This is a genomic window from Patescibacteria group bacterium (assembly GCA_026397045.1).
GTDB lineage: Bacteria > Patescibacteriota > Saccharimonadia > CAILAD01 > BJGX01 > JAPLVO01.
The window spans coordinates 1-57,144 of the sequence record JAPLVO010000014.1 but is presented as its reverse complement, the minus strand read 5'-3'; the positions used below and the strand labels follow the sequence as shown (position 1 = coordinate 57,144).

General features: G+C 43.6%; 63 protein-coding genes (1 of these 63 only partly in view). 45 read left to right on the top strand and 18 right to left on the bottom strand.

The window, feature by feature from the left end:
* The 4 genes from NT111_03140 to NT111_03125 form a co-directional block, all read left to right on the top strand.
* Positions 1–28, top strand: partial view of an SDR family NAD(P)-dependent oxidoreductase gene (locus NT111_03140; protein MCX6804985.1) — the 3' portion only. It extends 761 nt beyond the left edge of the window; 28 of the gene's 789 nt are visible here — the last part of the coding sequence; the start codon falls outside the window, past its left edge; its stop codon occupies positions 26–28.
* An 81-nt stretch (positions 29–109) separates the two neighbouring features.
* Positions 110–505, top strand: a complete 396-nt coding sequence (locus NT111_03135) for a hypothetical protein (GenBank protein MCX6804984.1) — start codon at positions 110–112, stop codon at positions 503–505.
* 39 nt (positions 506–544) lie between these two features.
* Positions 545–2,317, top strand: a complete 1,773-nt coding sequence (locus NT111_03130; GenBank protein MCX6804983.1) for a M3 family oligoendopeptidase — start codon at positions 545–547, stop codon at positions 2,315–2,317.
* Entirely contained in the window at positions 2,314–2,706 is a 393-nt protein-coding gene (locus NT111_03125) for an HAD family hydrolase (GenBank protein ID MCX6804982.1), read from the top strand. Before NT111_03130 ends, NT111_03125 begins: the two co-directional genes overlap by 4 nt.
* On the opposite strand, the gene NT111_03120 is transcribed toward NT111_03125, so the two are convergent.
* The 3 genes from NT111_03120 to msrB are packed head-to-tail and all read right to left on the bottom strand — an operon-like array spanning position 2,690 to position 4,115.
* Positions 2,690–3,076 carry a hypothetical protein gene (locus NT111_03120; protein MCX6804981.1) on the bottom strand — a complete coding sequence of 129 codons (387 nt, stop codon included), beginning with the start codon at positions 3,074–3,076 and terminating at the stop codon, positions 2,690–2,692. The genes NT111_03125 and NT111_03120 overlap by 17 nt on opposite strands.
* Positions 3,076–3,729 (bottom strand): flavodoxin family protein, encoded by a 654-nt coding sequence (locus tag NT111_03115; protein ID MCX6804980.1) that lies wholly within the window; start codon positions 3,727–3,729, stop codon positions 3,076–3,078. The genes NT111_03120 and NT111_03115 overlap by 1 nt, the downstream gene beginning before the upstream one ends.
* Entirely contained in the window at positions 3,726–4,115 is a 390-nt protein-coding gene (gene msrB / locus NT111_03110) for a peptide-methionine (R)-S-oxide reductase MsrB (protein MCX6804979.1), read from the bottom strand. The genes NT111_03115 and msrB overlap by 4 nt, the downstream gene beginning before the upstream one ends.
* Positions 4,116–4,158: 43 nt before the next feature.
* Between msrB and NT111_03105 the strand changes: the two genes are divergently transcribed.
* The 5 genes from NT111_03105 to NT111_03085 all read left to right on the top strand — a co-directional run bounded on the left by NT111_03105 (position 4,159) and on the right by NT111_03085 (position 8,078).
* Entirely contained in the window at positions 4,159–4,866 is a 708-nt protein-coding gene (locus NT111_03105; protein ID MCX6804978.1) for an SDR family NAD(P)-dependent oxidoreductase, read from the top strand.
* 36 nt (positions 4,867–4,902) lie between these two features.
* A complete protein-coding gene (gene msrA, locus NT111_03100; protein MCX6804977.1) occupies positions 4,903–5,376 on the top strand; it encodes a peptide-methionine (S)-S-oxide reductase MsrA in 474 nt (157 codons plus the stop codon).
* 320 nt (positions 5,377–5,696) lie between these two features.
* Positions 5,697–6,116, top strand: a complete 420-nt coding sequence (locus NT111_03095; GenBank protein ID MCX6804976.1) for a DUF4234 domain-containing protein — start codon at positions 5,697–5,699, stop codon at positions 6,114–6,116.
* A 33-nt stretch (positions 6,117–6,149) separates the two neighbouring features.
* Positions 6,150–7,400, top strand: coding sequence for a DUF3137 domain-containing protein (locus tag NT111_03090; protein ID MCX6804975.1), 1,251 nt, complete (start codon positions 6,150–6,152; stop codon positions 7,398–7,400).
* Between the two features lie 48 nt (positions 7,401–7,448).
* A complete protein-coding gene (locus NT111_03085) occupies positions 7,449–8,078 on the top strand; it encodes a GyrI-like domain-containing protein (GenBank protein MCX6804974.1) in 630 nt (209 codons plus the stop codon).
* Here the strand turns inward: NT111_03085 and NT111_03080 are convergent.
* Complete coding sequence (locus tag NT111_03080) at positions 8,075–8,452, bottom strand: hypothetical protein (protein MCX6804973.1); 378 nt, start codon at positions 8,450–8,452, stop codon at positions 8,075–8,077. The genes NT111_03085 and NT111_03080 overlap by 4 nt on opposite strands.
* A 76-nt stretch (positions 8,453–8,528) precedes the next feature.
* Between NT111_03080 and NT111_03075 the strand changes: the two genes are divergently transcribed.
* Positions 8,529–9,041, top strand: coding sequence for a hypothetical protein (locus NT111_03075; protein MCX6804972.1), 513 nt, complete (start codon positions 8,529–8,531; stop codon positions 9,039–9,041).
* Positions 9,042–9,351: 310 nt separating this feature from the next.
* Here the strand turns inward: NT111_03075 and NT111_03070 are convergent, their stop codons facing one another.
* From NT111_03070 to NT111_03050, 5 genes are all read right to left on the bottom strand, one after another.
* A complete protein-coding gene (locus NT111_03070) occupies positions 9,352–10,353 on the bottom strand; it encodes a hypothetical protein (GenBank protein ID MCX6804971.1) in 1,002 nt (333 codons plus the stop codon).
* Positions 10,354–10,902 carry a DUF308 domain-containing protein gene (locus tag NT111_03065; GenBank protein MCX6804970.1) on the bottom strand — a complete coding sequence of 183 codons (549 nt, stop codon included), beginning with the start codon at positions 10,900–10,902 and terminating at the stop codon, positions 10,354–10,356. It abuts the gene before it with no gap.
* Positions 10,903–10,973: 71 nt separating this feature from the next.
* The gene (locus NT111_03060) at positions 10,974–11,663 is read right to left on the bottom strand and encodes a Bax inhibitor-1/YccA family protein (GenBank protein MCX6804969.1); all 690 of its coding nucleotides are present in this window, start codon (positions 11,661–11,663) and stop codon (positions 10,974–10,976) included.
* Positions 11,663–12,280: a DUF308 domain-containing protein gene (locus tag NT111_03055; protein ID MCX6804968.1), complete on the bottom strand. Its 618-nt coding sequence runs from the start codon at positions 12,278–12,280 to the stop codon at positions 11,663–11,665. The genes NT111_03060 and NT111_03055 overlap by 1 nt, the downstream gene beginning before the upstream one ends.
* 69 nt (positions 12,281–12,349) lie before the next feature.
* Positions 12,350–13,837: an LCP family protein gene (locus NT111_03050; GenBank protein ID MCX6804967.1), complete on the bottom strand. Its 1,488-nt coding sequence runs from the start codon at positions 13,835–13,837 to the stop codon at positions 12,350–12,352.
* Between the two features lie 72 nt (positions 13,838–13,909).
* On the opposite strand from NT111_03050, the gene NT111_03045 reads away from it, so the two are divergent.
* The 3 genes from NT111_03045 to NT111_03035 are packed head-to-tail and all read left to right on the top strand — an operon-like array spanning position 13,910 to position 16,016.
* Entirely contained in the window at positions 13,910–14,728 is an 819-nt protein-coding gene (locus NT111_03045) for a nicotianamine synthase family protein (protein ID MCX6804966.1), read from the top strand.
* A gap of 5 nt (positions 14,729–14,733) precedes the next feature.
* Positions 14,734–15,699, top strand: a complete 966-nt coding sequence (locus NT111_03040) for a tRNA-dihydrouridine synthase (protein ID MCX6804965.1) — start codon at positions 14,734–14,736, stop codon at positions 15,697–15,699.
* Positions 15,700–15,734: 35 nt separating this feature from the next.
* Positions 15,735–16,016, top strand: a complete 282-nt coding sequence (locus NT111_03035) for a hypothetical protein (GenBank protein ID MCX6804964.1) — start codon at positions 15,735–15,737, stop codon at positions 16,014–16,016.
* A gap of 43 nt (positions 16,017–16,059) precedes the next feature.
* Here NT111_03035 and pyrH read toward each other — a convergent pair whose 3' ends face one another.
* Positions 16,060–16,773 (bottom strand): UMP kinase, encoded by a 714-nt coding sequence (gene pyrH, locus NT111_03030; protein ID MCX6804963.1) that lies wholly within the window; start codon positions 16,771–16,773, stop codon positions 16,060–16,062.
* Between the two features lie 187 nt (positions 16,774–16,960).
* Between pyrH and NT111_03025 the strand changes: the two genes are divergently transcribed.
* Genes NT111_03025 through NT111_03010 form a run of 4 tightly spaced genes read left to right on the top strand, consistent with a single transcriptional unit; the run spans position 16,961 to position 19,490 of the window.
* On the top strand, positions 16,961–17,473 hold the full coding sequence (locus NT111_03025; protein ID MCX6804962.1) for a thioredoxin family protein: 513 nt from the start codon (positions 16,961–16,963) through the stop codon (positions 17,471–17,473).
* Complete coding sequence (locus NT111_03020; GenBank protein MCX6804961.1) at positions 17,473–18,198, top strand: sulfite exporter TauE/SafE family protein; 726 nt, start codon at positions 17,473–17,475, stop codon at positions 18,196–18,198. The genes NT111_03025 and NT111_03020 overlap by 1 nt, the downstream gene beginning before the upstream one ends.
* Before the next feature lie 42 nt (positions 18,199–18,240).
* Complete coding sequence (locus NT111_03015) at positions 18,241–19,110, top strand: rhodanese-related sulfurtransferase (protein ID MCX6804960.1); 870 nt, start codon at positions 18,241–18,243, stop codon at positions 19,108–19,110.
* Positions 19,107–19,490 carry a hypothetical protein gene (locus NT111_03010; GenBank protein MCX6804959.1) on the top strand — a complete coding sequence of 128 codons (384 nt, stop codon included), beginning with the start codon at positions 19,107–19,109 and terminating at the stop codon, positions 19,488–19,490. Before NT111_03015 ends, NT111_03010 begins: the two co-directional genes overlap by 4 nt.
* On the opposite strand, the gene murE is transcribed toward NT111_03010, so the two are convergent.
* Positions 19,485–20,801 carry a UDP-N-acetylmuramyl-tripeptide synthetase gene (murE, locus tag NT111_03005; GenBank protein ID MCX6804958.1) on the bottom strand — a complete coding sequence of 439 codons (1,317 nt, stop codon included), beginning with the start codon at positions 20,799–20,801 and terminating at the stop codon, positions 19,485–19,487. The genes NT111_03010 and murE overlap by 6 nt on opposite strands.
* A 60-nt stretch (positions 20,802–20,861) precedes the next feature.
* On the opposite strand from murE, the gene NT111_03000 reads away from it, so the two are divergent.
* From NT111_03000 to rpoD, 6 genes are all read left to right on the top strand, one after another.
* Complete coding sequence (locus NT111_03000) at positions 20,862–21,656, top strand: arginine deiminase family protein (GenBank protein MCX6804957.1); 795 nt, start codon at positions 20,862–20,864, stop codon at positions 21,654–21,656.
* A 44-nt stretch (positions 21,657–21,700) separates the two neighbouring features.
* On the top strand, positions 21,701–23,080 hold the full coding sequence (locus NT111_02995; GenBank protein MCX6804956.1) for a hypothetical protein: 1,380 nt from the start codon (positions 21,701–21,703) through the stop codon (positions 23,078–23,080).
* A 66-nt stretch (positions 23,081–23,146) separates the two neighbouring features.
* Positions 23,147–23,440 (top strand): hypothetical protein, encoded by a 294-nt coding sequence (locus NT111_02990; GenBank protein MCX6804955.1) that lies wholly within the window; start codon positions 23,147–23,149, stop codon positions 23,438–23,440.
* 134 nt (positions 23,441–23,574) lie between these two features.
* Positions 23,575–24,126, top strand: a complete 552-nt coding sequence (locus NT111_02985; GenBank protein ID MCX6804954.1) for a hypothetical protein — start codon at positions 23,575–23,577, stop codon at positions 24,124–24,126.
* A 101-nt stretch (positions 24,127–24,227) separates the two neighbouring features.
* Positions 24,228–26,006, top strand: a complete 1,779-nt coding sequence (gene dnaG / locus NT111_02980; protein ID MCX6804953.1) for a DNA primase — start codon at positions 24,228–24,230, stop codon at positions 26,004–26,006.
* Positions 26,007–26,008: 2 nt separating this feature from the next.
* Entirely contained in the window at positions 26,009–27,133 is a 1,125-nt protein-coding gene (gene rpoD / locus NT111_02975) for an RNA polymerase sigma factor RpoD (GenBank protein ID MCX6804952.1), read from the top strand.
* Here the strand turns inward: rpoD and NT111_02970 are convergent.
* Positions 27,130–27,603 (bottom strand): hypothetical protein, encoded by a 474-nt coding sequence (locus tag NT111_02970; protein ID MCX6804951.1) that lies wholly within the window; start codon positions 27,601–27,603, stop codon positions 27,130–27,132. The genes rpoD and NT111_02970 overlap by 4 nt on opposite strands.
* Positions 27,604–27,681: 78 nt before the next feature.
* On the opposite strand from NT111_02970, the gene polA reads away from it, so the two are divergent.
* Positions 27,682–30,426, top strand: a complete 2,745-nt coding sequence (gene polA / locus NT111_02965) for a DNA polymerase I (GenBank protein ID MCX6804950.1) — start codon at positions 27,682–27,684, stop codon at positions 30,424–30,426.
* A gap of 7 nt (positions 30,427–30,433) precedes the next feature.
* Here the strand turns inward: polA and NT111_02960 are convergent, their stop codons facing one another.
* Complete coding sequence (locus NT111_02960; protein MCX6804949.1) at positions 30,434–30,712, bottom strand: hypothetical protein; 279 nt, start codon at positions 30,710–30,712, stop codon at positions 30,434–30,436.
* Between the two features lie 311 nt (positions 30,713–31,023).
* Here NT111_02960 and mutM point away from each other — a divergent pair, with 311 nt between their 5' ends.
* A complete protein-coding gene (gene mutM, locus NT111_02955; protein ID MCX6804948.1) occupies positions 31,024–31,911 on the top strand; it encodes a bifunctional DNA-formamidopyrimidine glycosylase/DNA-(apurinic or apyrimidinic site) lyase in 888 nt (295 codons plus the stop codon).
* 71 nt (positions 31,912–31,982) lie between these two features.
* Positions 31,983–32,897 carry a DNA polymerase III subunit delta gene (gene holA, locus NT111_02950; GenBank protein ID MCX6804947.1) on the top strand — a complete coding sequence of 305 codons (915 nt, stop codon included), beginning with the start codon at positions 31,983–31,985 and terminating at the stop codon, positions 32,895–32,897.
* A 37-nt stretch (positions 32,898–32,934) separates the two neighbouring features.
* Here holA and rpsT read toward each other — a convergent pair whose 3' ends face one another.
* Positions 32,935–33,333 carry a 30S ribosomal protein S20 gene (gene rpsT / locus NT111_02945; protein MCX6804946.1) on the bottom strand — a complete coding sequence of 133 codons (399 nt, stop codon included), beginning with the start codon at positions 33,331–33,333 and terminating at the stop codon, positions 32,935–32,937.
* Between the two features lie 192 nt (positions 33,334–33,525).
* The gene (locus NT111_02940; protein ID MCX6804945.1) at positions 33,526–34,206 is read right to left on the bottom strand and encodes a GNAT family protein; all 681 of its coding nucleotides are present in this window, start codon (positions 34,204–34,206) and stop codon (positions 33,526–33,528) included.
* Positions 34,207–34,566: 360 nt separating this feature from the next.
* Between NT111_02940 and NT111_02935 the strand changes: the two genes are divergently transcribed.
* The 7 genes from NT111_02935 (at position 34,567) to aqpZ (ending at position 42,379) form a co-directional block, all read left to right on the top strand.
* Complete coding sequence (locus NT111_02935) at positions 34,567–35,490, top strand: DHH family phosphoesterase (GenBank protein MCX6804944.1); 924 nt, start codon at positions 34,567–34,569, stop codon at positions 35,488–35,490.
* A 152-nt stretch (positions 35,491–35,642) separates the two neighbouring features.
* Positions 35,643–36,278, top strand: a complete 636-nt coding sequence (truB, locus tag NT111_02930) for a tRNA pseudouridine(55) synthase TruB (protein MCX6804943.1) — start codon at positions 35,643–35,645, stop codon at positions 36,276–36,278.
* A gap of 30 nt (positions 36,279–36,308) precedes the next feature.
* The gene (rpsO, locus tag NT111_02925; protein ID MCX6804942.1) at positions 36,309–36,575 is read left to right on the top strand and encodes a 30S ribosomal protein S15; all 267 of its coding nucleotides are present in this window, start codon (positions 36,309–36,311) and stop codon (positions 36,573–36,575) included.
* Positions 36,576–36,730: 155 nt separating this feature from the next.
* Complete coding sequence (gene pnp / locus NT111_02920; protein MCX6804941.1) at positions 36,731–38,872, top strand: polyribonucleotide nucleotidyltransferase; 2,142 nt, start codon at positions 36,731–36,733, stop codon at positions 38,870–38,872.
* A gap of 54 nt (positions 38,873–38,926) precedes the next feature.
* Positions 38,927–39,526, top strand: coding sequence for a uracil-DNA glycosylase (locus NT111_02915; protein MCX6804940.1), 600 nt, complete (start codon positions 38,927–38,929; stop codon positions 39,524–39,526).
* Positions 39,527–39,565: 39 nt separating this feature from the next.
* On the top strand, positions 39,566–41,620 hold the full coding sequence (locus tag NT111_02910; GenBank protein ID MCX6804939.1) for a ribonuclease J: 2,055 nt from the start codon (positions 39,566–39,568) through the stop codon (positions 41,618–41,620).
* A gap of 81 nt (positions 41,621–41,701) precedes the next feature.
* Entirely contained in the window at positions 41,702–42,379 is a 678-nt protein-coding gene (gene aqpZ, locus NT111_02905) for an aquaporin Z (GenBank protein ID MCX6804938.1), read from the top strand.
* Position 42,380: 1 nt separating this feature from the next.
* Here aqpZ and NT111_02900 read toward each other — a convergent pair whose 3' ends face one another.
* Positions 42,381–44,126, bottom strand: coding sequence for an ABC transporter ATP-binding protein (locus tag NT111_02900; GenBank protein MCX6804937.1), 1,746 nt, complete (start codon positions 44,124–44,126; stop codon positions 42,381–42,383).
* 142 nt (positions 44,127–44,268) lie between these two features.
* Between NT111_02900 and NT111_02895 the strand changes: the two genes are divergently transcribed.
* From NT111_02895 to NT111_02870, 6 genes are all read left to right on the top strand, one after another.
* Positions 44,269–46,404, top strand: coding sequence for a DNA translocase FtsK 4TM domain-containing protein (locus NT111_02895; GenBank protein ID MCX6804936.1), 2,136 nt, complete (start codon positions 44,269–44,271; stop codon positions 46,402–46,404).
* Entirely contained in the window at positions 46,391–47,416 is a 1,026-nt protein-coding gene (locus NT111_02890) for a helix-turn-helix domain-containing protein (protein ID MCX6804935.1), read from the top strand. The genes NT111_02895 and NT111_02890 overlap by 14 nt, the downstream gene beginning before the upstream one ends.
* Positions 47,417–47,563: 147 nt before the next feature.
* Positions 47,564–48,076 (top strand): hypothetical protein, encoded by a 513-nt coding sequence (locus tag NT111_02885; protein MCX6804934.1) that lies wholly within the window; start codon positions 47,564–47,566, stop codon positions 48,074–48,076.
* Positions 48,077–48,130: 54 nt separating this feature from the next.
* Positions 48,131–48,628 (top strand): YajQ family cyclic di-GMP-binding protein, encoded by a 498-nt coding sequence (locus NT111_02880; protein MCX6804933.1) that lies wholly within the window; start codon positions 48,131–48,133, stop codon positions 48,626–48,628.
* A 123-nt stretch (positions 48,629–48,751) separates the two neighbouring features.
* Positions 48,752–49,834 carry a recombinase RecA gene (gene recA / locus NT111_02875; protein ID MCX6804932.1) on the top strand — a complete coding sequence of 361 codons (1,083 nt, stop codon included), beginning with the start codon at positions 48,752–48,754 and terminating at the stop codon, positions 49,832–49,834.
* Positions 49,835–49,840: 6 nt separating this feature from the next.
* Positions 49,841–50,464, top strand: coding sequence for a RecX family transcriptional regulator (locus NT111_02870; protein ID MCX6804931.1), 624 nt, complete (start codon positions 49,841–49,843; stop codon positions 50,462–50,464).
* 84 nt (positions 50,465–50,548) lie between these two features.
* Here the strand turns inward: NT111_02870 and NT111_02865 are convergent, their stop codons facing one another.
* Positions 50,549–50,902: a PRC-barrel domain-containing protein gene (locus NT111_02865; protein ID MCX6804930.1), complete on the bottom strand. Its 354-nt coding sequence runs from the start codon at positions 50,900–50,902 to the stop codon at positions 50,549–50,551.
* Positions 50,903–51,267: 365 nt separating this feature from the next.
* Here NT111_02865 and rpsF point away from each other — a divergent pair, with 365 nt between their 5' ends.
* The 4 genes from rpsF to efp are packed head-to-tail and all read left to right on the top strand — an operon-like array spanning position 51,268 to position 52,957.
* Positions 51,268–51,675 (top strand): 30S ribosomal protein S6, encoded by a 408-nt coding sequence (rpsF, locus tag NT111_02860; protein ID MCX6804929.1) that lies wholly within the window; start codon positions 51,268–51,270, stop codon positions 51,673–51,675.
* Between the two features lie 2 nt (positions 51,676–51,677).
* Positions 51,678–52,163, top strand: coding sequence for a single-stranded DNA-binding protein (gene ssb, locus NT111_02855; protein MCX6804928.1), 486 nt, complete (start codon positions 51,678–51,680; stop codon positions 52,161–52,163).
* 15 nt (positions 52,164–52,178) lie between these two features.
* Entirely contained in the window at positions 52,179–52,397 is a 219-nt protein-coding gene (gene rpsR, locus NT111_02850; GenBank protein MCX6804927.1) for a 30S ribosomal protein S18, read from the top strand.
* A complete protein-coding gene (gene efp / locus NT111_02845) occupies positions 52,397–52,957 on the top strand; it encodes an elongation factor P (protein ID MCX6804926.1) in 561 nt (186 codons plus the stop codon). The genes rpsR and efp overlap by 1 nt, the downstream gene beginning before the upstream one ends.
* A 57-nt stretch (positions 52,958–53,014) precedes the next feature.
* Here the strand turns inward: efp and ychF are convergent, their stop codons facing one another.
* Positions 53,015–54,088: a redox-regulated ATPase YchF gene (ychF, locus tag NT111_02840; protein MCX6804925.1), complete on the bottom strand. Its 1,074-nt coding sequence runs from the start codon at positions 54,086–54,088 to the stop codon at positions 53,015–53,017.
* A 110-nt stretch (positions 54,089–54,198) separates the two neighbouring features.
* On the opposite strand from ychF, the gene NT111_02835 reads away from it, so the two are divergent.
* Positions 54,199–55,248, top strand: coding sequence for a hypothetical protein (locus tag NT111_02835; GenBank protein ID MCX6804924.1), 1,050 nt, complete (start codon positions 54,199–54,201; stop codon positions 55,246–55,248).
* On the top strand, positions 55,245–57,144 hold a 1,900-nt coding region (locus NT111_02830; protein MCX6804923.1), incomplete at its 3' end, for a hypothetical protein. The genes NT111_02835 and NT111_02830, both read left to right, overlap by 4 nt.

Here is a 57,144-nt window from a genome sequence, read left to right as displayed (position 1 = left end):
TCAGCTCGGTAGAATATTTGGCAGATAACGCCGTAGACCATAAAGAGCAACTTATATTGGGTAGCAGGCTATCAATGATTTTTTCGTACAACCTTGATATTATAATAATATGAGGTTATCTAAGCTACTATCCGATAAAGAAATTATCCCCATCTGGAGCAATGTGCCATTTTACATTCCAGCGGGGCTGGCTTTTACGAAAGGTCTTTGGGCTTACGGACTGCTCATCGCACTGGCTGCCAGTGTGTCGCTATATTATCATTTGTCCAATGAAAAGGAGCTGAAGCGACTAGATAAAATTTTAGCATATAGTGTAATAACCGCTAATCTTTACATATTATATTTGTCAGGCTTAAAGCTGCCGTATTTTCCGATTGCTTTAATTTTTGTGGTTATCGCTTTTTATTTCTTATTGTCTGGTAAGGATCACAAATATGATGTTTACCATGGTATGTGGCACTTTTGCTCGGTGATTATTACTCTAATGTGTGTTTTGGCATATTAAATGTAGGATAATCTGGTTTCTTTATAGTAAAATAGTATTATGGAATCAAAAAACTGGAACTTAGACGATGTAGTTAGCTTGGATAACTTCGATGAACTGTATAATCTCACTAAATCTCAGATTGCTCAGTTCCCGGGGCATTTTAAAAAGATGTCGCCTGATATGTCGGACGATGATTTTCTTGACTTCACAAAGCATCATGAAACTACCATCGAGGGCATGCACCGACTTAGTTGTAGGCCCAGCCTTATGGAATCTGCCGATCAGAAAGATAGCCTCGCGCTAAAGCTAAAGAACCAAGTAAAGGATTTAGAGATTGAATTTAGTAAGAATGTACGCCCTATTAGCCTTTGGCTTAAAGGGAAAAGTGTGGCTGGCAAGAAGCTGCTAGACGACGAAAATGCAATGCGACTTTTTAGGTTGAATCCTGACAACGAGTATCAATACACTTATTCTAGGCTTATGAGCCACCACAGCCTAGATGAAAATTCTGAGAATATCATTACCGCCAAAGATGCAAACGGCGTGAGCGTAATTATTGATCTAAGAGATATGATAGAGACAGAGATGGTCTACGATTTTCAGCCAGAGGGTGGGGAGCCTAAGAAAATTTCAAATAATGCCGAGCTAAGCAGCTATGCCTACTCAGCTAAGCCCGAAGAGCGAAGGGCAGCTTTTAAGGCTAGGTTTGACCAGTACTCAAAAAACATTGATAAATTCTTTGTGGCATACCAGGCAGTAGTGAAGGACTGGAACTATGAATATGATTTAAGGGGCTATGGGTCTGCGATAGGAATGCGAAATACGGCCAATCATATACAAGATGAAGTCATAGACACCCTCATGAAGGTCTGCTCTAGTAATGTTGGTGTATTCCAAAGGTATTTTGGGTTTAAGGCCCGCCAGCTGGGAGTGGAAAAGCTTAGTAGGTTTGACCTCTATGCCCCAATTGGTGATTCCGTAGAGAACTATAAATACGACGAGGCACTTGCTTTAGTGGATGAGTCATTTAGGGAGTTTAGCCCTAAGTTTGCCGATAATGCTAAGCTGATTACCGACCAAAATCATGTAGATACCCACCCCGGTGATACCAAGCGCGGTGGGGCGTTTTGTATGACTGTAGCGCCATCGGTGACACCATATGTTTTGCTCAATTACGATGGCAAGGGCCGAGATGTGAGCACTCTAGCCCATGAACTGGGCCATGGTGTTCATAGTATTTATGCCAATAATCACACCATATCTGCTCAGCATGCCACTTTGCCACTTGCCGAGACAGCCTCGACATTTGGGGAGATGTTATTATTTGAAAAATTACTTTCTAGGGCCAAAACTAATGATGCCAAGAAAAAATTATTGAGTGAAAAGTTAGCCGATAGTTATGCAACCGTTTGCCGCCAGAACTTTATCGTTAAATTTGAGATAGCAGCGCATGAAGCACTCAAAAGCGGAGTTGAAGAGAAAGACCTTAGCCAAATGTGGCTCGATAATCTTAAAGAGCAATTTGGAGATAGTGTCGATGTCGATGAAATGTTTAGGTACGAATGGGCTTATATACCGCACATAATTCATACCCCATTTTATTGCTATGCATACAATTTTGGCGAACTACTTAGCATGGCTCTATATGCCAAATATAAGAGTGAAGGCGAAAGCTTCGTACCAAAAATCGAGGAAATTCTCGCCGCAGGGGGCTCTGAGGACCCCAGAATAATACTCCAGAAGGTCGGAATTGACATGAGTTCAGCAGAGTTTTGGCAGGGAAGTTTTGAACTCATTAAGCACTGGCAAGATGAACTCGAAACCTTATGATAAAGGCAATCTTCTGGGATTTTTATGGCGTCATCAATATCCAGGGCCAGCTTAATCCAGAATTAGCAGAATTTATTAAGCGAAATAAGGATGAGTATAGATTTGCAATATTATCTGCATCGGATGTAGATTTACATCCGTGGCTTCAGCAAAATAACATAGATAGATATTTTGATCTTGTTCAAACCACCAACGAGCTCGGGATTGCCAAGTCGGACCCAAGATTCTACGAGTCCGCTTTAGAGAAATTGAAGTTAAGGCCGCACGAAGCAATTTTTGTCGATGATACCCAGCACTACTTGGATGTAGCAGCTAAGCTGGGGGTTAAAGCTGTTCTATTTGATAAACATACCCTGGCAACTATAGAAGGCTTTACCGCTTATAACTAAGATATAGCGACACAGCGAAAGCCAATGCTAAAGGCGCGTGAACAATTGCACCTAAATAAGATATCTCTCCTGTTATCGCTGCATAAAGCAGGCCAATAGTTAGGGCTAAATTAAATATCAATAAATTTAAGTATACAAAATTTTTAACTTTGTGCTTCTCGGTTGTGTTTATAATAAAATAAATTGATAGTAGAGAGAAAGCCGATACCGAAAGAGCTAACATGCCGCATGTCCGTAGTAGGACTTCTGAAATATCAACTCCTCCCAGGCTTGTAATGAGCTGAGGATAGATAACCATAGTTAGGCCGAGGGTTAGCTCGATAGCAAAATTTAGCGCCAATAGTGGGTGCGTAAGAAATTTATCAAGCATTAGGTGCTGACTTTTTTTGCTTTCTCTTCGAGTTCTTTGAGATTTGTTGGTATCGGATTATTTTTGAGCATTTGGGCCATCCAGGCAGTGTTGTGGGCTAAGAATCTGATTGTTCTATTGGTATAAAGGCTTTTTTGGCCGACCTCGATGTAACTTGGCCCTGGGCCTGCCTCGCCAACCCAATAGCTATCGGAGTTAGGAGCAATAGTGCATCCTATGTGGGTCAGATTAAATAGCGTGTTAGCACAAACATCATGTGCACCATCTTCATTACCAGTCACAATGCATGCACCAACTTTGCCGTAGAGTGGGAATTGCCCTGTTTTTGGGTCTGCTTCGTCGTAGCCGCCACTTAGCCGCTCCATTACCTGCTGGCAGACTGAACCGCGCACCCCAAACCATATCGGAGTAGCAATTATTATAATATCGGCTTCTAAGACTTTTTTGTAAATTTGTGGCCACTCGTCACCATGTCCTTCATCTGAGCTAACCCCAGTAGCTACATTGTGGTCAACCACACGGATCACAGTGCTATCGACTTTAATTTCTTCATATACATCCACAGCCTTTTGAATTAATGCATCTGTATTTGATTTTTTAGGTGATTTTTTTAGTGTGCAATTAAGGAATACAGCCTTTAGGTTACTCGTCATTGTTTGCCTTCTTTCTTTTTTAGATCTAGTGCACAGGAATTAATACAGAATCTTTCCCCAGTTGTTTTGCTTGGACCGTCATCGAACATATGCCCCAGGTGAGCACCGCATTTACTGCAGCTAACTTCAATGCGATTCATTCCATACCTGTCGTCTGAGTTCATTACCGTAGATCCTGGTATGGCCTTATCGAAGCTAGGCCAGCCAGTTCCGCTGTCGAATTTAGTATCGCTTTCAAAAAGTTTTTGCCCACATACCACGCAGCGATATGTGCCTTCGGCGTGGTTGTCGACATATACGCCCGTAAAGGCAGGTTCGGTGCCGTGTTCCTGCGTAACTCTAAACGCCATCGGGCTCAGCTTTTTTTTAAGTTCTTTTTTATCCATTATATTCTCCTACTTTACTATTGTAATGCTTTATAATAGAATTATGCAAAAAATAATCGGTAAAACAGTTCTCATAACAGGATCAAGCAGGGGAATAGGTGCTGAGACAGCTGAAGCTTTTGCTAAGCAAGGTTGCAATGTGATAATAACCTTCCTGGACGAGATAGGTCAGGCCGAGACTGTCTCGAATAAATGCCTTGCTCTGGGTGCGAAATCGACATTTTTAGCCCAGCTAGATGTTAGGAGCGAGTCCAGTATTAGAGCGTTACAAAAAACTGTCGTACTTAAGTATGGCGGCGTCGATATTCTGGTTAATAACGCGGCGGTGATGCGATGGAAAAAATTTACAGATCTTACTTATGAAGATATCGAGGAACAAATAAATGTGAATTTCCTAGGCTTGATTATCATGACCAAGGCTTTTTTGCCTCATGTCAGGAAATCTATCATTAATATAGTGGGTGGATCACGATCTAACCCGACTATAGATTTAAGCGTCTATAGTGCCACAAAGGCCGCCGTCAGATCTTTTACTGAGGTGTTGGCACTAGAGACTCCAGCTCTCAATATTTATTCAGTAAGCCCTACCATGACATCAACCGAAATGACAAATTTCCACGGAATGCCCGCCCATCGCGTTGCAGAGGTAGTGGTCCAGACTGCAAAAGACGGCTATGGCAAGGAAAGTGGTGAGGACATTAAAGTGTGGGAAGTAGGAGTAGGCCAGCATGAGTCGCAACTTCTTGGCTAGGCCAGTATACTACTACTTAATGGGAGGCAAGGCATAATGAGTAATATTGAGTTAGCAGACTTTGGTGGGGGGTGTTTTTGGGGAGTAGAAGAAGCTTTTCGCACTAAAGCTAAGGTTCTCAAGACCACAGTCGGGTATGAAGGTGGAAATGTAGACAACCCCACCTACGAGCAAGTTTGTAGCCACACAACTGGACACGCCGAAACGGTTCAAATAGAGTTTGACTCTGCCAAGACAAGCTACACAGAGCTACTAGACATTTTTTTTGATAAACACGACCCAACTCAGCTCGATAGGCAAGGCCCAGATGTAGGGGATAGCTACCGGAGTGTTATTTTTTATCACAATGCTAATCAAAAGAAACTAGCCGAACATAAAATAGCTGAGCTTACAAAATCAAAAAAATACAGCGACCCAATAGTAACCCAGCTGGTGGCCGCAAGTACTTTCTGGAGAGCCGAAGAGTATCATCAGCAGTATTTGCGCAAGAGAAACCTCGGAGCTTGTTAGTATCAAAAAATCACCCCCCAAAAAAACCCTTAAAATAAATATTTTCACTGAAATAGCTGGCTGGTATGGTGCCCTAGCAATTATTGCAGCCTATTTCTTGATTAGTGTTAATTTGATCAGTTCATCGAGCTTATTTTATCAGCTACTAAATCTTACTGGTGCTATTGGTATTCTCATAGTAGCTTTATACAAGAGAACAGCGCAGACAGTTATTTTAAATATTTTTTGGGCGGGGATAGCGATTTTTGCTATCATCGGCTTGATTTGGTAGACTACCAAGCAATATAGACATATAATTAAAGTATCATAAGGAGCAATATATGAGAGTAAAACACAGATCACTTTTAGCCATCACATTGTTAACACTTCTTACATTTGGCGTTTACCATATCTACTGGTACTTTATTACTAAGACTGAGATGAATGTCATTAATGGCAAGGCTAAAAAAGTGCCATTTTTCCTTTGGTTTTTTATACCAGTGGTGAATATCTGGTGGTTCTGGAGATTTGCAGGTGCAATAGAGAAGACTACCAAGGGTAATGTCAGCCGAATTACGGCGTTTTTGGCTCCGATAATACTTGGCTATCTTGGATCACTGTTTGTGGCTATCACTTATCAACCCTACAGCTTCGCTATGCTCAATAATGCCCCAAAGCTAGGCTCTACGCTGATACTAGTTGCAGTGTCTTTGCTTCCAATATACTATTTCCAGTCTAACCTTAATAAATACGCCAAGTAAGCCGCTCTTGATAGAGCCGAGTAAGACGCATCTATGACAATCAACTACGAGCAGACCTTAGCCAGTAATAATTCCGTGTTGGCTCGTGGCGGTGGAGGCGGGTCTAGCTCTGGGGGCTCAAGTGGGGGTTCTTATTCTGGCACTGGCTTTTCCTCAGGTTATTCATCGAGTAGTAACCCATCTGGCTATGGAGGGTCTGGATCGCTATGGCCTGTAGCGTTATTATTTTTCGGGGTAGGCATAATATTTATATATATTCTTAAAAAGTACAAAACTAAAGGCCTCAGCCCAGGTACAAGTGGTAGCTTTAGCAGCACGGATAATAAACTAACTAGCCAAGGCGATAAGGCAAAGGCCTTGATAGCAAGAAACACCTTTTTAGGTTTCCAGTCAGCTTGGTCCGACTTTGATTTAAAAAAATTAAAGTTGTTATTATCACCGAATTATTTCAAGAATATTACGCTACAGTTGAATATATTAAAAAACTATCAGCGTCAGAATATAATAGAAAATATTAAAATAATTGATATCAGAATACAAGATGGCAAATCTAAAAGTGACTCTTTCAGCGCACATATTCAGGCTAGCTGTAAAGACAGGCTTCATGACCTTAAAACCGGCAAGGATATATTTATTGATAATTCTGCTTTTGCCGAAATTTGGTTCTTTGTAAAGGTTCAGGGCGTATTTGTGCTCGATAGTATCAGCCAGTCTACAGAGGATGTAGGGAAGTATGATAAGGCGATAGCAGAGTTTGCTAGCAAAAAAGGATTTTATTTTAATCCAGACTTCGGATGGTTAATGATGCCTACCAGAGGTGCAATATTTGGTCCAGCAGGCTTTGGCAATGCCGATATCAACAATCATGTTTCAGGCTACTATTCTGGAAAGATTGTAGAGTTCTATAGCTACCAGCCTAGGGCTGGGTCTACAATGGAAACGATGACAATAGCCCAGTCTATATTGCCAAAACATTATGATGATATACTTGTAACCGAAAAAAGCTGGTATGGCTTTAAACCAAAGGCCAAGGGACTTATTAAGGTATCAACCGAAAGTAACGACTTTAATAAGAAATTTGCTGTCTGGGCAGCTAAGCCTGACCGAGCCACTAGCTTCGAGCTGCTAGCACCCAACTTTATGGAAAAGATATATTCGCTAAACTTTGAAATTAACATAGAAGTAGTTGATAATGTATTGTATATCTATGCACCAGGGGTATTAATAAATTACGATGAAATGCTAGAGGTGTTAGTCTGGGCATTTGAGGAAATGAAACTATGAACATAACATTGCGTTACAAATTGGCTATCTTAGGAGTATTGGGTCGCTATGGAATCTGAGAAGTTTAATATATCAGATATCTATCCATTAATTTATAGCGCTAAAGTCGCGAAGGCCTCGATAATCGATGTCCCAGCCCTAAGAATAATGGCCATCAGCGGGGAAGGTGAGCCCAATGGTCCTAGATTCCGAGATTCCGTCGAGGCGCTATATTCCATCGCCTATGCAATTAATTTTATGCCAAAAAAAGGCAATACCCCCGAGGGCTTTGTGAGCTTTAGGGTTTCTGCCCTAGAGGCTTTGTGGAGCATGAAGAATGGCAAGCCATACGATGCCAGCGATGGCGGTAATCTTATCTGGGAGGTTTTTATTGTCGTACCAGGGTTTGTCACCCAGGGTGTAGTTAATATGGCAGTTAGCATGACTTTAGGGATTAAGCCAAACCCTAGATATAATGATATTCACATCTCGAGCCTCCAAGAAAAGAAATCGGCTCAGATACTACACTTTGGCTCTTATTCCACTGCCATCGGGGATATTAAAACGCTCGCTAGCTACATAAAAAAGCGTGGCTACAAGGCTGTCTTAAGGCATCATGAGATCTATTTAAGCGATCCAACTAGGAGTAAGTCGGGGAGAGTAAAGACAATTATTAGGCAGCCTATAGTCAGAATCTAAAAATAAAGCTCTTTGTCGGTTGAAGTACTACTAGGGTTAGAGCCTTTGTGCTTTTTAGTGGTAGCGAAAACTAGCATGGCTAGCCCACTAAATGATAAGAGCATTATCAGAACTACTTTTCCGCCCTGGGTAGCGAAGAGGTTGAATGTATTCATTAGTAGCAAAATACCTAGTATTATTATGCCAAACGAAATACCATTATTTCTGGAATTCGGGCCTATCAGCATAACCCCTAATAGAATTAATAAAGCCGGCCAGTATTGGCCAAATATATTATTGGCCTTTATGAGACCCACAAGGTCGCCTAGTACAACCAAGGCAATTACTAGAAAGACCAATGAAAGGCCTATTTGTATAAAGCTTACTCTCTTCATTTCATACTCCTTAATGTATTAATTTTAACATATAATATATTTTTACAGTACTATAAAGGTGATATGATGTAGCTATATGTTAAGTAAAGGTGCTAAAAAGCCATATATTAATACATTGTTTATATTATCAGTCATAATCGGCTCGGTAATTATATTGGCAGTGGCAATGATGATTATCCAAAGTAAGTACTCTCATAAGATTGCTGAAATATCTTTTAGTGTCAGCTCTGGGCCGGTTTCTCCCCAATACCAGCAGACCAGCACTTTGACAATAAGTAAGGACAGCTGCCAACTATCGGTTAAAAAACAGATAGATACTGATACTAAGTATACAGACTGCCAGATTCAGCCAGGTAAATTTAGTGAAATCCAAAAGAGCCTCATAGCCTATGGCGTGGTCGATAAGATCATATCCCAAAAGCCTTCGTCTGAGCCCCCGCTTGGAGGTAAACAATTTACCATTAGTGTTAGATACAATGATGGTTCTACATTTACTACAGATGCAAATCCTATATTTGCCAACTCTATTAGGCCATTTTTAGATGATGTAACTCTGTATGTCCCAGAGTTTAGCAATCTAGGTTTCTAGATAAAGGCCGGCTATTAGGGGCTGCCAGTATATATCTACACCATAATTTACTGGGCATAAACTTTACTAGGTTCTTAAACTCAGCCTGCCATTTGGCTCCAGGCTAGTATTCAGGCTCTCTTAAGAGGCTGGTAGGCATTTTTTGGAGATAAAGGACACATAGAAGGCATCGGGAGCTTGTCCTTAGCTAGTAGCTTGCTCTACGCTGTAACGAACCCAATATCGCTGGGTCTTGGTAGATCGGATAGAAGTTCTGAGGTGGGGTATTGTTGCCTGCTCAAAATATTAATACACCCCCGTAAGGGCAAAACTACTTGCTCTTTGGTGTACGCTTCGGCTCTGATTTGGTTTTTGGCTTAGTTCCTTTAGCAGTCGATACTATTTTCTGGTAGCCACCCTTTAGGGCTGTCTTAACACTATCGTTTGATAGTAGTAGCTTGCCACCAAGAGCTAATAATGCGATTACTATCATTGTCCATCCATAGCTTCTCGATACCATCAGGAAGTAGTCTAGAGCATCAGCCACTAAGTTGGTTGTGGCGCTATTAATGGCAGGGCTAGGATTCTGTGGAATAATCGACACGACGATTGGGGTTATGGCGTAGGACATAGCAAGCATCAGGCCACCAGCCACACCGAAGGACCAAGTGATTGTGGAGAGTATTTTTCGCCCTGCGCGAATATTTATAGCCACCAGCGCAGCCAGAGCTGTAATTATTAGTACCCACAGTACATTTGTAGCGGTGTTTAGACCTTTATAGGCTTCACGGATCTTAACAAATGCCGCAATAGGGGAGTTGGGGTTTTTATCTACATCAATGATGGTTATTTGATTCGGCACAGCTTTAACGAAGTCATTAGTAGCTTCAGTAAAACCTGCTGGCAGGCCAAGTGCCGGTAGGTATTCATTGGCTTGCTTCTTGAACTCAGCAGTGTCTATTACGATCTTTTCGCCAGCTAACGATGCGGCTTTATCGGAAAGTTTGTAAAGGGCAATCAAACCTGGCTCCGCGACTTTTGAGACATTTTCAGGAGTTATTACTATCTCCATTATCTTTTCTACCACAGCACGCTTTACGAAGTTGTTTTTGATATTCTCAGGAAGATTGGATCTGATTTCTATCTTAGCTAGATCGGCAATGTTTTCATAAGCCCTTGCCTCTTTTAAAAACAAGTATGTCTTGGCTCCAGAGGCAAAGTTGTCTCGGAGTATTGTCATATAGCTAGCTAGGACAAGTAGCACAGCAAGGAGAATTAGTATTAATTTGTTCCAGAACTTATGCGATTTGACAGGCACGGGGGTGATTTCCATCTAAGCTTTGGAAGATTTTTTTGCTGCTGGGTAAAAGAACAGGCCTACACAGCCGAGTACAGCACCTACGATAATGCTGTATAATCCGATAACAAAAATTAGAGACAGGATTGTTTCGAGCGGGCTGTTTAGTACATATATTCCAAATATCAAGGATATAACACCGGCGAGTATGAATAGAAGACTCCCACCTTCTTTTGTCTTACTGGTAAAGCCAATATAGAGGTCTGTAATGCCGAACAAGATAGCCCAGAAAGCAATCAGAAGCGCAATTATTTCGCCCGTGACGACTGGTCTTGCAATCAGGTATATACCTGCAGCGATTCCTATTACTCCTAGTATAACGGCACCAATGTTGCTGTGGCTAGATTTATTAAATACAGGCTCAAATAGTGTTGCAATACCAATAATTAGTATATTGATAGCGAAAGCATAAACTAGCACGACAAGTGTCGCTGCTGGCCAGGCAACAATTATTAATCCTACAATTATATTTACAATGGATCTTAGCAGTAAACTCTTTTTTGACGGCATAACAATTACATCCATGGGACCTCCTAAATTAGATTATTATAATATAATTATAATACCCCAATAACCGTTAGCAAGGCAAATTATCGCTAGTCTTTACCTGCTCCAAAAATCCTGAGCAAGAACAAGAAAAGATTTAAGAAATCGAGGTAGAGGCTTAGAGCACCAAGAATAGCCATATTGCCAGCGCTACCGAATTGGCTATAGATAGACTTAATTTTTTGTATATCGTAGGCTGTAAGCCCTAGAAATATTACTACGCCAATGTAAGAAACCGCCATCTGGAGGGCATTTGAATTTAGAAAAAAATTCACTACTGTCGCGATTATAATGCCAAATAGGCCCATCAGCAGGATCGTACCAATTTTACTTAGATCTACCTTGGTAGTGTAGCCAATTATTGCCATAACTAGAAACATACTCCCAGCTATGAAGAATACTCTCATTATGGAAGTCGAGGTGTAGGTCAAAAATATCGTAGAAAGAGTTATGCCTACGGTTAGTGCATAGCCTAAAAAAGCTAGCCTAGCTGTGTTGGCACTCAATTTGGTAGCCCTAGCACTCAAGAAAACTACTAATCCTAGCTGTAATACAATTATTATCAGAAACGATATCGGGTTTAAAAATAGCAATTTGATTGAGTCGCCACTTTGGGAGATTATATAGCCTATAGCCCCACTTATCGATAAGCCTGCAAACATCCAGGCAAATATCCCTGATAAATAGTTGCTAAATGTATCTATGTGTTCTGATTGAGGCTTTACAACCTTGGTTTCCATTATTTGGAGGTTTTCCTGACGATTTTCTTGGCTGGTTTTTTGATGGGTCCGGATGTTTTAGGAGTAGTTGTCTTAGCTTTTATTGCCTTCTCTGGCTTTATCTTGAAGGCCTGGAAGCCAAAAATAAATCCAATTAAAAGTGAGTATATACCTACAACGCCCACTAGCGCCAAGCTACCTTCAAGAGGGTTAAATGCTAGGTATACAGCAAACATCAGAGATAATATACCAATGAGAATATATATCCAGGACCCCTGAAGCTTATTTTCAGAAAGTTTGAAACCTATAAATAGATCCATGAGCCCATATAGTAGCGCCCAAGCAGCAATTATAATACTCAAGATAACAACTCCGGCTAGCGGCCTTGATAGCACATAAACTCCCGCCCCAATCGCTAGTAGGCCTGATATAACAGTTAGTAGGGCATGCTTATTGGTTGAGTCAAAAGCTGGTTCGAAGAGCATGAAGAGCCCAACAATGAGTATATTAATAGCAAATGCCACCGCTAGCACTGCTAGCGTTATCCCGGGGAATAGCAGTATTAGGGATCCGAAAATTACATTAGCTATCGACCTGGCTATGAGCGAATTACGGGTCGGGGTTGTTACGATGTCCATTAGTCTCCTTAATTTATAGGTCTATTATACATATAATTGAGCTGGGCATAAAGAGCAAGTCAAGTAGGGCTACTCTGAAGCAGTTCCTGTCTGGGATACTTTGTCTGCATAGTCGCTACCCAGTATCACCGTTATATCTTGGCTGCCAGTAGATTTACTTGCTTCTGCGGGAAGTGTAGCCTTAACTCCCAGGAGGTCTTCGAGATACTTTATCGTTTGGGGCTTCTTGCCACCAGAGTAGTCTATTATCTGGCTAGTCGAGTAGTCTTTGGTGGTTGCATTCTGTATAGCTAGTATCTGGATTGGCACACCTGCATTTGCTAACTTCGCTTCGAATTTGCCAGCCAGGCCGACTGTTGCAGTGCCATTTTCTACAATTATTTTAGCATCCTCGGACCAAAGAGCCCCCACAGTAAATATTTCCTTTACGAATTTTTTAATTTCATCGAAGTTACCACCGACAGGAAGCAAATCACTGCTGCTTGGATCCTGCTTAAGGAAGCCATTTGGGTTGGTTGAGAATACAATGCTGGTTATGTTTTCAGTTGGCACCTTTTTGCTAAGTTCATAGGCTCTCTGTATTTCACTTAGGCTCATGTTGGTAGTTATGTTGTTTGCGGCTGCATCAATAAGGGATGCCAGCTTTTTTGGATCAGTCAGTGTTTCCGAGCTTACTGCTTTGGTGCGCACTGCCTGCAAGACTTCTTGCTGCCTTATAGCGCGTCCGAAATCATCGCCACAAGTTCCTTTTCGGCAACGGGCATATTTTAGAGCAGTTGAGCCGTCCATCTTGGTGGGTCCGGCACTGATTTTAAATCCGCAGCTTTTATATTGGTTTTTATCACAGGGGTACTCGGGGTCATTTAGGGGCTCCTTAACATCTACCTCTATTCCTCCAACGGCATCGACGGCATCTTTTAGGCCAGAGAAATTAGCTCTGACATAGTATTGGATAGGTATTCCAAGGGTATCCTCGACAGTCTTTTGTGCCAGTTCGATACCCTTGGGGGGAGTCTTGGCTTGGCCTATGGCATGCGCATTATTTATTTTTACATAGCCCTCTGATGGTATGAAGACGCGTGTATCGCGGGGGACACTAATCATGGCTACTTTGTTATTTTTGGTGTCTAGGCTTACTACCATGTTCGTGTCGGCTAATGTCTCTCCGTCGTGCCCAGGGTCGCCCACTCCCAGCAAGAGGATATTCACTCGGCCTTCAGATTCGCCCTTAAGTTTTGTAGAGAAATTGAAGGGGTTGGTACTAATTTTGTTAGCTCTACTAAATAGGTAGGCAAAAGCTCCACCGCCAGCTAAGAATATAAAAAGCAAAACGAATAATATTATGCGTTTGGCTTTTTTGCGTCTTCTGGCGCGCTTTTCTAATTTGGGGTCTATAATTTGGTCTTCTTTTCCCATGGGATCAAGTTGGCTTGCCAGCAGGCTCTCCTCATCGCTGTTATTTTGGTCCTTGTTGTCTGGGTCATATACAAAATCAGGCTTAGTGTCATGCTTAGAAGCCTTTGACTTTGATTTTGACTCGGGATCTTTATATTGCATACAGACTATTATAACGCTTTTGAGCAATTAATGTGACTGGAATTAAAAGCATTTTTATGCTATGGTATCCCGATGAAAAATAGTCTTTATAATAATTTCAAATCTGACATCGAAGAAATCACCACCGAGCTATGTAATGCCGAAAAGTCCCCAGTGATTTTTTTAAGTAAAGATTTTGCCACTCTAATAGAGCGTCTTGAGCATATCGTTCGAGATCCTCAGTACAATGAACTTTCAAGAGAGCTTTTAAACACGGCTCACTTTCGTAATCTAGCTCATCAGACCAGGCGCATTTACGAACTTTTCGAGGTTTTTTTAGAGACATCTACCTATCTGGATGTACTTGCTGGCGGTAGAGACTTTCTCAAAGACCAATTCATCGGTCGTACTTTTGAGTTTGCCCAAAAGGAATCCCTCGAAGCTGGTTTTAATGCCGAATCAAAAGTTATATTTATCGGTGGTGGGCCATTTCCCGAAACTGCGATTGCTTATAGCAAACAGAATAATTGTGAAATCACTGTCCTAGATAATAATGCCGAAGCTGTTGTTCTATCGACCAAAATAATATCGGAGCTCGGCCTAGATAAGAATATTAAAATTAGATATTGTGATGCTTCCGAGCATGACTACTCGGGCTATACTCATATAGTTATGGCGGCCTTAGCCAGGCCAAAGCAAGCGATCTTGCGTCAAATATGCGATACCATGCATGTTGATGCGGTAGTGGTGTGTCGTAGCGTCGAAGGGCTAAGAGAGTTTATTTATGAGCCAGCCAACGACGATTTGCTAGAACATTTTACCCAGCAGAGCAAGGTCTACGGCGACGACAAGACTATAGTGCATAGCTTAATACTTAAAAAATATTCCAATCATTCCCATTATTTAGCCTAGAATATATGAATCACATCTGGCAAAATCTAAAAAAATCAAATCAACCATTTTATGTTTTGGCTCCTATGGATGATGTGACCGATACGGTGTTTAGGCAAATTGTCGCAAAACACGCACCGGCTGATTTGATGATGACAGAATTTGCTAATGCAGATGGCTATTGTAGTCCCGGTAAGCAGGCGATCAGTAGCCGGCTCAAATACGAACCAATCGAAGGACCTGTTATTGCCCAAATATGGGGGATTGATCCAAAAAACTACCTCACGATGGCTAAAGATATTAAAGCTATGGGCTTTGCTGGGATTGATATAAATATGGGCTGTCCTGTTAAAGATATGATCAAAAAGGGTGCCTGTAGTGCCATGATCCAAAACCCTTCTCTGGCAGCTGAAGTTATCGCTGCCACCAAAGAAGGTGCAGGTAGCTTGCCTGTGAGTGTTAAAACCCGAATAGGATTTGATAATATTGATACCGAAAACTGGATTGGATTTTTATTAGAACAAAAACTGGATGCATTAATTGTTCATGGCAGAACGCGCAAAGAAATGAGCAAAGTCCCTGCTCATTGGGAAGAAGTAGCCAAGTCGGTACAACTACGGGACAATATATCTCCCGATACTGTGGTTGTTGGTAACGGCGATATTCTGAGCCGTCAAGAAGGTGATGATAAGGCTATGGAAACCGGTGTCGATGGCATTATGATTGGCCGAGGGGTATTCCATAATTTATTCGTATTCGACAAAATTCAAGCAGACCATAATCTAGCTGAGATGCTAGGTATTTTGCTGGAGCATATTAGCCTTTATCAAGAAACTTGGGGAGATGGCAAGTCTTTTGAGCCACTTAAAAAATTCTTCAAGCTCTATATCAATGGATTCGACGGTTCGGCCCAAGTTCGAGCCAAACTAATGGCGACTCATTCAGCCCAAGAGGCCCTCGATACAATAGAATTAATCCTGAAAAAGAGTTAGAATATAAGTATATAAATAATACGAAAGACAATAAAATGAGCAAAAATAGCCATGTTAAGCATGAACACAAGAATAAGAAAAAACAGCAGGACATGAGCTATGAAAAGCCCCATGAGGATTATCATGCAGGGTTTCTAGGGGATATTATTATAGGCCTCCTAATTCTTGGACTCGGCTTAGTCTTTGTCATCCCATTTTACTTCCTCGTTCCTGCTGCGGGGCAGGTGTTTGTTGTCGGGCTTTTCTTGTTGGTGGTTGGGATATTTGTAGGCTACATGTTGAATAAAAATAAGCATCGGATAATAAAGCCTAAATAAATAGTCGTCTATAGCAAATTGCCATAAACGACTAAATATTAACTCATGTGATGATTGTGCCCAATTCTGGGCTGCATAGAGCCTCCTGAAGTCCGCCCTCTTTAAGCCCGTCAAAGACGACAATTGGCAAATCGTTACCCATGGCATGTGTTGCGGCTGTTGAGTCCATAACGCCAAGGTCGTTGTTGATGATGTCGAGGTAATCAAGCTCATCATACTTAATTGCGTCAGAGTTCAGCTTGGGATCTGAATCATAAACACCATCGACGCCATTTTTTGCCATAAGCAGGGCGTCTGCATTGATTTCTGCGGCGCGCAGTGCCGCGGCGGTATCAGTTGTGAAAAACGGGTTTCCAGTCCCGCCAGCAAAAATAACAACTCGCCCTTTTTCCAGGTGCCGCATTGCTTTACCACGAATATATGGCTCGGCAACTTGGTTCATATGGATTGCTGTCATGACCCTTGTCGGTTGCCCCAATTTTTCTAGGCGATCCTTCAAGGCAATTGCATTGATGACTGTTGCCAGCATCCCGCAAAAATCTGCAGCAGAACGGTCCATTTCAGCATGCTTGGCGCCGCGCCAGAAATTACCCCCGCCAACGACTATTGCAATTTCAACATCGTGCTCAAGGCGAGCCTTGACAATATCATTGGCAAATCTATCTAAGACAATATCATCAAGCCCAGAACCGGCCTTACCCATAAGTGCTTCACCACTTAGCTTGAGTAGAATTCGGCTAAACTTGCTCTCGGGTATCTCCAAATCCAAATCCAAATCCTCAAATAGTGCGGTCTGTTCGTTGGCGAATAGTTCTTTTTGTAAGTGTTCCATGCTACTCCTTTAGGGTTTTGTGAGCATCGCTAATAGTTTTAACAGAAATACAGCTAAGTTTCAAGCTAAGTATAGTTCGTTTTATCAGTACTTCTCATGTATAATACGCGCTATGAATAAGATTAAAAATATTTTGAAGAGAAATAAATATGCCTTGGTGGCTGCATTTGCCCTGCTGTTATTGGTTGGGGGATTTATCGTTGTGAGTTCTAGCACCAATAAGCCAGATCCCAAAGACAGCAATACGATCTCTGAGGGCACCATTTCGGAATCGCCCAAATCCGATGAGCCAATAGCTAGTAGTGCTAAGGCCGATAGTCCTGGAGTATATGAGCAATATGACAGCTCGAAGTTATCCAAGGCTAGTGATTCTAGCGTGGTGTTGTTTTTTAATGCCAAATGGTGCTCCGAGTGTCAGAAAGCAAATGCGAGCTTTAGTAGTAACCCCATACCCAATAATCTTACAATCCTTAGCGTTGATTATGACAAGAACATCGAACTTAGAAAAAAATACGGCGTTACATTTCAGCACACTTTTGTCCAGGTAGATAGCGATGGGAAGCTAATAAATAAATGGTCTGGTAGTGATACTGCCAATGAAGTAGCCAGCCAAATAAAGAGCTGATGCTAGAGCTAATTAGCTTCCTTTTTATATCGCTCTTAGCGGGGATGCTTACTGCATTTGCCCCTTGTGTACTACCTATTGTGCCGGTTATCTTAGGAGGTTCGGTGGCTAGCAAGGATAAAAACAGACCTTTTATTATTGTACTCTCGCTGTTTGTGTCAATTATAGTATTTACCTTAATACTCAAGGCCAGTACCGTCCTGATAGGCGTACCAACCGCATTCTGGAGCTACCTTTCGGGCTCAATCATTGTATTATTTGGTGTTTCAATGGCATTGCCTATGTTATGGGAAAAACTCCAATCACGATTAGGTCTCTATGCTAGTTCCAATAAGTTTCTCGGCAAAGGATACAAAAAGGGTGGTTTAGTAGGAGCAATTATGGTTGGAGCAGCGCTTGGGCCGGTATTTAGTAGCTGCAGCCCTGTATATTTATTAATACTATCAGTGGCATTACCCGCCAACTTCGCCAAGGGATTATTATATGTCATGGCCTATGCATTTGGTTTGTGTTTAGTACTTCTTCTGGTGGCTAAGTTTGGGCAGGTATTAATACGCAAGTTCAGCTGGCTAGAGGACCCTAATGGCTTATTCAAAAGACTCCTAGGGGTATTTCTGATAATAGTAGGGCTTGCGATACTCGCAGGCCTAGATAGGGCCCTGCAGGCTTGGCTAATAGAAACTGGAGTTTATTCGACAGACCTTGAGCAGAAGCTAATCAAGTAGCTGCCTGGCCTTAAAGCTGGTATTTTGCTATAATCGCACATTATGTCGAGCAATATTTTTGTACTACTATATTATAAATTCACTCCGCTAAAAGATGCGAAGTTTGAAGCCAAACAGCACAAGCTAGTTTGCAAGGGGATTGGCCTGAAGGGCCGAATCCTTATTGGCGATGAAGGCATCAACGGAACCGTGGCTGGAACTCGCGCCCAGCTCAACGAATATACCGAATATATGGATAAGCACCCAGACTTTAGGGGTATTGTATTCAAGCGATCAACCGCACCAAAAATGCCGTTTCCGAAAATGATCGTTAAATACCGCTCAGAAATTGTGACGCTTGGAAAAGATGTGGATCTTAAAAAGACTGGCAAGTATCTTAGCCCCGAACAAATGCATGAGCTTTTCGAACAGGGCGAAGATGTGGTAATGGTGGATATGCGTAATAATTATGAGTACGAGGTGGGTAGGTTTGACGGTGCGATTCAGCCTGGTACGGTCAAGTTTTATGAGTTACCCGAAAAGGTTAAAAACCTCAAGATAGATAAAGATAAAAAGGTTGTAACTTATTGCACTGGTGGAATCCGCTGCGAAAAGGCCACAGCACTTCTTGCCGAAGAGGGTTTTACCGATGTTTACCAGCTCGAGGGCGGAATTGTAAAGTATCTCGAGAAGTATCCAGATGGTTACTTTAAGGGCAAAAACTTCGTGTTTGATGACCGAATGGTTACTAATACCGACACCAAAAGCGGCGAAAAGGTTTTAGGCACATGCACACATTGTAAAAAGGCGAGCGATCGCTACATTGATTGTGCCAAGCCAGACTGCCACCAGTTATTCATTTGCTGCAAGGGCTGCGACGAGTTGCATAATGGACTCTGCCCTGCAGCTATTAAGGATCTAGCAAAAAAATGAAAACAATACTCGTAGATGCAATCGATGGCCTTATACTTAAAGACGGAACTGTCTTTGAAGAAATGCATCAACTTTTAGAAAAATATCCAAATCCAAAATTAGTTTTGACGGGTGCTAACGATGAACAGTTCAAAGAGTTTAATTTGAACAGATCTCCTTACGAAGTTTTTACTCTTAAGCATGACCCAGAAAAGACGGACTCAAAATATTTTGAAATATTACTTAATAAATATAATTTAAAGCCCAGTGAAGTTGTTTATTTTGAACACAATAAAGAAGCTGCCGAAGTTGCTACGCAGGCTGGTATTAAAACGATGTTTTATGATTGTTCGAAGCGAGACCTAAAAGAGTTAAAAGTATTCTTAGACTCTAATTTATAAGCTTTTTAATTCTTCGCGAACAACTTTTCTGTCATCCCAAGGGCTGGATTTGCCACCAATCACAATTGATTGTTCCGCGCCTTTGCCGGTAATTAAAACTAAATCATCTTTTTTGGCTAGCTGCAGGGCTTTGCGGATACCTTCACGGCGGTCGGGGACTATAAACATACTTTTGCCTTCTTTGGCACCAGCCTTAAGGGCGCCTTTTTTGATGTCATTAATAATGTCTATCGGGTCGTCTTCGTATGGGTCGACATTGCTTAAGATAATTATGTCCGAACCCTTGGCACAGATTTCGCCCATTGCGGGGCGCTTGGCACTATCGCGGCCACCACCTTCGGCACCGAGTAGGGTAATGACTTTAGCGCTTTTGGGTTTGATATCTTTAGCACTTTCCATAAGTGCAGTCATGCTGGCTTGCTCGTGGGCGTAATCGACCACCACGGTAAAGGGCTGTTTGCCTTCAATAACTTCCATGCGGCCAGGTATGGTTGGGAGCTTGCTCAGGCCTGTAGAAATGGCTTTTTTGTTAGTACCTAGGGCCGATGCGGTAGCGATTGCACCGGCAGCATTAATGGCGTTTATTTTACCTAATATCTTTACCTTATAGCTGGACTTGTCGATGTCAAAGCTAATTCCACTTTGGGTGTCGGCTAGACTAGTAATTTTGTAATCGGCATCGGCCTTGGTTCCGAATGTTAGCTTTTTATCTGCCTGGAAAATTAAATAATCTTTGGCGTGCTTGTTGTCGGTATTAGCGATAATCATCTTGGGGGTGCGGGCAAGATCAATGGTCTTTCGCTTGGAGTGGGTGAGGTGCTTAAACACACGCTTGTTGTGTTTGTGCAAAGTTTCCATGCTAAAGTCGTGTGCCGCCATTAGTTCCTTGGTGACATTGGTAAATACCAAAACATCAAAATTAATTCCAACATGCCGATATTGAGTCTGGCCCTCGGAGGGGACTTCCATAACCACATACTTGCATTTCATGCTAGCCATCTTGGCTAGGATCTTTTGAGTGACAAACGCCCCGGGCAGAGTCATATGGTAGGGATTCATTTCTTCTTTGTTGCCGTAGCGAATGTTTGCAGTGCCGATTAGGCCAACCTTATTGCCATCGGCACTAAGTATGGACCAAAGCATATTGGCAGTAGTGGTTTTGCCTTTGCTGCCGACAATACCAATAACTATCATGCCTTCGCTAGGCTTTTTGTACTTCTGAGCAGCCGCAATGGATTCAGTGTAATGAAAAAAGTTGATCAATGATTTGGGAATGATTGGCTGAACAACTTTTTTAAGTGTCTTTTTCATGCCTCTATTATAGCCTGATAGCCACTTATATATAAAGCCCAAGCTGTTATAATTGGCAAGATGAAAAAAAATATCCTAATGTGTGCACCGAAATACTTTGGCATCGAATATGAGATTAACTCTTGGATGCATACCAATAATGAGGTTAATGATGATTTGGTAGCAAAGCAGTGGCAAGATTTATATAGTATTTATAAAAATAAGCTTGGCTGGAATGTAAATCTTATTGAACCAATCAAGGGTTTACCGGACATGGTGTTTGCGACCGACTGCTGCCTTATAAAAGACGGCAAGATTCTCTTGAGTAGGTTTCGATACCCAGAGCGGCAGCCCGAGACAGCTCATTTTAGCAGGTGGCTACAGGGCAATGGCTTTACGAATACCAAACAGGCCGAAAATTTATTCGAGGGTGGAGGAGATAACTTACTGTGCGGAGATAAGATTCTGGCTGGGCATGGCTTTCGCTCGGACATCAAAGCTGCCGACGAAATGCGCGAATACTTTGGCTGTGAAGTGGTGAGCTTGAAGATTATAGATCCAAACTTCTATCATCTCGATACTTCGCTTGCAGTATTATCTGATGACACGGTGGCGTATTATCCTGGCGCACTCGATGAAGATAGCCAGAAAAAGCTAAAAGATGCAATACCTAACATTATCGAAGCCACTCTTGAGGAGGCCAAAGGCTTTGGCTTGAACGCCGTAAGCGATGGTAAAACCATCATTACTAGCGATGAATCGCACAGCTTACTCGATAAATACCGGCTTGCGGGGTTTGTGGTAATCGGAACATCAATACTGGAATTCCGAAAATCGGGTGGAGGAGTCAAGTGCTTAACACTAAATTTGATCTAAGCACTAGCGAAATACACAAAGGTTGTTTATACTAGTACCTAACTATGCAACCGCAAGATAATGACTTCCCAATTAGCCAAGTGCAATCGAACACATCTACTCCCCAAGTAGATCCTTCCGATTCTGGGATCATTCTAACTTCTATTCCCCAGCCAACAGCTGCTAGCCCCCAAGCTGATGCTACTGATGGCCAGCCAGCCCCTGTGTCTGCTGGCACTACTTTTCAGCCAGATACTTCGCCTCAGCCCGAATGGCAACAAACAGCTGCCTCTGATACCTCGGCGCTTTATGCTAAGCCAGAACAGGGTGTTGAGGGCACGGTGCCAGGTACCCCGCAAGCTGCTCCAAATGTTTTGGGTGTGCCTACCGAATCACCAATTCCAAATACTATTGAACCTCCAGCCTCGGATCCAGGCTTAACAGCGATGAACAATGACTTTGAGCAAGCCTCAGTGCCAGCGCCGGGAGTTGAGGCTCCATCTGCAGACCCTGCTATTGGGCAGCCAGCCATCCTTCCGCCACTTCCAGCTCCGGCTCCTTTACCGGTGCCTTCAGCCGAACCTGCATTGGCACCCCAGCTACCACCCAACGAACCAGTTCCTTTTGTGCCAATGCCTGGGCCTCAACAAGATTTGCCGGTCCAGCCCGTGAGCTATAGTGGGCTTCCAGGTGCATCTGATCTTGGGCCAGCCGTAGCTTCTATGGATCAGCCAATACAATCAAGCGGAATGGATCCAAATTTAGGTGGTATTGATCCTCTTATGGCTAATATGGAAACCGAAATGCCTCAGGACTCTTCGGCCGGTAGTAACAAGAAAATAATATTTATAATAGCTGGAGCAATCATGGGCTTGGTTATTATTATCATAGCAATTGTCGTTATCGCTAGCTCTGGACCAAAGCAATCTGATGTCCAGGATATTCCCCAGGTAGTAGAGCCTCCACCGGCTGAAGAACCAGCAGTAGAAACGCCTACAGTATCGCCACCTGCCACTCCTCCTGAAGGATATGTAACAATCGACAAGCAATGTTATACTTTCGCAATATATAACCCCAACACTGTTCCTACAGATACAGTTTGTAGTTTTGAGGATGCCACTTTTGGTAAATTCAAAACTAGCAAAATTACTGTAAATACAATCACAGATGATTATAAGAACCTAGATGAGTTTGCCGCCATCGTAGAGCCTTCTATCACTGTTTTGTCAAAAGAAATTATAAAGCTAGATGGCTCAGACGCTAAGCAGTTTATATATAAATCTACTGATGGGCGTACATATTCCAGAGTTATATCCTTGGTGCTTGGTAAGACATATCAGCAGGAGGGTAAGGCAGTGACAGGTACAGATATTGTCACTTCTTATCAGGAAGAGTTCGACAAGACAGTAACCAAGAATATCCTCGATACCTGGCGCTGGAAATAGTCATTGCCGATTCCTCTTGCATGTGGTAATATTTTTGTTCACCCATAAGGAAGGGAATTTTTGTCCATGGTAAATACCTTTTATATAGAAGAGGAAGGCAAAAAAGCCGTGAAGGCTAAAGTTGAGGCCCTCAAGGGTAAAACCCTAGAGATTAAGGCTCTGTTTGACAAGATAGTAGCAAAGATTGGGGAAGAGCAAGTTTTTGAGCATTTGTGCTCGAGTGTAACTGGAGTAGTAAAGAGAAATTGGGAGATCACCCAAAGATACTTTATTACAGAGGACGACTTGCGAAGGGAGCTTAGGTTCCTAAAGGACAAATTCAGAAACAAGGAGGCAGAAATATTGCCAAGTTTTAGATGATCCCGCCGGGGCGCCTGGATTTCCCAGGCGCCCTAAAAATTTATTCAGTTTTTATTGTAAAGGTGCAGCAAATATAGTAACTTTGTTATCAGGTGGAAACAACAGTGTATTCACTCGAACCAACGGGGGGCTAAATGTCCAAAAAATATATAGCTAATTCATTTAATGAAGTTACACTTTGCTTCATCGACCGCTGGCTTAATAGCTGGCCAGATATCACCAACTACCATTCTGCTGATAAAGATATAATACGCAGTCTTTTGCTATCAGTGATATTTAGTCGCTACGAAGATAGCGGGGAAATCAGAGTTACCGATAACGATAAAGTAAAAGTACTTTCATTGCTTGAACAACTCCAATATAGAGGCCGTTATATCAAAGCATCTAGCTATGATATCGACAACACCGCTATGGATTTTGCTCGGCTGTATGTATCTGAGTGGGATCAGAAAGACAATTATACCAATAAAGAACTGGATCTGATCTTGGGGTTTCTGTACAGAGGAACCCGTAATAGATACCACAATAGTAATTTCACAATACTGTCTATCGATACCAAGGACTTGGGCAAAGCCAAAGACGCTATTGCCCGAAGCCGAAATGATGCCGTAGTGTCTAAAGCTGCCGACCGAAGGGATCGCAAAGTCCGTAATCGTCGCAGGCTTATGCAGGGCATTCAAGATTAGCAGTTCAAAAAATACCGGCCTACTTCATTGTGGGCCGGTATTTAATTTGGTTGAGAGTAATATATTTCATCCTATTTCGGATAAAAGGTTATAATGGTTCTATGAACGATGTAGATGAAGTAAAAAGTAGGCTAGATATTGTGGAGGTGATTGGGGGTTATGTCCAGCTTAAGCAGATGGGACGAAGCTTTAAGGGGTTAAGCCCCTTTAAGACTGAAAAGACTCCATCATTTATTGTCAGCCCAGAAAAGAATATCTGGCATGATTTTAGCTCTAATAGGGGAGGCGATGTTATTGGCTTTGTTATGGAGGTTGAAGGTGTGAGCTTCCCTGAGGCTCTTGAAATGCTAGCCAAAAGGGCGGGGGTGGCCTTGAAGCCACGCAAATTTGGCAATAATAAGGAAACTAGCATAAAGAATCGACTTTTCGAGGCTAACGATTCGGCAATGGCTTACTTCCACATGGCTCTGTCCAAGGATGCTGATTCAAAGAGTTATTTTATCAATCAGCGAGGCTTATCAAGAGACACCATAAAACACTTTAAGCTTGGCTTTTCTCCCGATACCTGGGACTCTCTCACCGTCCACCTTCGATCTAAGGGCTTTAGTGACGATGAGCTTGTCGCCGCTGGGTTGTGTGCCAAAAGCCCTAAAAGCAGTAGTGTTTATGATCTATTTAGAGGCCGTGTTATGTTCCCTGTGTTTGATGCTCAAGGCCGGACAATCGGCTTTAGCGCCAGAACGCTGTCCAGCCAGAAAATAGCTAAATATATCAACACTCCTCAAACAGCAATATACAATAAAAGCCTAGCTATTTATGGCCTTACTCAGGCAAAAGAGGCAATCAGACAGGCCGACGGCGTCGTTGTTGTCGAGGGCAATATGGATGTCCTGGCACTGGCCAATGCTGGATATAAAAATGTAGTTGCCTGCAGTGGCACTGCACTCACTGATATGCAGGTCCGTCAGCTGAGTAGGCTCAGCAAAAACATTAAATTATGCTTTGATGCCGATGAAGCAGGGGTCAACGCCACCCTACGCGCCATAGAGCTAGCTAGCAAGCAAGAAGTAAGGATCGACATCATTGGCTTAAATGATGCCAAGGATCCAGATGAAATGCTAAAAAAAGATAAAACTAGCTGGCAGAGAGCATTGGATTCGGCCATGTATGCACCTGACTATTTGATTTCTTTAGGCAAAACCAAATATAGCACCCTTACAGCTCCAGGGAAGAAGCAGTTTATTAGCTTTATTTTGCCGATGATCAGATCTTTTACAGACGATATAGAGACACAGCATTATATCAAGACAGTTGCGCAGATTGTCGATGTAGCAGAAGAGCACATTTTTAAGCTACTAAATTCAAGTATCACCAAAACCACAGCACCCGCAATAATATCTTCTACGCTAGATCTACCCGGCGCGGATAGCGACAATGGCCCCATAGAAGACAAGCGTAAGCTTACTCGTCCAGAAAAACTCGAGCAAGAACTGCTGGAGCTGTGCCTGGCCTTCCCAATTGCTGCACCAGCTCTAGACGATCTCGAAGTAGATCAAATCACCGATCTGCATCAGTCGATTTTTGAAGGGATTAAGAATAACACCGATGCCAAATTTGACAGCATTGTTAAAGGATTGCCTGAACAAGAAAATTATGTTAAAATACTAGCATTAAGGGGTGAACAACAATACGCCGATTTCTCGGCGCACGATATAAGGCTCGAAGCCTTCACCCAGGTCGCAAGGGTTCAAGAAACAAATAGGCAGTCTGTAAAACAAAAGCTCGCAAGACAGCTCTACGAAGCCGAGTCGAGCGGCGATATCAAGCTATCTAAGGAACTTTTAAGACAGTATCAAGCACTAATAAACGAGGATAAATAACTATGCCAAAGAAATCTAAAGCCCCAATCGAAAGCCCTAAAGACAAGCCAGTAGAAAATAATGATTTTACTGTCGAGATAGACAAACTTATCGCAAAGGGTCGACAGCAGGGCTTTGTTACTCAGCAGGAGATCCAGTCGACGGTTCCGGAAGCCGAGGAAAATGTAGATTTGCTCGATGATTTGTACTCCAAACTTATCGACAAAGGTATCGAGGTTACGGATCAAAAGGACAAGCTTTGGGAAACCGAGCCAGAAGAAGATGTTGAGAGCGCTACCAGTGAAGCTAATATAAAAGATATCGCCGACGATTCAGTAAGGCTGTATTTGCGAGAGATAGGTAAGATACCTCTCATCACAGCTGACGAGGAAGTGTCGCTAGCCAAGCGAATTGAAAAGGGCGACAAGGCTGCAAAGGACGCTTTGGCCGAGGCCAATATGCGACTCGTGGTGAGTATTGCCAAAAAATATATCGGCCGTGGGTTGGACCTATTGGATCTTATCCAGGAAGGTAACACAGGGCTACTCAGAGCGGTTGAAAAATTCGACTATCATAAAGGCTTTAAGTTCAGTACCTATGCTACCTGGTGGATTCGCCAGGCTATCACCAGAGCCATTGCCGACCAAGCCAGAGTTATCCGAATCCCAGTACATATGGTAGAAACAATCAATAAGCTTATCCGTACTCAGCGCCGTCTTACCCAAGAACTCGGACGCGAGCCGCTGCCAGAGGAACTAGCTGCAGAAATGGAAATTGATGTCGATAAGGTTAATCACATCCTTAAAATATCCCAAGACACCACGAGTTTGGATGCAGCAGTTGGCGAGGATGAGGATTCCAGCCTTGGAGACTTTATCAAAGATGTGGACTCTGTTAGCCCCGAAGAGGCTGCGACATATGAGTTATTAAAAGAGCATATCGATGACACATTGGAGCTGCTTACTCCTCGAGAGCAAAAGATTCTGCGCATGCGCTTTGGCCTAGAAGATGGACGCAGCCACACCCTCGAAGAGGTCGGGCAGGAGTTCGGTGTAACCCGCGAGCGAATCCGACAAATTGAAGCCAAGGCACTAACAAAGCTTCGTAAGCACAAAGATAGCAAAAGACTCAAGGATTATATTAGCTAGGGGTTTTTGGGGGGTTGGTTATTGGCAGCTTTTAGGGCTTCATCGCGAGCCGCTTCGGCTGCTGCGCGAACCTCGTCATCTATAAGCTTTTTGCGAACCGCGGCAGCTTCCAGCTCTATTTGGCTCGCTTCCACTCCTATTTTTCCAGCAGCTGTTTCTACCTCAGTTACGGGCACGAAGTCGCCATCCCTAGGTGGCTCGGCGGGAGGATTGGGGGTCGGTGGGATAACGGCGGGCGGTGAGATATTTTCAGGCACAGCGGCACCATAGCCACCTCCACTGGGTTCGGCTCCAGTTTCATCAGACGGATCGGGCAAAAAAGGCTGGTCACTGTTATCTGAAGGTTCGATACTTCGTTCGATGGCCAGTTTTTTTTCATATGCCCTAGTTGCAGCTTCTTCTCCATGGTGTAGTGGCTCTGATTCTTCTCCGTCGTGTGTTGGCTTTGATGGCCCTGATGGCTTGTTCATAAGTAAATTAAATCCTCTTAATTAGTTTATTTGATCACAAATTATCTTATATTTTATAACATAAGGTATAATTTAACTATGATTAAAAGAAAAAAGCTCGTAATCTTTGATGGTCACGCCTTGGTGCACAGGGGGTTTCACGCTATTCCTCACCTCACCACCAAAGACGGCACGCCCACCAATGCTGTCTATGGCTTCACCATGATGATGCTACTAGCACTGCGGGAGCTCAAGCCAGACTATGCTATTGTTGCCTGGGATGCACCTGGAAAGACTTTTCGTCATGACCAGTATTCGGATTACAAAGCCACCCGTAAAAAAGCCCCAGACGAACTATACGCACAGATGCCACTTACCAAGGAGCTTGTAGCTGCCTTTAATATTCCACTTATTGAGGCACCGGGCTACGAGGCCGACGATATTATTGGCACTCTCGCCAAATCGTATCAAGATTCTCTAGATGTAGTCGTGGTCACGGGCGATATGGACGAACTCCAGCTGGTTTCTGAAAATGTAGCAGTCTATACTATGCGCAAAGGCTTTAGCGATACATTTATTTATGATGAAAAGGCCGTCTATGATAAATATGGCGTTACTCCAGAAGAGTTTATTGTCTATAAGGCACTGAAAGGCGATACCAGCGATAATATTCCGGGGGTTACAGGTATTGGCGACAAGGGTGCGACAGATCTAGTGAGTGAGTATAAGACCCTCGATAAAATATATGAAAATATTGAGCTAATTAAACCAGCTCTGGCCAAAAAGCTCGCAGCTGGCAAAGAAAGTGCTTATTTGAGCCTTGATCTTTCAACAATAAAGCGTGATGTTGAGTTTGATTTTAAGCTTGCTGATTCGGCCCTGCACGATTATGACAAAAAAAAGGTCTTTGATTTATTTCACAAGCTAGAGTTTAAAAGTCTACTTTCCAAATTACCAACTCAGTCACTTTCAGAAGATGCCCCTACACAAGACGCCCAGCAGGGTGGGGCAGAGGCTGCGGCTGAGTTTAACCGCGAACATCTAAAGACCGCCAAGTACCATTTAATAACTAAGCTCAGTGAGCTCAAGCAGCTAGCCACCAAACTCAAAGCCCAAAAGGTCTTTGCCTACGACACTGAAACAACCAGCGTAGATGCCATTGACGCTAGTTTGGTTGGGGCTTCTTTTAGCTTTCAAGAAGGCGAGGCCTACTATGTGCCGCTGGCTCACAGCCAGAAGACCGAAATTGGCTACGACCAATACTATGATGTTATTGGCCCTATTTTGAAAGACCCAGCGATAGGAAAAGTTGGCCATAATATCAAATACGACTATGTGGTGATGCGACCACATGATGAGATGCGTCTTGGGCCAATTGTGTTTGACACGATGGTTGCGGCATTTCTAATTAACCCTATTGGTAGGGCCCAGAGCTTGAGCCAGCTAGCCTACAATGAGCTGGGTATATCTATGATTGAGATTGAAGAGCTAATTGGCACCAAGGGAAAGAGCCAACAAACCTTCGATAAGATTGATATCAAAGAGGCCTCACAGTATGCTGCCGAAGACGCCGACATTACCTGGAGGCTCTATAAGAAGCTAGAAAAGCAGCTAGATTCTATTGGCGAGCTGGCTAGCCTTGCTGCTCAAATGGAGTGGCCGCTTATAGAAGTACTAGGCGATATGGAATATCAGGGTGTTGAGTTAGATTCAAAATTTTTGAACAAATTATCAATTCAATACCACCTAGAGATAGATAAATTAAGGGCTAGTATATGGGGCCTTGCAGGTGAGGAATTTAATATTAGCTCACCGGCTCAGCTGCAAGTGGTGCTTTTTGAAAAGCTTAAAATAGATAGCCAGGGCTTAAAAAAGACCAAGACCGGTATAAGTACGGCGGCTAGCGAGCTTGAGAAGCTGCGCGGCAAGCATAAGATTGTCGATATGATGTTTGAGTACCGAGAGCTCACCAAGCTGACCAGCACCTATGTAGATGCTTTGCCCAAGCTGGTTAAACCCAATTCTAGAATTCACACAAGCTACAACCAAACAATCGCCCAGACAGGGCGCTTAAGTAGCACCAATCCAAACCTGCAAAATATTCCTACTCGCACAGAAACCGGCCGAGAGATACGCAAGGCATTCGTGGCATCAGAGGGCAATATTTTGGTGTCTGCAGATTATAGCCAGATAGAGCTTAGGCTGGCAGCCGCGCTAGCCAACGACGAGCCAATAATAAAAGCTTTTGTAGAGGGGGCAGATATTCATACTCTCACCAGTGCTGAGATGTTTGGAATTAAGCCAGAAGAAGTTACGCCAGAACAGCGCTATGCCGCCAAGGCGATAAATTTTGGTGTTTTATATGGCATGAATACCCACGGGCTATCTGTGGCCACTGGCTTTGATTACGCCCAGTCAAAAGACTTTATCGACCGCTATTTTGAGCTTCGCAAAGGCGTAGCGCAGTATATCGCTAGTGTTAAAAAATTTGCTCATGACGAGGGCTACACCGAAACAATTTTTGGCAGAAGGCGACCCTGCCCAGATGTAGCCTCGAGCAACTTCTTGGTTCGATCTGCTGCCGAGCGAGCTGCTGTGAATATGCCGCTTCAAGGTACAGCTGCAGACATGATGAAGCTGGCAATGATAAGTATTCACAAAAAACTACCAAAGAATGCCAAGCTAATTTTACAAATACATGATGAACTCATTGTGGAGTGCCCCAAAGACCAAGAGAAAGCTGTGATTGAAATAGTATCGCAAGAAATGATTGCAGTTCATAAGTTTGCAGTACCAATTGAGGTGGGTGTAAAAATCGGAACTAGCTGGGGTGAACTAAAATAGATAGGACCTAGCCAGAAAGGCTAGGTCCTACAACGAATTTAATCGTTTGGAGTTTATCGGTAGGGCAGTAAAGTGTGACATCATTCATGTTTGATATAAATCCTTCAACTAGGACTGCCTCCTGCTCTTCAAGCCTGGCTTTAATACCAAACAAGTCTTCGAAGCCATCAAGGGAGAAATAAAACACATCTCCTGCCCTCAAAAAGTATAAAGTATACTTTTTTTCACCCACGCTATGAGTAACGATTTGTTTGCTGCATAGGTGGTAGTGAATGCTTTTAGACATTTCTGATGCTAATAATTTATCATCGTAATTCCAGCTGTGGTTCCTGAACAAAGCCATTTTATGGCCTCATCGCGATAATGGCCACCATTACAGTGCCAGCCGCAACACTTACAGCCATAACGGCGAATATAAGCTCTAGCCAATATCTTAGTACCTTATTCACTGCTTTTCTCCTTTTGTCGATGAACTTTTTGTAATATACAATTATTACATCATATAATCAAGCCCTTAGAGGTACAGTAGCCAACAGTAACACGCCCATATGCCTGCATCTAGTTGTTACAGACGCTTGACTCTGTCATACTTTCGCTATGCCAGAGTTACCAGAAGTTGAAACTGTCAGGCTGGGGTTGCAGGGCTTCTTGCCAGGATTACAGGCTAAGAGCCTGACTTTTGATTGGCCAAAAGGCTTCCCTAATAGCCAGGCCCTAGTAGATAGGGTGCTTATTGGCGCCACGGTAGAGGCTGTAAATCGCCGGGGTAAGGTTATTATTATTCCACTATCGTCTGGGTATAGTGTATTGATTCATCTGAAAATGACCGGTCAGCTAGTGTATCGGCCAAACAATGGTAAGGGCTTTGGGGGCGGCCATCCCAACGATAGCCTGATAGATAAATTGCCCAATAAATCTACTCGCGTAACCATCAATTTTGGTCGCGGAACATTATTTTTTAATGATCAGCGAAAGTTTGGTTGGGTAAAGCTAGAAAAATCTAAGGGTTTATATGATTCTAATTCGTTTTTGAGCAAGCTAGGGCCAGAGCCACTAAGCGATAGCTATACTTTTGAACAATTCAATAGTGCGCTCCAGCGCCGAAAGAATACTACTATTAAGGCTGCCATATTGGACCAAACTGTGCTGGCGGGCGTGGGCAATATCTATGCCGATGAAGGGCTTTTTTCAGCTAGAATTCACCCAGCTACAAAAGTGGGCGATGTCAGTACCATCAAGCTAAAAAGGCTTTATTCTAGTTTGCGGGCAATTATGAAGTTGAGCATTGAATTGGGCGGCAGTAGCGATAAAAACTATGTAGATGCCAATGGTAATAAGGGTAGCTACCTTAAGTTTGCAAAAGTTTTTAGAAGGGAAGGCACTAGCTGTCCAGTCTGCGGAAGACAAATCATAAAAATTCGGGTTGCCGGCCGAGGCACTCATATTTGCGAGCATTGTCAGCGCCCACCTCGAGACAGACTCTAAAGACCCGAAGATCAATAGGTTTGGATGGCTGGATCTTTCAGGTATAATTATCCAATGGAGAACTGTAGCTAATGGTTATATATTTATATGGTAAAAACAGCTTTGCTATCAATCGTCAGCTGGGGTTAATTAAGTCTAGATACCTTTCTAAGACAGGCCAGGAAGGTGATTACAGCAGGGTCGATATTGCCAGCAAGGGGATAGGGGGGTTACTCGAAAACCTTGCCACCGTGCCGATGTTTGTAAGTAGCAGGCTTATATTGGTCGACGGCATAAGTCTGGCCAAGCCAACCTCCGAGCAGCTGGGTCAGCTGGTAGATTCAACACCAATTAGCACTAATTTGGTACTTATAGATGCCAACCCCGACAAACGCACAGCTGTTTTTAAGCAGCTTAGTAAGCTAGACGGAGCAAAGGAGTATAAAATTCTGGAAAGGTATGATTTGATCAAATGGGTCAAGCTAGAGTCTAGCCGTCTCGGCGCAATTATCGATCCTAAGGTCGTGAGTTACCTTATAGATTATGTAGGGCAGGACCAATGGACGCTGCACAATGAGCTGATTAAGCTCAGTAGCTATAGTAAGACTATAACAAAAGAAACAATCGCCGAGCTGGCCACAGAAAGCATAGAAAGTACTTCATTTGATCTGGCCGAAGCCTTGGTTGGCAAGGATATTAGGCGCTGCATTATTTTGTACAAGCAGCTGACAACTCAAGGCGTAGCAGACCAGCTAATTATCGGGGCTATAACATATCAGTTCAGGGTGCTAATGGTAGTTGTAATAAATAATCCCGAACTCACCAAGGCATATCGCCTGTCTCCTTATCCGCTGCAGAAGGCAAGAGCAATATCTGGGGGGCTAGAAATAGCTGACATAAAAAAAGCCTATGCATTGATCGCTAGGGCCGATATAGCTATCAAGACGGGTCAGCTAGCCTCGCCTGAGGCTGTAACAGAACTCATCTATAGATTGTGTGAAAATTAGTAGTATTTAACCCCTCTTGGTTGGAGGGGTTAAATAGTTACTTCTTTAGAGGGGACTTTTTGGCCGCTGGCTTTTTAGTGCTAGCTTTGCTTGCTGGAGTCTTTTTGGCCGCTGGCTTTTTGATGGCTTTTTTCTTCTCGCCTGGTTTGCCCGGGGCTTCTGTGCCATATGGTTTTGCGGCAACTGAGTTATAGCTCTTGGCTAGACGGCTCTTTTTGCGAGCAGCAGAGTGCTTATTGATAACGCCTTTGCGGACAGCTACATCAATTTCTTTGATAGCAGCGATAAGTTCTTGGCTGTTTTCAATTTTGCCTGTGGCAATTTCGTCGCGTACGGCCTTGAATTTAGCTTTAACAGAAGATTTTACACTAACATTGTAGGCTTTGCGCTTTTTTGCCTGGCGAACTCTCTTAATTGCGGATTTGATTACTGGCATGTTTAAATATGTCTTTCTAAAAAGTTATAGAGAGTAGTATAGCTTATTTAGCCGTATCTGTAAAGACTCTGAGCTTAGCCGTAACTAGGCATTGATAAACAATATCATTCCAGGGATCTATACTGTGGTGGAAAATGTCAAAGTAAATGGGGCCAGGTAAAAACCTGGCCCCATGCAATAACATACCCGTCGTCACATAAAGGTGACATCTGCTCTGGCTCGCTCAATAGCCAATTCTGCTTTACGGCGCGAGATATTAAACTCCTCGGGAGGCTCATTATCCCCCCAAAAATAATCCCACTGGTGCCGGTACGGATTGACCCATGTCAGATTATCAACATGACAGACCTTGCCGCCGACAATGCTGTGGCTGTATTGAGTACCTGTGCGCGTATAACCGACGCCCTGTAGGGCGTTTAGGCTGGCATCATTGCCACTGATGACATAGCTATCGACGGCACGAATGCCTAGTACTTGGTGAGCATAGAGGCTTCTGGCGCGATGGCAGGCACTGGCGATGCCCTGGTGCCAGAATGAGTCGTCATAAATGACAATACCCGAATGCGCTCTGCCGTCTTCAATGCGGTGCAAGCCAGTGCTACCAATCGGTGTGCCAAGCTCATCTGAGCTGTCTTGAGCGATACAAATCGCCCATGTGCAATCATCCTTGAGTGTAGCTGCCTGCTCCATCCACGCTTCTTCCATTGCTGGAGTTTGTGTGGCAGAGAGCATAATGTAACGCTGTATATTTACTCGGCTTATGGCCTTCGCCATAAGCGTACCTTCGCCTTCTTGGTAGCCTCGCATGATAATGCGGGGTTCTTGCTTATTCTCAACGCCATTGCTGAAGCTCATTGGCAATCCATAGGCCATAGCTACTCCCTTAGAGGTAGTTAGGTGCAGATCTCGGAATTTCCGAGACCCGATGGGCCTCCTAGCGAAGTGGCGTTTCTTGTATTAAGATAAAAAACTCCATCTTCTTGAATGGAGGCTCATCGGATATCAGAAACTGTTAGTAACCGGTTAGATCATTCGATAAGCCAAAGCAAACCCCACCGCTGTACGGGTAGACATCCGCGAATAAATCGGGAAGGTATTTTTGCTTTGGTTATTCATAATATTATTTTACTATAATTCTGTATTTTAGCAAGCCCACTGAGCTAGACAGCCCTCAGCTCTTGACAATAATGCTTATCATGTGTATAATATCGTAATTAAATAATTTTTATACATATGCAAAACGAATTAACCCCAAAACAACAGGCCAGCGAGCTCATTAAGCAAGCTCATAATATATTGATAATTACAGGTCGCGAGCCTAATAACGACCAGTTGTCAGCCGCTATTGCTACGCAAAGAGTAATAAATAAACTCCAGAAGCAGGCAAGCGTAGTAGTTACCGACAGCCTCCCCAAGAGTGCTGAGCTTTTCGATACGCAATTTATTAGTAAGCAACTGGATGGCGTTAGAGATTTTATTGTTAGCATCGATATGAAGTCGGTGGTAGTGGACAAGCTCAAATATAATGTCGAAGGCGAGCGCCTAGATGTGACCATAACCCCGCTTAATGGCAACTTCAAATCCAATGATGTTAGCTTTAGCCAGGGCCCACTAAAGTTTGACCTCATAATATCCTTAGGCGTCCCCCAGATTGCCAAATTAGATAGGATAGTAGAGCAGAACCCGACTATATTCGATGGGCTTCACCTAATAAACATTGACTACCACAGGATTAATGAGAACTTTGGTAGCGTAAATTATATAGATCAAAACGCTAGCTCAGTTTGCGAAATGCTGGTATCGTTGTTCGAATCAATCGCCCAGGGGAGTGTTGATGAATCAATTGCCACCGCACTATATACGGGCATCACAAGTGCCACTCATAATTTTACTATTCCAGGTACCACTGCAAAGGCCATGACAGTCGCTGCTCAAATGCTAGCCGCCGGTGCGAAGCATCAGGATGTTGTTAGGATAATGCAATCTAAAAGCTCGAAACCCAGCCTCAGCCCAGCCCCTCAAGCTGCCCCAAAGGTTCAGGTCCCCGACGAGTCGGCCCCCACTTCTATAAAAGAGGCCTTAGAAGAGGCCAAAAAGCTCAGCCAAGCAGAAGCAGTCGTGCATAGTACCGAAGAAGGCTCAAAAAAAAAGATCTAATTTGGTCTAAAGGGGAGTTTGAAGCCGAGAAGTTTAGCCCAGGTCCCTTTCAGGGCAAAATAGGCCCTAGTGCCAAGATAGCTTCAGCCTAGGAAGCATGAATTTATCGCTGGTATTTGGCCTAATCTGCTAAGATTGTCTTAGACACTAAAATGCAATACAACCCAGGAATATATCTAATAAACAAACCCCGCGGCCGTAGTAGCTTCAGTATGGTGGCTCAAATGCGCCGACTTAGCGGTATTAAGAAAGTAGGGCACGCTGGTACTCTAGACCCAGAAGCCGAAGGTCTTTTGATCGTTCTGGTAGGCAAAGATTACACTCGGCTATCAGATAGCTATCTCAAGCTCGATAAGAGCTACGAATTTAGCCTAAAACTAGGTGAAAATTCAGATACAGGCGACCAAGAAGGTGAAAAAACATCTATATCTGATACTGTACCCACCAAAAAGGCTATTCTAGAAGCACTAGAAGACTTTAAGGGGGTTATAGAGCAAGTCCCCCCCAAGTACAGTGCTATAAAAATAGATGGTGTCAGGGCCTACAAGAGGGCCAGAAGAGGCGAAGAGGTAAAGATTAAGCCCAGAAAAGTCACAATTAGTAAGCTAGAACTACTCAAATACAGCTACCCAGAGCTTACGCTGCGAGCTGATGTCAGCAGTGGAACTTATATTCGCGCGCTAGGTGAAGACCTTGGTAAAAAACTAGCAACAGGGGCTTATTGCACCCAGATAGTGCGTACTTCTATAGGCCAAAACCAGCTTAAAAACGCAATGCCACTTGATTAATATGCCAATTTCTGCTAATATAATTCGAGTATGATTCAAAAAACTATCAAAGCTAAAGTGATGAAGGATAACGGTATCCACAGCAAGGACACTGGTTCGGCCGAAGTTCAGGTTGCGCTATTTACAGAGAATATTAAATCTCTTACCGACCACCTTAAGACCCACAAAAAAGACAACCACAGCCGCCGTGGGCTGCTCGCGATGGTTAGTAAGCGCAGAAGGCTGCTCGACTACCTAAGCAAAAAAGACCATAATCGTTATGAGGCATTGGTTAAAAAGCTGAAGCTCCGACGATAGCTATTTGATTTCGTTTAACAGTATTTTAAAAATTTAGCATAATTTGATTATTCATTTTAGTAGCGGAACAGATTGATCCTAAAAAACTTGATCAATTAATTCCGAAACTAATAGTAAAATGTAATTATCTCATGGCTATAGAAAGGCATAATAATATGGAAATAATCCATCCCTTTGGAGGCAAAACATCTAGGTTTGAAACAGATTTTGCAGGTAAAAAATTAATATTTGAAACAGGCAATATGGCCTTTAGAGCCGATGGCTCAGTTACTGTAAGGTGTGGCGACACTATGGTTCTGGCGACAGCTGTTGTTGAACCTAAGCCAAAGCCAGATACCGATTTCTTCCCCCTGCTTATTGATTATGAGGAGCGCTGGTATGCTTCGGGCAAGGTTTCTGGATCTCGCTATGTGAAGCGCGAAGGCCGACCGTCGGATCGAGCAATCCTTACTTCTAGGCTGATAGACCGGCCGATTAGGCCACTATTTCCTAAAGGCTACCGCAATGATGTGCAGGTAGTGGTTACCGTACTGAGCACCGATCTTCAAAACGAGCCAGATGTAATCGCAATTATCGCTGCATCAACCGCCTTAATGTTGGCTGGTACACCTTTTGAAGGCCCAGTGGCGGCTGCCAGAATAGGCCAGATTGATGGCAAACTAGTAGTAAACCCTACAGTTAGCGAGCAGGAAGGTAGCAATTTGAATCTAACTGTTGCCGGTACGAAGGAAGCCATACTAATGGTGGAGTCTATTGCCGACGAAGTATCCGAGGATTTAATCCTCGAAGGCTTCGAACTGGCCATTAAAGAGTGGCAGCCAGTGATTGATATCCAAAATAAAATGATCAAGGAACTTGGTATTAAGACTAAGGAATATGAGCTATTTGTACCCAGTAAAGAAGCCGAAGAAAAGGTCTATGAGTATCTTTCAGATCGCCTAGGGGATCGAGTCCGACATGCCGATAAGACCAAGCGCCACGAAGCGATAGATGAGCTTCATGATGAAGTCATGGCTGAGTTTGGGATATTGCCTAATGATGTCGAGGATGATGGCAAAAAGCGCTATGGACATCCAGATATCGAGGTCGTATTTGAGAAAATCATAGATAAAGAGATTCGCCGATCTATCCTAGAGGACTCTGCTAGGCCTGATAATCGTAAGAGTACTGAAATACGACCCTTAAGCATGCAGGTGGGTTTAATCCCGCGCACCCACGGCAGCGGCTTGTTTACCAGGGGAGCAACACAAGGCTTAACACTCACGACCTTGGCTCCAGCTGGGGCAGCCCAGCAAATAGAGTCGATGGAAGAGGATACCGAAAAATTCTATATGCACCACTATAATTTTCCATCTTTCTCAATAGGCGAAGCTAGGCCAATGCGGTCAACTAGCCGCCGAGAAATAGGCCATGGTAATCTCGCCGAGCGAGCCCTTTTGCCAGTCATGCCCGAGAAGGAAGATTTCCCTTACACTGTCAGGGTGGTTACGGAGATACTAAGCAGTGCTGGGTCTACCTCTATGGCCGCAACTTGCGCCAGTACACTGAGCCTGATGGATGCAGGAGTTCCTATCAAGAGCCCAGTTAGTGGTATAGCGATGGGGCTTATGGTCAACCACTCTAAGCCTAGCGAATATGTGATATTGTCTGATATTCAAGACGCCGAAGACTTTGCTGGCGATATGGACTTTAAGGTAACCGGAACAGCTAAGGGTATCACTGCTTTGCAAATGGATATTAAGCTCAAGGGCCTTAGTCATGAGATACTCACATCTGCACTTATGCAGAGCAAATTAGGCCGCTCTGAAATACTAGATGCCATGCTTAAGGTCATTTCTAAGCCTCGCGAGGAACTAAGCCCCTTTGCACCTATAATAACCAAACTCCAGATTGACCCGAGTAAGATTAGAGAAGTAATAGGTAAGGGTGGCGAGACCATCCAGCGTATTACTTCAGAAACAGGTGTCGATATCGACATAGAAGATTCTGGCCTTGTAATGATATCGGGCTCTGATGCGGGAGCAGCCAAGGTAGCCAAAGAAATGATCGAATCAATAGTGGCCGATCCAGAGGTTGGAAGGATCTATGACGGTAGAGTAGTTAAGGTGATGGAATTTGGAGCATTCGTAGAGATCCTACCAGGCAAAGAAGGAATGGTTCATGTCAGCCAGATACGCGACGAACGAGTCGAGGATATACACTCGGAATTAAGTGAAGGTGATGAAGTTAAGGTCAAGCTTACCGAGATAGACGATCGGGGAAGATTAAACCTTTCCATTAAAGCCGCTAAGCAGTAGACACTGTCAGTCCAGAGTCTACCCACATTAATGCGGGTAGGACTGGGGGGATATATGGATCTTAAGCAAAAGAGACGCGAATTAGATATCATCGCCAAATCTATTACGAATCGTGATATAGATATCAAAATAGCCCAAAACTGCCAAAACCCCGTACCTGGCGAAGGAGATCCCAACGCCAAACTAATGTTTATAGGTGAAGCCCCAGGGGCTCAAGAAGACAAGCTAGGTAAGCCCTTTATCGGTGCTAGCGGTAGGTTTTTAGATGAGATGCTCGAAGGAATTGGTATGAAGCGAAAGGATGTATTCATTACTAATATCGTGAAGTTTCGACCTCCTAAAAATCGCGACCCCAAGCCCTCCGAAATCAAAGCCTGCCTCCCGAGCTTGCTCGCCCAAGTAGAAGTAATCAGCCCCTTGCTGATTGTATTTTTAGGCCGACATTCAATGAATGTATTTTTCCCAAATCTCAAGATAGGCCAAGTCCATGGCGAGCATATTGAGGCCAGGGTAAAATTTAGTAGTAAGCTTATAATCGAGGGCACATTTTTGCCGCTATATCACCCAGCCGCAGCCCTATATAATGGCTCCATGCGCCAGGTATTGATACAGGATTTTACAAAAATACCTAAAATATTAGAACTAATCAGTTAATAATCTATTAAAAAATAAGAAAGGATATATTATAAAAGTATGTCAAAAGATGATTTAAAAAGCCGTCCACTAACGGCTCAAGACCTAGGTTTTACAAAACCTAACAACCAAGCAGGCCAAGCCAAACAAGCCACTCCGGCCTCCGCTGGCTCAGCCTCAAGTTCGCCAACTGCCACCCCTAGTTCTGCAACCACAGAGCAGTCGAGGGATGCCTCAAAGCCCACACCGGCAGGTAATGCAGGGCGTAATCCTCATAACAAAAACCAAAAGTTCCAACGGCCCCGTAATAATAACAATAGACGCTTCGATAAGCGCCCGACTCAGTATGCCGTCGGTAGTTTCAATCAAAACGGTAAGCCAACTGACACCAGGCCAGTCATAGCCGCTCCAGTAGGTATGAGCAAGATAGACGCTGGAAAGCTCAAGATTGTCCCGCTTGGTGGCCTTGGCCAGATTGGTAAAAATCTAATGGCCCTAGAGTACGAAAATGACATTATCATTATGGATATGGGCTTTACTTTCCCGAACGAAGACCAGCCTGGAATTGACTTAGTAGTCCCAGATATTACCTATCTAGAGGAGCGCAAGCACAAGATCCGTGGAATCGTCATTACACATGCCCACGAAGACCATGTCGGTGGTATTCCATTCTTACTACCTAAGATCCCGGCCCCTATTTACGCCGCTAAATTTACCATTAAGTTTATAGAGCGCAAACTTGAAGAGTACCATCTAGATTTTAAGCCCGAACTACACACTATAAATCAAGACACTCATGATAAAATCCAACTCGGTGTATTCACGGTAGAGTTTATACGCATAAATCATTCTATCCCCGACGCCTGTGCGTTGGCGATCCACACTCCTGTTGGTACAATCATCAACACCGGCGATTGGCGCTTCGAAGAACAGCCATTAGACGGCAAGCTATCTGATAAGGGTAGATTAAAGGAAATAGGCGATGAAGGCGTTGCACTTTTGATGTGCGATTCCACGAACTGTGAAAATCCTGGCCGTACTCCATCAGAAACAGAAATAATCAAAACGCTTGATGAGATTATGGTGCGTAATTATAACAAGCGTGTAATAATTTCTTCATTCGGAAGTCAGATTACGCGAATGCAAATTATAATTAATGCTGTCGAAAAAGCCCATCGTAAGCTGGTTGTTGCTGGTCGAAGTATGGTTAATAACCTTGAGCTTTCCGTAAAGCTTGGCTATGTCAAAGTCCCACCAGGGCTTATCGTTAAGGCTCAGGATATGAAGAGCTACCAAGATAGTCAATTAGCCGTACTTACTACAGGCTCACAGGGTGAAGAATTCTCGGCGCTGCAACGCATGGGCAGAGGCGAACACCGTGATGTTAAATTGAAAGAAGGCGATATTGTGGTACTTTCTGCCTCAATGATCCCAGGCAATGAAAAGTCCATTTTTGGCATGGTGGATAATCTATTCCGCTGGGGTGCTTATGTTTATCAGGATGGAACCAAAGCGATTGATGATTTGGGCATATTCCATATCTCAGGGCACGCTAATGTTGATGAGGTTAAGGAGATGATCGAGCTAGTTCGACCGAAGTATTATTTGCCAATCCACGGCGAGCTTCATCATATGAAGCACAATGCTAAAATTGCGCTCGACATGGGCTATGACCCTAAAAATGTATTCGTAGTAGAAAATGGCCAAACTTTAGAAATGGACAAAGAAGTAATTAAGCTTGGCAAGAAAGTCCAGACGGGCGAAGTGTTGATCGACGGAGCTGGTATTGGCGATGTCCAAGAAATCGTTCTTAAGGATCGATTGGCTATGAGTAGCGATGGTGTCTTTATGGTGGTTGCCACGGTCGATAAAAAAACCGGCAAGCTAGTCACTAGCCCAGACATTATTAGCCGAGGCTTCATTTATGTCAAAGACAACGCTGATATACTAAATAATTCGCGTAAGATTGTTAAAAACATTTTTGCCAATAAAAGCCCGGGGGTTCCTGCTAGCTCTCCTATATTCAAGGCTCGTATGCGCGATGAACTTAGTAACTATCTCTACAAAATAACTAAGCGTAATCCAATCGTATTGCCGGTTGTTATCGAGGTTTAGTAGTAGTCCGAATATTATTCTTGCATGGCACTATGCTTGGTAGTATATTAAATTCATAACTAAGGAGATTTTATGAAGGACTTGAAGCCATACATTGCAGAGGCGCTTGGCACAGCTATTCTAGTTCTGGGCGGTTGCGGTACGGCTGTACTAGCTGCAAACAAAGTTGGAGTTTTGGGTGTATCACTAGCATTTGGCTTATCGTTACTAATTATGGCCTATGTGATTGGGCATATTTCTGGCGCGCATATTAACCCAGCCGTTACAATCGGACTGGCATCTATTAAGAAGTTCGATTGGAACAAAGTTCCAGGTTATATCACCGCACAAATTATTGGCGGGATACTTGGAGGGCTGGTTATATATGTAATCGCCACCCATACACCAGGGTTCGTGCTGTCTGCGCAGACTTTTGCTGTTAATGGCTGGGGCGAGCTATCACCAACAGGAGTGGGCATACGAACTGTATTCTTTACTGAGATCGTCATGACGGCACTTTTGGTCTTTGCGGTTGCATCGACTACCGATAAGAAATTCACACCAGGCTTTGGCGGAATAGCGGCTGGCTTTATGCTGGCGCTTGTTCATATGATCAGTATTCCTGTCGATAATACTTCGGTAAATCCTGCCCGTAGTATGGGTGTCGCCATTTTTGTTGGCGGTCAGGCCACAAGCCAGCTTTGGCTGTTTTTTGTAGCACCGATTATCGGTGGTATTATTGGAGCCTTTGCTTACAAATACATCTCGGATACAAAATAATTTACAAATCAACTTTTCCGGTTTTGGACTGTATGTTAAATAGCTTGGCATACAGTCCTTTTTTGCGTAGTAAGCTAGCGTGGCTACCAGACTCATGGACTCGTCCATTTTTCATAACAATTATTTCATCAACATGCCTAACAGTGCTGAGTCGGTGGGCAATAATAAGCGACATCTTGTGGAAGAGTAGTTTGCCTAAAGCCTCCTGTACCTGCTGTTCTGTCTCGCTGTCGAGTGCACTAGTGGCCTCATCAAGCACAATCATATCTGGGTTTTTGAGTATTGCCCTGGTGATTGCGATGCGCTGTTTTTGCCCACCACTTAGCTTTATACCACGCTCACCTACGAGAGTGTTGTAGCCTTTATCAAAATTAGAAATAAACTCATCGGCATTAGCCAAGCGAGCTGCTTTTTGTATGTCTGTATCTGAAGTTTTGACGGCTGCGATTGATAAGTTTTCTTTGACGGTGGTATTAAAAAGTGCAACATCTTGCATTACGATAGCCAGCTTCGACCTGAGCGAATCTTGTCTGTAATTCGTTATGTCTTGACCATTAATGAGAATCTGCCCGGATGTAGGCTCATAGAATCTAAATAGTAGCTTGGTGATTGTGGATTTGCCAGTACCGGAAGGGCCAACTAGAGCCAGAGATTTGCCGGGGCCTATCTTGAAGCTGATGTTAAAAATAGCACCTTTTTTAGAATTAGGATATTCGAAATATACATTTTTGAATTCTACAGACTCCAGCTTGTCTAGATTTTTGGCATGTTCCTTATCGGTCACCAATGGCTTGGTTTCGAGTAGCTCCACCAACCGACCGGTAGTTATATCAGACTCAGCTGTATCATTGATAAACCTACTAAGTGGCGCCACTGAAGATATTAAGTTCCTAGCATAAAACACTACTAAAAATAGATCACCAGCACTGAGCTTGCCGTTGTACGCCATGTAGGACACATAAATAACCGAGATAAGTAATGCTATGTCTCCGAGGCTGTCTCTACCCAAATTAAACCATCTATCATACTTGAACTGAATTAGTCTGTTGGCTAAGATTTTGTTTTGGTAGGACTCAAATTTATTGATCGACTTTTTTTCAGTACTCATCGCCTTAATGGTGGATAGATTGCCGACTGATTCAGCTAAAAACCCAGCCTGGTACTCCCAGTTTTTATTAGCTTTTTCACGGTACTGCTTGGCGGCTTGAATCTTTTTTATAGATATAAGACCCATTATCGGTAGAATCACCACGAATACCAAACCAACCTGGGGGAGCTTTATGAGTAGGATGATTAAGACAAATAGGGTTTCAAATATAAGCGAAGTCGACCAGGCTGTGAGCTGAAATAGCCAGTTAAAAAAGTCATTGATACCAGTATTAACCTTACTTAGGATACTGCCAGCACGATGCCTTTCGGTGTAGTCCACTGAAAGGCTTATGATATGTTTGAATATTTTAGGCCTAAAGCCCGTAACCATATTTATTCTAGAGGTATCACCATATTTCTCGTTGAAGAAGCTGATTATTCTATTGAAAACTAGCAGTAAGACAAAAAATATTAGGCTATCGCTAATTGAGCCCAGCTCCACGCCTGAGCCTAATTTGGCCAAATCGTTGATGATATTGCTAAATAGGAAGGGTAGGATGGCGCTAACTAAGGCAGCAATCGCGGATAGAATAAAAACAATAATATAGAGTCTTTTTTCTTTGCCGAGGTATTTTGTTAGCTTTAGGATATTTTTCATCTTTATATTATCTGGTAACAGCCTATGTTTGACAAGCGTTGTTTTTATTACATAAATATGCTATAATGGTTATGTTAAAGGCAGATTGCTATGTAAAGAATACTCTAGTAACAGTCTACTTATTAAGGATATAATAACAGATATGCCAAAACGCAAAACCAAACCAAGCAAAAAGAAGAAGCAAGACTCTAAAGCTGCGAATTCGATGGAATCTGGCCTTAAGAGGTCGGTCTTAAAAGAAGTCTTAGCTATAGTTTTAATAACTGTAGGTGTATTTATTATATTGGCACTTATTGGTGTAGCTGGGAGCCTAGGTCGCTGGGTCCTAGAGTCTCTCAGATTATTGATAGGCCAGAGCATAATACTTTTACCCTTGGCGTTATTTTGGGTATCATTCATGCTTTTCGCACAAGAAAGGTATCCGATTCGACTCCACAATATACTGGGCCTCATCAGCTTGTTCATTTGTTCCAGTACAATAATCCAGGCCATTATCGCGCCAGAAGTTAGCCTGGATCTTAGCACTATCGGTAACTATGGCGGACTGGTGGGGTATGGCGTTTACTCATTAGTGTCTCCAATCCTAACTCGCTGGGTTGTTATATTTATTTTCTCAATGCTTATGATTATATCGGTGATAGTGTCACTTAATGCTCGATTAAAGCAGATAGCAGCTAAGATTGTTTCCCCACTACGCAAGCCCAAAGACGACACCGCCGATCTAGACACTAAGAGCTTTAAGATCAATACCTCGCTTCCCGTAAGAGGTACTATCGGCGACGCTAAAGCCCGAGAAGCAGAAAAATCTCCTTCTGGACCAATAGTTATGGCCTCGGATGCCGATTGGAAATACCCATCGCTAGATTTACTAGAGTCTAATACCTCCCAGCCCGATCCAGGAGACGCCAAGAAGAACGGCGCAATTATTAAATCGACTTTCCTAGACTTCGGTTATAAAGTCGATATGCAGGGGGTTGATGTTGGCCCAACAGTTTCCCAATATACCCTAAAGCCACCAGGAGGAGTGAATCTATCTAAGTTTAGCTCCCTAGATCGCAATCTAGCGCTGGCACTTGAGGCTGAACATGTCCGAATTGAAGCTCCGATACCAGGCAAGAGTTTGGTCGGTGTCGAAGTGCCCAACAAAACTCGCGCTAAGGTTAGATTAAGAGATATCCTGGATTCACCACAGCTTAGCGCCACCAAGGGTAAGCTTAATTTTGTTTTGGGTCGCGATGTATCTGGTGAAATTATCACAAGTGATCTAGATAAAGCCCCTCATTTACTTATTGCTGGTTCCACCAAGACCGGTAAGAGTGTAATGATCCACAGTCTACTTATCAGCCTGCTTTATCGCAACAGCCCAAGTGAGCTTAAGCTTATCCTGGTCGATCCAACACGAGCCGACTTCTCCCTTTATGATAATTTGCCCCATTTGCTCTGCCCAGTCATCAATGACCCAGAGCCAACAATATCGGCGCTCAAGTGGACAGTCGCCGAAATGGAGCGCCGCCTGAAGCTCCTACAGGAGAACCAGGTGCTGAATATAGATGAGTTCAATAAGCTCAAGACCACCGATAAAATGCCCTATATTGTGATTATAATAGATGAGCTGGCGGGCTTGATGTTAAAAGCCAAGAAGGATATGGAGTCGCTAATATCCAGCCTGGCAGCTATGGCTCGTAAGGCCGGCATACACTTGGTTCTAGCTACCCAGACCCCAAGAGTGGAGGTCATAACGGGCACCATTAAAAATAACCTACCAACCCGTATTGCCTTTACAGTGCCCCAGTATAATGATTCCAAAACCATAATTGACACTTCAGGCGCCGAAAAGTTGCTGGGCAACGGTGATATGTTATTTATGAGCCCGTCGTCATTTATAAAGCCTAAGCGAGCCCAGGGTGTCTTGATAGAAAAAGATGAAGTTACCAAAGTAGTGAAGTTCCTTAAGGCCCAGCGCGAGCCACAGTACAACGACGAGGTCTTGGCTCAGTCGGTAAGGATCAAAGGGCTTTCTAGCGCCGGTGGATTCGGCCCAAGCGATGGGGATGATGACGAACTATTCGACCAGGCCGCAGAGCTTGTCATAGAGAGCGGTAAGGCTTCATCGACAATGCTTCAAACGAGGTTTAGGATCGGCTTTGCTAGAGCAGCTAGATTAATTTCTCAGCTAGAAGAAAAGAGCATTATTGGCCCGGCCGATGGCGCCAGGCCGCGCGCGGTACTGGTAGATAGCATGGAGCAGGTGAACGGAGGCGAAAGTGACCCCAAATGAATCACCTAAGCCAAAATCCAAACTCCAGAAGTCCAGATCGTCCAATTCGAGCCTAGGGCAAATTCTCTCAGGAAGACGAAAGGAGTTAAATCTTAGCCTTGAGGATATCGAGAGAGACACTCATATTAGGGTCAAATATCTTCGCCTCATAGAGGCAGGTGACTACAAATCCCTCCCAGACGATGTCTATAGCCGAGGCTATGTCAAAAATTACGCCGATCAGCTTGGATTTGATACCAATCAAATCCTCAAGGTGTACTCTACAGAAAGGCTAAAGGACACGCAGACGCTCGCTAAGCCATCTGCGTCTAAGGTCAAGAGAGGGATCAAGCCGATTGATTCACAAACCTATGTAATAACCCCCAGGACAATCCTAGCTGGGCTGACAAGCCTGTTTGTTCTTATAATGGTCGGCTATGTGGGGCTACAGCTTTCACAGCTATCGGTGCCACCAGTTATAAATTTGGCCAATCAAGACAAAAGTAGCACCAACACTAGTGTCATAATTGTTAGCGGCGAAGTCGATAGCGGATCAGATGTTTTTATCAATGATTCGCCGATACTCAGCTCCCCAGATGGCTCCTTCAGCGATCGAGTGATGCTTGTTGATGGCTCTAATCAGATAAAAATCAGCGCCCGAAATAAGTTTGGTAAGGAATCTTCTAAAACGATTATTGTAGACGCAAAAATAGAAGGCTCAAAGCTGGCCTTGCCCACCGATGTTAGGCCAGCCAGCTTTGATGGAGTCGACTTGCAAGTTTATATCACCACCCAGGCCAGCTTTATCACTGTTAAGGTCGATGGCAAAGATGCGTTCAAGGGCACGATGTTGCCTGGCGCAAAGCAGCTTTTTCAGGCGAAGGAAAGTGTCCGCATCTCTACAAGCAACGCCGCAAGTACCAATGTAGTGGTTACCAACTCCAAGGTAGCTGGCAAAGATATTGGCCAGATTGGCTCGGAGGCTGAGCCGAAGCAAGACATACTATTTGCGAAGGATACCAATATACAATGAACATATCATTAGGCTTTTTTTACATTGAACTGCAAACGCCAGCTACTTTGTTATGGTATAAGATATGACAAAAGGCTCTTCATTTGAGGTGACAAGCGCTATTCCAAAGCACTGGCGCACATTGGTGGTCATTACACTAAAGTTCGCATGATGTATTTATATCACTTTGTACCCAAGAAGATGGTCGGCACAATTCTTTACCCTCTCAACACTTTGAGGAATACACTTCCAGAGGTATTCAAGCAACAATCTAAAAAGTATCAGGACAGAGAGGGGGTTAAGGAAACCGAAATACCCGGCCTTGGTAAATGGAACGATGTTATTCACTTGTCACCAATTGAGCCAAGCGAGACCAGGCAAGCTCTTCAGGATGCTGATCTTGTCAAAGACCCACCCTGGAAAGTATTTTGTATCAATGCCAATATGCTCGACAAATCTCGGTTGATTATCAAAGCAATTGTAAACAACAAAGATGTCTATTTGCCATTCACCGAAGAGAATTACGCAAATCATTGTCACTTACCCGGTAGAACAAAAGCTTATTACAGAGAGTGTATTGAGGAGGGTAGGCAGATCTTAATTTATGGTTACGCGCCGCATGTGCTTTACGGCGGTACTATTGATGTCGCTAAGACTGAGATAAGAGAGTACTCTAACTAGTTGAGCGCGTTTAAAGCTGCTATAATCTAATCTTAATAAGGAGGACTTAAATAAGTGGCAAAAGATTCTTCATTTGATGTCGTAAGCGAATATGACCTAAGTACCATGATAAACACTTGCGACCAAGCCAGCCGCGAGATAGCTACCCGCTATGATTTTCAGGGAACCGGTGCAAAACTAGTCTACGATAGAGAAGACAACAAGATCAAAATCGAGGCCAATAGCGAACTTAAGCTCGAGGCTATAGAGGGCGTGCTGGAAAGCAAATTTATCAAGGCTGGCTTGAGCTTGAAGTTTTTAGACAAGAGCAGCGAGATTAACGAAAGCAATATGGTTTCTCGCAAGACTCTGACATTAGTTCAGGGGTTAGATCAGACAAAGGCCAAAGAAATTACTGCACTTATTAGATCAGAATTCCCTAAGGTGAAGACACAAATTCAAGGTGAAGCAGTACGGGTAACATCGGCCAGCCGTGATGACTTGCAGGCTGTAATGGCTGCCCTCAAGTCTGCTAAGTTTGAGTTTCCGGTGAGCTTTGATAATTACCGCTAGGTATTTTAATCTGTTGTACATAGACTGCAGCAACAAGTACAATTAAAAGTACTAAAAAGTTATTGACATGTTCGTACTGCGTTCGGTATCATGGATACAAACACTAACCGAACAAGGAGGATAATGAGCACAAAAACAATCATTAAAGAGGAGAGCAAATTGACTAATACACCAACCCCAAAGGACAAATCCGCAACATCGAAAGCAGCCGCAGCAAACGAGAAGTCAGCTAGGCTAAAAGCCGTCGATCTGGCTGTAGAACAAATAGAGCGCCAGTTTGGGCAAGGCTCAATCATGAAACTTGGCGAGGGAATGAAAGTAGCTATAGAAACTATCCGGACAGGCAGCCTTTCGCTCGATCTCGCACTTGGAGGGGGGCTCCCCAAGGGCAGAATAGTAGAAATATATGGACCAGAATCGAGTGGCAAAACCACACTCGCGCTTCACGCTGTAGCAGAAGTTCAGAAAAATGGCGGGTTGGCAGCATTTATAGATGCCGAACACGCAATGGACCCTGAGTACTCGGCCAAAATAGGCGTAAGACTCGACGATTTGCTAATATCTCAGCCCGATACGGGGGAGCAGGCTTTAGAGATATGCGAGACCTTGGTACGAAGTAGCGCAGTAGATATAATCGTTATCGATTCTGTGGCCGCACTAGTACCAAGAGCCGAAATAGAGGGCGATATGGGGGATAGTCATATGGGGCTGCAGGCTAGGCTCATGAGTCAAGCCTTACGAAAGCTCACGGGCGTAATCGCTAAGTCCAACACTACTGTGATATTCATAAATCAGCTTAGGATGAAAATAGGTGTGATGTTTGGTAACCCAGAAACAACTTCAGGTGGAAACGCCCTAAAGTATTATTCTTCTGTCAGGCTCGACATCAGACGCAGCGAAGCGCTTAAGGATGGCGATAATATCATAGGTAACCATGTTAAGGTCAAGGTAGTCAAGAACAAGGTCGCAGCCCCCTTTAAGGTCGCCGAATTCGACATTATGTACAACGAGGGCATAAGTACATCTGGGGACATGATAGACCTAGCCGTCAAGGAAGAACTCATAGCCAAGGCTGGCTCTTGGTACTCCTATAAGGACGAAAAGATTGGCCAGGGTAGGGAAGCCGCCAAGCAATTTCTCAAAGACAATCCCAAGGTCATGGCAGAGCTCGACAAAACTATTAGATCGCGGCATTTCAGTAGTTAGTTCGCCATGCCACTGATCACTGATGTCAAGCCTCAGGCAAAACGGCAGGGCTACTATAATATATTCATCGATGGTAAGTACGCCCTGGCTCTTTCCGAAGCTGATCTATCTCTGTTCTCGCTGCTTCCAAATCAGTCCATCGATGATTCAACACTAGCTGATTTACATCGAGCTCATAGCGGCTCCAAATGCTATAATTGCGCCATTAGATTTCTGGCCATCAGGCCCCGTAGCACCACAGAGGTTATAGCCTATCTCACTACCCGAAAGGGCTACGACGCTCAAGATGCAAAGTCAGCATGCGACAAGCTTACCCAGCAGGGGTATCTCGATGATATAGAATTCGCTGATATGTGGGTTCGCAATAGAATGCTCCTTAGCCCTAAGCCTGTTTCGGTGTTACGGATGGAGCTCGCTAGCAAAGGAGTAGACAAGGATACAATTGCAGCGGCCGTGGCAAAGGTATCAGATGCCAAGCAGCTCGAGTGTTTGTCTCAATTGGTCGAGAGCAAGGCCCGGCAGCCCAAATACCAGAACAAGCAAAAGTTGATTGAATATCTGGCTCGTAAAGGTTATCCCTATGGCTTAATAAAGCAAGCTATACAGGCCTCAGTTTTTTTTGAGGACTAACCTAAAAACCATTAACATTAATACGGCCCACACCACGACAACTAGCAAATCACACCTCCATTTGCTTTTAATTATAGGCAGCTATTAATTGCTAGGCAATAGTTTTGCTACATAATTCTTTAGCTTAACCCTAGAATCACTAATTATGATTGTGTTTTTGCGTACATCTATGACATCCTGTTGGTCGATTACCAATCTCTCATGTAGCAGTTTATTGAGCAGGCGAGTGCTAACATGTATTTTCCTGGTTCTAAAGTTCTGATAGTCGATACTATAGTCCTTTACCCTGCCCATTTTATCCCCTGAGTTAGACACTACTTTCGCGCCTATAAGCCTAAAGTCGTCCTCAATTATATCTTTCTGCCTGAGCAGATCTTCGGTGAACGATAATTTGTCTTCTGAATCGATTATGATATTATCACCTGAAACCGACCGCACATCATTCTATCCTAAGGTCTTTCTTGTTGTTAATCATGCCCGATACCTTGCCAATTTTTCGTCCAATATGAACACTAAATATATCAAGCCCAATCAGCCCGGATGCTAGTTTATGCATTGTGATTTATATTTATTCATTATTCAATTCTAATATTATCATTTTTATACAAGATTCTCATACTTATCATGCCGCCTCTTCATCGCGGTTGCTAGCCTTTGCCAGTCCATAGTGCTTGGGATTGACCAATCTACAGATATAAGCTACAATATATTCGTCAAATCAAATAACCTTTTTGCTCCCACAATTTGTCGGAGCCGAAGCCTAGCAAACATGCTAAGCGGGGCCAAAAGAGAGGAGTACTAAAATTAGAAATTACGAAGTATCCGTAGTTTTACATCCTGATCTCGAAATAGACATTGCCAATGCTCTTGATAAGATAGAAAAAATTATCTCTAAGAGCAATGCCAAGATTGTCAAAAAGGATAACTGGGGCAAGCGCAAGCTGGCATATAAAGTCAATAAGCAGGATTGGGGCATCTATGTTTTTTATAACATCGAAGTAGACCCTGCCAAAGTATCTGATATTAACCAAGCGCTTCGCATCACAGAAGAGGTCATGCGTTATCTTATCGTTTCTACAGAAAATATCCGATACATAACAAAACCCAACGAAACTGCTAAGCCTAAAGCTGCACCCAAAGCTGCGCCGGTCGCTAGCAAAGAGGCCAAGCCAGCTAAAGAGACCAAAGTATTAAAAGGCGAGGATAAATAATCATGGCAAAAGATTTTAACCAAGCAATTGTTATGGGTAACCTAACCCGAGACCCAGAAATGCGCACTACTCCGAGTGGACAAAATGTAACCTCATTTAGCGTGGCTACCAACCGCAGCTGGCAGGATCAAAGTGGCGAAAAGAAAGATGCAGTGGAGTATCACAATATCGTCGCTTGGGGCAAGCTAGCAGAGCTAGTGGATAGTTATCTTAAAAAGGGCCGTAAGGTATTAGTTTCCGGTAGATTACAAACCCGAAACTGGGATGCAGAAGATGGATCCAAAAGACAACGCACTGAAATAGTAGCCAACGATATTAACTTCATCGGTGGCCAGTCTGAGGGCGGGGATTATGCCCCAGACATCCCAGCCGATATGCCGCAGGAAGCAGGCTCAAACGCCGACACTAAGAAAGCCAAAAAAGATGACACACCTCCCGTAGACGACCTTGGCGACGGCGAAATTAACCTAGACGACATACCGTTCTAATTAAAGGAAACAATAATGGCAGATTTTTATAAAGCTAAACAGAATAAACTATACGCAGAAGAGATAAACTTCATCGATTACAAGGATGTCAAAATGCTCCAGCGCTATCTTAATGGCGTAGGCAAAATTGACGGCCGTAAAAAAACAGGCGCAAGCATGAAGCACCAACGCATGCTGGCAGTTGCCTTAAAGCGTGCCAGGCACTTAGCACTATTACCATTTGTGGTTAAATAATGCTAAGCCCAACTGACCTTCGCAAGGACACGCTTATAGAATTTGAAGGGTCACCTTACAAAGTTCTAGAGTATGCCCAGAAGCAGATGGGTCGCGGCGGTAGTATAGTAAACACCAAGCTAAAGAATTTGATCACCGGCCAGGTAATCGATAAGACTTTTCGTAATGATGAAAAGGTCGCCTCAGCCGAGATAGATCGTAAAACCATGCAATATTTATATAGTTCTGGCACCAATTACAGCGTCATGGATCAAGAAAGCTATGAAACCATTGAGGTTGATAATAAGCTCGATGATAATGTTCCAAAATATATCGTCGAGGGCGGTACTATTGACGCTTTAGTGTATGACGACAAAATAATAGGTTTCGATTGGCTCAAAAATGTCACCTTGAAGGTAGTTAGTGCGCCAGGTGCCGACAAAGGCAATAGCTCTTCTGCCAGCACTAAAGAAGTAGAGCTAGAAACCGGCCTAAAAATTCAAGCCCCTCAGTTTATAAAAAAAGGCGACATCATCAAGGTCGACACTCGTAGCGCCAGCTATATAGAGCGCGCCAAGTAATAAAATAAACAGCCCTTAGTAGTAATCAATATTTGCTTAGGGTCTTTTTATTTAGATCTAGCTATGTCTAAATACCGCTACATCGCCATTTTGGAATTGATAGTCCTTACCCTCTATTCGAGTCTTACCCAATTCGCCAGCACCGATCCAGCCATTTCCGGCCACAAAGTCTTGGTAGCTGACTATCTCGGCTTTTATAAAGCCCTTTTCAAAATCCCCATGAATTACGCCAGCCGCCTGCGGAGCTAGGGTGCCTTTACGGATAGTCCAGGCTCGGCTTTCTTGCTCTCCGCTAGTAAAGTAACTAATAAATCCTAGAGTCTCATATCCTAAATGTATCAGCGCATTGAGCCCAGATTCCTTTTGGCCCATGCTCTCGAGCAGCTCATGAGCCTCCGCAGGCTCTAGGTCCATTAGCTGGGATTCGGTTTCGGCACTCAAAAACACACTCGGGCTTGGTGCAACGAGCTTGGCAAGGTTCACTTTAACTTCATCATTACCCAAATCATTCTCATCTATATTAAACACATAGATAAATTTCTTGGCTGTTAATAGCTGCAAGTCCTTTATAAGCTCCATATCAATTTCATCGTGTTCCGAAATAAGCTCGCTATTATCGAGCAATTGCTCAACTTTTTTGAGTTCATTCAGATTAGCGATTAGCTTAGGCTCAGTCTTAACTTCTTTTTCTAGTCTGGCAATTTTGTTCTGGGTACTGTTTATATCCGCCAGGCATAGTTCAGTACGGATAATATCTATATCTCGCTTAGGGTCGATGTGCCCCTCGACATGCACGATATCATCGTTTTCAAATGCTCGCACAACCTGCACTATGACATTATTATCGCGGATATGGCTCAAAAATTTATTGCCCAGCCCTGCACCTTCGCTAGCTCCTTTAACAATTCCAGCGATATCCACAAATGTGCAGCTAGCGGGGATGGTTTTGGCGCTCCCGGAAATTTCTGAAAGTCTATTTATCCTCTCGTCGGGTACATTAACAACACCAACATTCGGTTCAATAGTGGCAAATGGGTAGTTGGCCGCCAGCACGCGATTTTTGGTGAGGGCATTAAATAGGGTTGATTTGCCGACATTGGGCAAGCCGACAATACCGATACTCAGCGACATAGTTTGTGCTTTTCCATAAGGTTTAATTATACCATTTTCACAGGTTAGCAGCCAATAATTATTTATTTTCCAAGCGTATGGGGTATAATGAAAATTGTTATGAGTAAATCATGAACCCAAAACCCAATGTCGATAAGCATTTGGCTAGCCATCCTGGCCTAAAGCATCCACCCCAAGCTCAGCCCCACAGTCACCAGGCTAGCAGTGGGGCTCCTGCTGGCGGCTCTAGCCCCAAGAAGGGGCTTAAATTGGCTGCTATTGCCGCACTTATAGTGGGGTTGGTGGTATTATCATTATTTTTACTCTCTAAAACTAACTTCGGCAACGACATCATCTCCAAGCTTGGTTTGGGCGGCAAGCAGCAAGAACCAAGCCAACAAAACAAGAGCCTGGATGACAAGCAGACCTTTGATAAAGCTCTAAGCTCATTTAATAATTTCCCAGGAGTAAGTTCATTAAGCGTAGAGGAAAAAAATAAGCTCGTACAGTCAACCCAGGCGGAATATTTGGCAGGATATGTCACGGGGTTTGGGCCAAATGACAATGATATTGAAGGGGCCAAGTTCTTATTAGGCCAAACCCCAGCCCAGAACTCAATTGCTTCATACATAAGTAGTATTATTGATTCGAAGAAAAAACTAGCATTGGGCAGTGGTTACTACGAGGGCTATATTTTTTATTTCTGGTTCGGTAATACCATTGTTAACAAAGTAGATGGCGAAACCATCCCTAATTATGGAGACCCCAAAACACTAGAGGAGGACAGAAACTATGCTAAGCAAAGAGCTGAAGAAGCTATTGGCCAGCTTAAAAATGGTACAATTACGCCTCAAAAGCTACAAGAAAATCTTAAAAATGATTTGAGGTTAACCCTTAACGACGAGGCAAATGGTTCTATATTTTTCTCTTCTAATTATCTGAGTAATGAGCCTACTAAAGACGACGGGCGAGCAGAATCTGTAAACAGCTTTCTAAAAAATCTTACTAGCCCTGGTATTAGCGGAATTGGCGTAATTAATGCAGACCCCGGTATACCGAAAAGTGGTAAAAAAAGAGAAGTCGGGTATTTTGCAATATATTTGGATGTTGTATTGAAAGGAACGGAGTCGATTGATGAGTTTAATAGGCAAATGGTGATTGCTAGAGGTAAAACAAGGTGAAACAAATCAAATATTTATTTGCATTACCGTTATTTATTCTCGCGTTTTTAGGTATTACAGTTCTATCTGTAGGGCGCGCTGAGGCAGCCGCCCCCGCTGATTTGGCGGTAGGTATGGCCTTGCAGCGGTACGGCATATCTGGTACTGAGCCTTTAAATTATGGCGGAAAGGTAGATGTAGTTTCTAAGACTACCAGTAATGGTATAGCCATACCTATCAAAGCAAGCCCATACGGCGGTAATCACCTCGACACCAACAACGATGATAGCCCAGATGAAAATAGCTACTCATTCGGTATAGGCCCAGAAACATACGACAATCTTATCGGTGGGGGAACATTTTATAGTACCACCCTCGACAATCTTATTTGGTGCGGTAAATTAGCTGATGTGCCAGACAAGGAATTCGAGCTAGATGTCAGCGTGGCCTATGCTACTGCTGACGCCCAGACAATAAGCATAGGAGGGGTTGATATTAAAGGCAAATGGAGGGGTTTCTGGAATTTTGAAGCCCCCGGCACTCTGGGCGAGAAAGAGTTTTTTGATGGCAAGTCGGCTAGGGTGCCAGCGTTAAACCCGTATAAGACTTTTGTATTTTTTGTTTTTGTAGAAGATGCCCCAGACCGTGTCGGTAAAATTACCACCACCAGAAACTTTTCAGGGACAGCCCCGGTATCAACCAATGTGAAGCTCACCAATAATATCAACTCCTGGTCCGATTCTTCATCTGATAATCCCTGGCAGAGGGGCTCTTTATGGATTAATAAAGATAGTATAAAAGGTACGGAATCCAATGTTAAATACACAAGTACCCTCACCGTACCAATTGGGTATCGTGTTAAATCGTCACAGGGGGGTACTCTAGCATGTACTGCTGCAGGCAACACAGGCAACTGCAGCATTGGTGGCATCGGCCTAGCCGATGGGCAGGAGGTAAATGTCGTTTTCGAGCTAGAAAGAAACCTCAAGGGCACTATATATTGCGCTAAATCCAATGACGCATATTACTTTAACGGAAGTGCATATGACGGTACTCAGCCAAACACTGCTCCAAGTATCAGATTCCAATTCAGCAATATATCTCCTGATGCTGGGGATCTAAATAAGACAATCGTTGCTAGTGCCCCGGGGAATCTTGATAGACCCTATTCGTTCTCGCTCAGGATGGATAATCGGCTCCACGACAACAAGCCCCACGAGCTAAGGGCCTACATGAAACTAGCCAATGGCACAGAAGAGCAGCTAAATATTGGTGCCCCCAACACCATAGTATTTGGCCCAGACACACCCTGCGGCGGCACTGTTGCTCCCCCTGAACTTTGCCCCCAGGGCACTAAGCTAGCTGGGCTGCCAAAGCCAGCCGATGGCAATTGTAACCCGACACCCCCCGAGCTTTGCCCCGCAGGCAGCAAATATGCTGGGCTTCCAAAGCCAGCCGATGGTAATTGTAACCCCAGTGGCAGCGAGCTCTGCCCCGCAGGCAGCAAATATGCTGGGCTGCCAAAGCCAGCCGATGGTAATTGTAACCCGACACTCCCTGAGCTCTGCCCCGCAGGCAGCAAATATGCTGGGCTGCCAAAGCCAGCCGATGGCAATTGTGACCCGCCATCTATCTGCCCCTCCTTCCCGGGCCAAGATTGTAGGGTAGAACCGTATTTCTATCCGTGGCTCCAGACAAAGGGCGGGGATGTGGTTTCTAATGGCAAGATAAATGGCCAGATCTCTGGCGATAGCTATCTTGGATCCAGGAAGCCTGCCCAGACCGACAAAGAGGCTGAGTTCCTAGTGGTCGCGGCCGTGGGTGGTGGCGGGCCATTTTGTAGCACCTATAACTACATACTGACCAACACCAGCGCCAAGACCAGCTGTAGTAACGGCGCCGGCTATAGTATTCTCA

Excerpts from the sequence above, each read along its gene's own strand:
- NT111_03095 (MCX6804976.1), top strand. The coding sequence starts at position 5,697 with ATGAGAGTAAAACACAGATCACTTTTAGCCATCACATTGTTAACACTT.
- dnaG (MCX6804953.1), top strand. The coding sequence starts at position 24,228 with ATGAACGATGTAGATGAAGTAAAAAGTAGGCTAGATATTGTGGAGGTG.
- NT111_02900 (MCX6804937.1), bottom strand. The coding sequence starts at position 44,126 with ATGAAAAATATCCTAAAGCTAACAAAATACCTCGGCAAAGAAAAAAGA.
- NT111_03055 (MCX6804968.1), bottom strand. The coding sequence starts at position 12,280 with ATGGACATCGTAACAACCCCGACCCGTAATTCGCTCATAGCCAGGTCG.
- truB (MCX6804943.1), top strand. The coding sequence starts at position 35,643 with ATGCAATACAACCCAGGAATATATCTAATAAACAAACCCCGCGGCCGT.
- ssb (MCX6804928.1), top strand. The coding sequence starts at position 51,678 with ATGGCAAAAGATTTTAACCAAGCAATTGTTATGGGTAACCTAACCCGA.
- NT111_02970 (MCX6804951.1), bottom strand. The coding sequence starts at position 27,603 with ATGAACAAGCCATCAGGGCCATCAAAGCCAACACACGACGGAGAAGAA.
- NT111_03105 (MCX6804978.1), top strand. The coding sequence starts at position 4,159 with ATGCAAAAAATAATCGGTAAAACAGTTCTCATAACAGGATCAAGCAGG.
- NT111_02910 (MCX6804939.1), top strand. The coding sequence starts at position 39,566 with ATGTCAAAAGATGATTTAAAAAGCCGTCCACTAACGGCTCAAGACCTA.
- holA (MCX6804947.1), top strand. The coding sequence starts at position 31,983 with ATGGTTATATATTTATATGGTAAAAACAGCTTTGCTATCAATCGTCAG.
- NT111_03035 (MCX6804964.1), top strand. The coding sequence starts at position 15,735 with ATGAGCAAAAATAGCCATGTTAAGCATGAACACAAGAATAAGAAAAAA.
- NT111_03010 (MCX6804959.1), top strand. The coding sequence starts at position 19,107 with ATGAAAACAATACTCGTAGATGCAATCGATGGCCTTATACTTAAAGAC.
- NT111_02960 (MCX6804949.1), bottom strand. The coding sequence starts at position 30,712 with ATGTCTAAAAGCATTCACTACCACCTATGCAGCAAACAAATCGTTACT.
- efp (MCX6804926.1), top strand. The coding sequence starts at position 52,397 with ATGCTAAGCCCAACTGACCTTCGCAAGGACACGCTTATAGAATTTGAA.
- rpsR (MCX6804927.1), top strand. The coding sequence starts at position 52,179 with ATGGCAGATTTTTATAAAGCTAAACAGAATAAACTATACGCAGAAGAG.
- NT111_02870 (MCX6804931.1), top strand. The coding sequence starts at position 49,841 with ATGCCACTGATCACTGATGTCAAGCCTCAGGCAAAACGGCAGGGCTAC.
- msrB (MCX6804979.1), bottom strand. The coding sequence starts at position 4,115 with ATGGATAAAAAAGAACTTAAAAAAAAGCTGAGCCCGATGGCGTTTAGA.
- NT111_02935 (MCX6804944.1), top strand. The coding sequence starts at position 34,567 with ATGCAAAACGAATTAACCCCAAAACAACAGGCCAGCGAGCTCATTAAG.
- NT111_03045 (MCX6804966.1), top strand. The coding sequence starts at position 13,910 with ATGAAAAATAGTCTTTATAATAATTTCAAATCTGACATCGAAGAAATC.
- NT111_02995 (MCX6804956.1), top strand. The coding sequence starts at position 21,701 with ATGCAACCGCAAGATAATGACTTCCCAATTAGCCAAGTGCAATCGAAC.
- ychF (MCX6804925.1), bottom strand. The coding sequence starts at position 54,088 with ATGTCGCTGAGTATCGGTATTGTCGGCTTGCCCAATGTCGGCAAATCA.
- polA (MCX6804950.1), top strand. The coding sequence starts at position 27,682 with ATGATTAAAAGAAAAAAGCTCGTAATCTTTGATGGTCACGCCTTGGTG.
- murE (MCX6804958.1), bottom strand. The coding sequence starts at position 20,801 with ATGAAAAAGACACTTAAAAAAGTTGTTCAGCCAATCATTCCCAAATCA.
- NT111_03000 (MCX6804957.1), top strand. The coding sequence starts at position 20,862 with ATGAAAAAAAATATCCTAATGTGTGCACCGAAATACTTTGGCATCGAA.
- NT111_03015 (MCX6804960.1), top strand. The coding sequence starts at position 18,241 with ATGTCGAGCAATATTTTTGTACTACTATATTATAAATTCACTCCGCTA.
- NT111_03090 (MCX6804975.1), top strand. The coding sequence starts at position 6,150 with ATGACAATCAACTACGAGCAGACCTTAGCCAGTAATAATTCCGTGTTG.
- NT111_02895 (MCX6804936.1), top strand. The coding sequence starts at position 44,269 with ATGCCAAAACGCAAAACCAAACCAAGCAAAAAGAAGAAGCAAGACTCT.
- rpoD (MCX6804952.1), top strand. The coding sequence starts at position 26,009 with ATGCCAAAGAAATCTAAAGCCCCAATCGAAAGCCCTAAAGACAAGCCA.
- NT111_03020 (MCX6804961.1), top strand. The coding sequence starts at position 17,473 with ATGCTAGAGCTAATTAGCTTCCTTTTTATATCGCTCTTAGCGGGGATG.
- NT111_03060 (MCX6804969.1), bottom strand. The coding sequence starts at position 11,663 with ATGGAAACCAAGGTTGTAAAGCCTCAATCAGAACACATAGATACATTT.
- msrA (MCX6804977.1), top strand. The coding sequence starts at position 4,903 with ATGAGTAATATTGAGTTAGCAGACTTTGGTGGGGGGTGTTTTTGGGGA.
- NT111_02885 (MCX6804934.1), top strand. The coding sequence starts at position 47,564 with ATGATGTATTTATATCACTTTGTACCCAAGAAGATGGTCGGCACAATT.
- NT111_02835 (MCX6804924.1), top strand. The coding sequence starts at position 54,199 with ATGAACCCAAAACCCAATGTCGATAAGCATTTGGCTAGCCATCCTGGC.
- NT111_03065 (MCX6804970.1), bottom strand. The coding sequence starts at position 10,902 with ATGGATGTAATTGTTATGCCGTCAAAAAAGAGTTTACTGCTAAGATCC.
- NT111_03070 (MCX6804971.1), bottom strand. The coding sequence starts at position 10,353 with ATGGAAATCACCCCCGTGCCTGTCAAATCGCATAAGTTCTGGAACAAA.
- NT111_03130 (MCX6804983.1), top strand. The coding sequence starts at position 545 with ATGGAATCAAAAAACTGGAACTTAGACGATGTAGTTAGCTTGGATAAC.
- NT111_03050 (MCX6804967.1), bottom strand. The coding sequence starts at position 13,837 with ATGCAATATAAAGATCCCGAGTCAAAATCAAAGTCAAAGGCTTCTAAG.
- NT111_02985 (MCX6804954.1), top strand. The coding sequence starts at position 23,575 with ATGTCCAAAAAATATATAGCTAATTCATTTAATGAAGTTACACTTTGC.
- NT111_03040 (MCX6804965.1), top strand. The coding sequence starts at position 14,734 with ATGAATCACATCTGGCAAAATCTAAAAAAATCAAATCAACCATTTTAT.
- NT111_02915 (MCX6804940.1), top strand. The coding sequence starts at position 38,927 with ATGGATCTTAAGCAAAAGAGACGCGAATTAGATATCATCGCCAAATCT.
- NT111_03025 (MCX6804962.1), top strand. The coding sequence starts at position 16,961 with ATGAATAAGATTAAAAATATTTTGAAGAGAAATAAATATGCCTTGGTG.
- mutM (MCX6804948.1), top strand. The coding sequence starts at position 31,024 with ATGCCAGAGTTACCAGAAGTTGAAACTGTCAGGCTGGGGTTGCAGGGC.
- NT111_02940 (MCX6804945.1), bottom strand. The coding sequence starts at position 34,206 with ATGGCCTATGGATTGCCAATGAGCTTCAGCAATGGCGTTGAGAATAAG.
- NT111_03135 (MCX6804984.1), top strand. The coding sequence starts at position 110 with ATGAGGTTATCTAAGCTACTATCCGATAAAGAAATTATCCCCATCTGG.
- rpsO (MCX6804942.1), top strand. The coding sequence starts at position 36,309 with ATGATTCAAAAAACTATCAAAGCTAAAGTGATGAAGGATAACGGTATC.
- NT111_03115 (MCX6804980.1), bottom strand. The coding sequence starts at position 3,729 with ATGACGAGTAACCTAAAGGCTGTATTCCTTAATTGCACACTAAAAAAA.
- NT111_03080 (MCX6804973.1), bottom strand. The coding sequence starts at position 8,452 with ATGAAGAGAGTAAGCTTTATACAAATAGGCCTTTCATTGGTCTTTCTA.
- NT111_03125 (MCX6804982.1), top strand. The coding sequence starts at position 2,314 with ATGATAAAGGCAATCTTCTGGGATTTTTATGGCGTCATCAATATCCAG.
- rpsT (MCX6804946.1), bottom strand. The coding sequence starts at position 33,333 with ATGCCAGTAATCAAATCCGCAATTAAGAGAGTTCGCCAGGCAAAAAAG.
- pnp (MCX6804941.1), top strand. The coding sequence starts at position 36,731 with ATGGAAATAATCCATCCCTTTGGAGGCAAAACATCTAGGTTTGAAACA.
- NT111_03120 (MCX6804981.1), bottom strand. The coding sequence starts at position 3,076 with ATGCTTGATAAATTTCTTACGCACCCACTATTGGCGCTAAATTTTGCT.
- recA (MCX6804932.1), top strand. The coding sequence starts at position 48,752 with ATGAGCACAAAAACAATCATTAAAGAGGAGAGCAAATTGACTAATACA.
- NT111_03075 (MCX6804972.1), top strand. The coding sequence starts at position 8,529 with ATGTTAAGTAAAGGTGCTAAAAAGCCATATATTAATACATTGTTTATA.
- NT111_02990 (MCX6804955.1), top strand. The coding sequence starts at position 23,147 with ATGGTAAATACCTTTTATATAGAAGAGGAAGGCAAAAAAGCCGTGAAG.
- NT111_03085 (MCX6804974.1), top strand. The coding sequence starts at position 7,449 with ATGGAATCTGAGAAGTTTAATATATCAGATATCTATCCATTAATTTAT.